Origin of the sequence: Neobacillus niacini (genome assembly GCF_023715415.1) — a bacterium.
GTDB classification, from domain to species: Bacteria; Bacillota; Bacilli; order Bacillales; family Cytobacillaceae; genus Neobacillus; species Neobacillus niacini_C.
Genome location: NZ_JAMBOB010000007.1, coordinates 288,358 through 346,028 on the forward strand (window position 1 = coordinate 288,358; position 57,671 = coordinate 346,028).

A 57,671-nucleotide genomic window follows, 5' to 3' on the forward strand; every position below is an offset into this window, starting at 1 on the left:
TAAAACAGCTCCAACCATTTCTATTGATTTAGAAAAAGAGTACGAGCTTGGTTCAACATTCAACTTGGATTACCTTGCAAATGATAACCTTTCAGGTATGGCAGTTGAGGAAGTTACCTTAAACGGTAAATCGTACAAAAAAGGTGATCAAATTTCACTTGATGAGCCTGGTGAGTATAAGCTGGTAATCAAAGGTACGGATGTTGCAGGTTGGGCAACGATAGTTGAAGAAGCATTTGTTGTTTACATTCCTGTAACGCTAGAGGTATTACCGAAAGTAATCAAAGAAAACAAAGGAATCTTTACGGTAAAAGCTATATTGCCTTCGAAATACCAAACTGCATTTGATGTTTCAACTGTAACATTAAATGGTGTATCTGCTGTTACAGATAATAAAGGGCTAGTAAAGCAAGCTGAGAAAGGCCATTTCAAATTCGATCGTGAAGACTTTGATTGGGAAACTGGTGATGTAAACCTTGAATTCCGTGGATACCTAGATAATCAGTATTTGGTAGTTGCAAAAACTACAGTGGAAGTAAAGGGTAACAAAAAGGATTTCTTTAATTGGTTTGAATTAATAAAATCAATAATAGAAGAATGTGGTAAGAAGCACAATTAGAGTTTGATTATTTTAGAACATATTAATACTTGCGTAGAATAGTTGTGTTAAAAGCTATTCTACGCTTTTTTCATTCAGTATTGAAACCATAGGAAAATCGGCAGACCTAAACTATTTTTATAATTAGCCGATACTTATACTCAGATAATATAAAATTGCGAGGTGATGGCCATGTATACATCTTCTACTACAAGAATCACTGGGATGGCAACTGGTATGGATACGGATTCTATTGTTAAAAAGCTAATGAGTGTTGAGAGTTTATCACTTAATAGACTGAAACAACAGCAGCAAAAGCAAGTCTGGGTAAGTGATGCGTATCGTCAATTGAATAAAGACTTTTTTGCATTTCAACAAAATTCACTTTTTACTATGAAACTTTCTAGTTCATATAACACGTATGATGTATCTTCGACTCAAACAAATGCAGTATCAGGAACGGGTACATCCAGTGCCCTTCCTGGTACTTATATGATTAATAAGGTTGATTCAATAGCGAAATCAGCCACATTTACAGGGGCAGTACAGATCGGGCGAACAGAAGCAATAGGTATCGATACTACTATTTCTATCACTGTTAACAATGATCCTGCTAGTTCTCAAACAGGTTCCATTACGGTAGCTGCAGGTGACACGATTGATAAGATAGTGTCTACTATAAATAAAGCTACTGATGAAACAGGCAAAAGTTTAGGACTACAAGCATATTATGATTCCGCATTAAATCAATTTATGGTGAAAACAAAGGCAACGGGTGCAGTTACAACAATCGACTTGAATGCGAATGCAGGAGATGCTAATAGTAAGGCGGTATTACAAAAGCTTGGAATTGACCTAAATCTACAGTCAGCAGTTCAGACAGGACAGAATGCTGTGTTTACTTTTGATGGAATGCAAGTAACTTCAGCTTCTAACAATGTAACGGTTATGGGCATCAGTCTTTCTTTAAGGAATACTACAACGGACCCAACTACGATAACGGTATCCAAAAATATTGATACTGAAATAAAAAATATAAAAGACTTTGTTGAGAAATATAATGACTTGCTAGACCGATTAAATAAAGTTTATGATGAACCGGTTTATCGGGATTATCAACCGCTGCTTGATGATCAACGGAATGAGATGTCTGAAAAGCAAGCTGAAATGTGGGAAGAAAAGGCAAAAAGTGGACTTCTTCGCAGGGACAGTATTATAAATGAAGTCATGGTTACCATGAGACGCGCGATGGGGGAAACAGTCAATAATGGAAGTGATTATAATACACTTGCCTCTATAGGAATTTCATCAAGAAGCTACCATGATAAAGGAAAACTATATATCGATGAAAAGAAACTGCGTGATGCGTTAGAAGCGGATCCGGATGCAGTTGCTAATTTATTTTCTCAAACAGGAGAAACTGCTCAGGGGACAAATGGCCTAGTGCATCAGTTATCTGATGTCATGACGCAAGGCATCAAAGATTTATCAAAAAAAGCAGGCTCAAGTGGGAATACTAATTATGATCAGAGCACGGTTGGTAAGCTTATATCTACTATTCAATCAAATATCACTCGTCAAACGGATATTCTTATAAATAAAGAAAATCAATATTATAAGCAGTTTGCTGCCATGGAGGCTGCTGTTGCAAGATATAATTCCCAAGGTTCATGGTTATATCAACAGATGGGCGGTTAATAAAAAACAGCCGATTCCTTATGCGAAATCGGTTGTTTTCATAAAATTATTGAAATTTCGTTGTACACCATTTACCCAATGGTTATTCAAGTTGGTTGGGTCATTTGCCGCACCAACCGGAGCATATTTAGCACCAATTAAGGAAATCGTTGTTTTTCCTTTATCGAGGTAATTTTGGCGAAGATTACGTGCCATATCAAAGATACTTTCAGGAACGGATTCATAGGTCTTTAACCCATTTTTGCCCATCATGCCAGCAATATTATGTTTGTACTTCGCTGCGTTGGAGGTTCCGTTTCCTGTCTCATGAATGGCAATCGAAGCTAATAGAGCAGGGTTAATTTGATACTTTTGCCCAGCCGCAACGAAAACCTCACCCATGTTGTTTAGAGCACCCTTTAATTGACCATTGAGTTCTATTACGGTTGTTGCGGTCGATTTAAGGGAACTGCCAGTCATAGGAGTGCTTCCATTTTCAGAAGGTGTTACCATTCCGTTAATCGTAGAGGAATTTAGACCTAGTGATGATGGCTCCATCGCAATCGAACTAGCTAACAGCGTTAGACTACTGGCTAATAACCGAGAAGAGTCCGATTGTTGGGCGTTTGAGCGATTGGCAAGTCCCGCTTGCAGCAGTGCTTCCGTTAACAGTGAGGTGAAGGAGCTGCTAGGATAACTAGTAATTGAGTTGGCCTGGGTTTGACTATTACTTAATAGAGAGCTATTCAATAATAAATCAATCGGCAGCGGACGAACTTCCATATTATTCTTTCCTCTCCAAAGATTGTATGGAGACTATTATAGCGGCTTTTGTCAAAAAAGTAAGTAGGAAATACTAAACAAAGTCGAAAATTGTAAAATTCTGTTGTTGAAATTTGAAAATGCAATTAAGATATAAATAGCTATTATAGGATGTTTTTTATTTATTAGAATAGTAGGTGGCCTAGTTTTGATTCAACTCTCAGCATTGGATAATAAAGGAATGAATAACTCAAGTAAAACAACGTCATCAAAAGAAACAGAGGAATCCACTTCATTTGTCGATTTGCTGAGACTAATGAGTGGAGATGAGGAAGTTAAGAAAGAAGTTGATGGACTAGTATTTCCGATGGACCGATATTTAGGGCCTATACCAATGGAGAAGCCACCAATAAAGGCAGCACCTATCACTGTAGATGAAGCAGAAGTAATCAATGTGCAAAGCAATACTACTTTGTCTGGTTTTGCATTACTCAACTCAAAGAGTGATCCATTTTTATTAGAGCACAGTAAGCAGAAACTGGTAAACCAGTTAGAGCCAATGGTTGTTTCAGTTCTTCAGGAAAGTGAACAAAGCATGGCTAAACAGGGTAAGGCTTTGGCTGTTTCCATATTTCAGGATGGAGAACAGATTGTCGCCAAGCGTCCAGAACCTTCGACTGCTGCTGTTCCTCAACAAATCGTGCCACAACAAGTAGCATCGTTGGATAACAGCTTGGTGAATCCGATAATAAATAATCAGATGCCGGAAGAAATGTTGAAGGTACCATCAGAAGAATCGAATCATAGTCTCCTTGATAATGAATCAGTCCCTCAGGGTGGAAAAGAACATCTGCAAATGCCAGGGCACTTTTCAACTAATATGGATGCTTCATTCAGTCCTTTCATAAATAGGAGTGATACAAAAGGAAGGTTCGTTTTTGAAATGCCAGTTCGGGCGGAACATCTAGCAACCGATGTAACGAAGTACTTAACGACTGTCATTGATGTTCATAATATGGAAAATGGTTTAGAAGCTGTTTTTTCACTAGAGCCAGAGCATTTAGGTAAAGTGGATGTGAAGGTGACGATTCACGAGGGAAATGTTAGAGCTGAGTTTTTTACAAGTACTGCGTTAGGGAAGGATTTGCTGGAAACACAAGTACAGGTTTTACGTACAGCACTGGAACAGCAAGGCCTTCAAGTTGATAAAATTGACATATCTCAACAAAATACATATTTCTCTGGTCCGTTTTCGCAAAAGGGAGATTCACATGCACGACAAGGACAGCAGGAATCCAAAAAACGAAATGGTCAGACAACCTATAACCAAGAAGAAGAGTACCGAGATTTTGCTGCGGAAAGCGGTTTAGTCTCTCAGATTAATACAACGGCTTAATCGAAAAGGAGGGGAACCATTTGGCATCCATCAATTCAATCCATTCCTATTCAGCTCAAACAGTGAGCACTCAGCCAAAAAAGGAAATGGGAAAAGAACAGTTCTTGAAAATATTGGTTACACAGCTTCAAAACCAGGACCCTACAAAACCAATGGAGGATAGGGAAATGATTGGGCAAATGGCTCAATTAAGTGTATTGGAACAATTATCTAACTTAAACCAATCGTTATCCTCCTATTTATTTTCCAATAATGAAAAAAATTTGAGTCAATATTCAAGTATGTTGGAAAAGAAAGTCACTTGGACAAATCCGGAAATGAACCAGCTTGAGAGTGGGATAGTGACTGGAATCAACTATAAAGACAATCAAGTTTATTTTCAAATAGGTGAACAAGAAATCGCATCAACTGAAATCAAATCAGTCGAAGTAAACAAATAATTGGAGGAATAAACATGCTACGTTCATTAAACTCAGGAGTATCTGGACTTCGTGCATTTCAAACAAAGCTCGATGTTATTGGTAATAATATCGCGAATGTAAATACAACCGGATTTAAAAAAAGCCGTGTTGTTTTTGAAGATTTATTTAGTCAGACCATTAAAAATGCTACAGCCGCAACGGAGATCTCTGGAGGGGTAAATCCGCTTCAAATAGGCATTGGGACAAATGTGGCGAGCGTGGATCAATTATTCTCCCCAGGGAGTCCAACTACTACAAATAATGTCAACGATTTATATCTAGATGGCGACGGGTTTTTTGTAGTTCAAAACGGCTCAGGGACGCAATATTTAACTAGAGCAGGAAATTTTTCATTAGATAGTTTAAACCATTTAGTTAATCCGGATGGAATGTTAGTAATGGATACTAGTGATCCACAAGAACCAATCATCATACCAGCTGATGCTGTAACTTATTCGATTGATTCTAATGGGATCATTACTGGCGTTAATGCTTTGGGTGAGCGAATCTTAGGTGTAGATGCAAATGGAAATTCTGTTACTGATCCTAATGCTCAATATAATCCAATTAAAATTGCAATAGCAACTGTTGACAATCCCAATGGTTTAAAGAAATTAGGAGGATCTTTATATACTACAACCACTAACTCAGGTGATGTTGAGATTCCCAATCGAAATGGGATTACGAACACACAAATTATTACTGGTGCACTTGAAATGTCTAATGTTGATTTAGCAGAAGAAATGACTGATATGATTACAGCACAGCGTGGATTCCAAGCAAACTCTAAAATTATCACTACTTCTGATATGATTTTAGATGAATTGATAAACTTAAAACGTTAAGGCTGAAGCATTAGTAGTCGGATAGATATGAAAATAGAAAAAGAGGGAAACGATGGATTCCCTCTTTTTCTATTCGTTTTTGTCGAAATAAATTGTGAAAGGAATAACTAGATGACATATCGTGATGCGATTTTAGAAAAGGAACGGACGGAACACAACGATACATCCAATGTGATAACCTATGATTTCAAAAAAGCCTTAAGGCTTTCGATGGATCAGGTTCGGGCACTAACGAAAATTCATGAGAGTTTTGCTTATCAGTTTTCTTCTAATATTTCTGTTCAGTTACGGACAATCTTTCAAGTGGAAGTCATATCAGTTGAACAGATTTTATACCAGGACTTTATTAAGCTGCTGCCCAACAACACGATATTAAGTGTATTTGAAGCAGGCAGACAAGAAATTCGCATGGCTATGGACTTGAACCCGCAGATGGCATTTACAATGATGGATCGTTTCTTAGGAGGAAAAGGAACCATCGAGGTACCGGAGCGACTTTCGATTACCCCGATTGAAACGAATATTCTCAAGCGTTTTTTTGAAGGAATGGCCCAATCGCTGCAAAAAGCCTGGTCTGAAGTTATGACCCTAAGTCTAAAGGTAATGGATCTGGAGACTAATCCTCAGTATTTGCAGCTGACAGTCCCGACCGAAACAGTCATTGTTATTGTTTTTAACGTGAGATTAGGAGATGATGTAGAACGAATGCATCTTTGCATTCCTTATACATTATTAGAACCGTTTATCCCTAAACTTTCTTCCCATAATTGGTATGGTAAGAATCATAATCAAAATGGAAAAAATAAAGAGGAAAATGGGTTATTACAAGAGCGCCTTGAACATTTAACGGTGCCCGTTAGTGCCGAATTAGGCAGAGCGAAAATTACGATTGAAGAATTTCTTGGCTTAAGCGTCAATGATGTGATTCAGTTAGATCAGCTCGTCGGTGAGCCGCTTCAAATTAAAATTAATGAACAAACAAAATTTCTTGCGCATCCGGGTACAAAAAAGTCCCGTTTGGCTGTAAAGATTGAGCATGTAATAGAAGGAGAAGACTAATATGATGGATAAGGGGAATCTCACCCAAGAGGAAATCGATATACTTCTTGGTAAAGGTCAACAACCGGAAGAAAAGGCATCTTTCCGATTTACAGAGTTTTCAACTGAGACAAACGAACAAGGTTCAGAGGATTCTTTGAACATGGGGCTGCTGCTTGATATTCCATTAGAAATCGTCGTGGAACTTGGAAGGACTAAAAAGAAAATCAGTGAAGTCCTCGAATTAACTAGTGGATCCATTCTCGACTTAGAAAAAATGGCCGGAGAACCAGTGGATGTGTATGTGAACAATAAACTCGTTGCAAAAGGCGAAGTGGTCGTGATTGACGAGCATTTTGGTGTAAGAATAACGGAAATTGCTTCAACTCCTTTCTAGGTTTGTTCACAATGGAGGCTTGTATGATAGAGAAAAAAGAGGATTTGCTTAAACAGTATTTTCAGTTATCTAAGGCGATGCACGATGCATTAGTTCATGGGGAGGATGATGATTTTATCAGTTTGTTAGAGAAACGTGAAACGATCATTACTTCTATTAATCAACTAGAAAAAAAAGCCGGAAGTCGTCTAATGAACGACCAAATTAATCAGTTACTTAAGGTGCAGCTTAAACTAGAGGAAGAAATTCAAAGTGAACTCCAAAATTCCTTAGAAAAAATGGCTAAACAGGTTCGTTTTGCCCAGAATGAAACCTTTTTAACAAAACAATATGAAGGAAACACCCCTGTGTCCAAAGGTGTTTTTTATGATCAAAAGAAATAAAAAAGAATCATTGAAGGAGAAACGATAGATGGTAAATGCAAATGAGGTCTATCAAAATAATCAAGTAACAACCGCCAAACCGGAAGAATTGACGCTCATGCTCTATAACGGCGGTTTAAGATTTTTACGGCAAGCTCAACTAGCGATTGAGAAGAGGGATTTTCCAAAAGCGCACACTCTCATCATCAAAACGCAGGATATTCTAACAGAATTCATGGTAACGTTGAATATGGAGTATGAGATCTCCCATTCTCTCTTTTCTTTATATGAATATATGAAACGGAAATTAATTGAAGCCAATGTGTCAAAGGATTTGGTGATTTTGGCTGAAGTACAAGGTATGCTGCTAGAACTCAAGAATACTTGGGCAGAAGCGATGAAAAAGGATAAAAATTCCTAATGCAAGAGCATTGGGAATTTTTTATGCACCAGCCCTCTTTGCTTAATTATTCCAGTATATCAAAAGATAGGTGTTGAGTCCTGAAATCGTCCATAGAGTCATTTCGGAATACATAAAGAGACATTTCATGACAAAACAAGGACGTTTTGTAAAAAAATGTGGTGTTTATATAGGAATAAATGCATAACAATTAAACTTTATCGGTTCTGATATGCAGAAAACATAGTACTTTAGAACCTTTTTTTCGGTTAATGTTACTAATTGATTTCGATTTTATTACAATGGTACTAAAGCATATTGTAGAATTATGTAATATATTGTTTTATTTTGTAAAGTGAAGGTAGGTAGATTTTGATGAATCCAATCATAGGGGTTATGTCACGTGCGATGGATGCTTCCTCTTTACGGCAGAATGCCATTTCTAATAATATCGCCAATGCGGATACTCCTAATTTTAAACCCACTCATGTTTCTTTCGAGAATCTTTTACAGCAAGAAATAAGTAGTACCTTTACTGGCAGTCGTACCGATAGCAAACATTTTACAATTGGAAGAACTGACCAGATCCCGATACCAAAATCTTTCCAAGATAACGTATTGATGAAAAACAGTAAAAATGGTGTCGATTTAGATTATGAGATGACAGAGATGAGTAAAAACGCACTCTGGTATCAATCATTGACGTACGGAATCAACGAAGAATTTAATTTATTGAAGATGTCTATTAGAGGGAGCCGATAATCATGTCAATCTTTCAATCACTAGCCACTAGCGGTTCTGCGCTAACGGCACACCGTCTGAAATTAGATGTGGTCTCCTCGAATATTGCGAATGCTAATACGACCAGAGGGGAATTTGTTAACGGAGAATGGATACCTTATCGTAGAAAAATGGTAGAACTCGAGACGAAACAAGCGGCCTTGTTCGATTCTTTTTTACAAAAAGAAATGAACCTTGGTGGTGTCCGCGTCAATCGAATTGTCGAGGATTCTACACCATTCCGCCCAGTTTTTGATCCTACTAATCCGGACAGTAATGAGCAGGGGTATGTAATGATGCCAAATGTTGACATTACGAAGGAAATGGTCGATTTAATGTCAACATCAAGAGCTTATGAAGCGAATATAACTGCATTTAATGCAGGAAAATCAATGATGGAAAAAGCACTCACGATTGGAAGATAAGGAGAATTTAATGGTTAATATATCAGCTATCCAACCAACTAACAATGGTTTACTAACTTTAAGTAAACCTCAAAACACAGCACGTTCATCCTCATTTGAATCTATGTTAAATCAGTATATCGATCAAGCAAATCTTTCAGTTAAAGATTTTGAGAACAAATCACTATCTTTAGCAAAAGGTGAAACAGTTAACTTACATGATGTTACGATTGCTGCTCAAAAAGCAAGCATAGCGGTTCAGTTAACGACACATGTTCGAGATAAAGCAGTAGAAGCCTATCAAGAAATGATGAGAATGCAAGTTTAATAGAATTCTAAGGAGCGGCCATGAATCAGCAGATAAGGGAACAAAAAGAAAAAATAAGTGGATATTGGAATTCAGTAAGCAAAAAAAATAAGATTCTTTATAGTGGACTTTTCCTTTTTATTATCGTGGCATTGTCTTTTACCATTTATTTTGTTTCTAAACCAACCTATGTCCCGCTATTTAATAATGAATTGAGTCAACAGGAAATTGGAGATGTCAAGGCGGAGCTCGATCGTCAAGGTGTTACTGACTACAAGTTAGAAAACAATGGGACAACCATTTCCGTTCCTGCTGAAGAAGCTTCTAATTTGTTGGTCTCATTGGCCGCAAAGGGGCTTCCGAAAACAGGAACGATTAGTTTTTCCGAGATGACCAAAGACTTGAAATTTGGTGCCACTGATCGCCAGCTGGATGCCATGGAGAGAGAAGCCCTTCAAGGACAAGTGGAGTCTTTGTTAACCCATGTAAGTGGTGTTAAGAGTGCACAGGTTGTGGTTTCGACCCCGGAGGAAAGTTTGTTTGTCCGCCCTGATGAAAAAGGGCAGGCGACTGCATCTGTTGTTGTAGAATTGGAACCAGGGGTGGACCTTACGCCAAAGCAAATCCAAACCCTCTATCATCTTGTTTCTAAGAGTATTCCCAATCTGCCAAAAGAGAATATCATAATGACCGACCAAGGAGGTCAAGGATTGGATGATACTTCCCAAGATGAGCTCCTATCGGAGAACTACAACAAGCAGAGGAAAATTCAAAACGATGTAGAAACGGATATTCAAAAAGATCTTCAGCAAATGCTTGGAACAATAATGGGCCACGATAAAGTGATGATACAAACGTTTGTAAGATTGAATTTTGATCAGGTACAAACAGAAGAAAACCTTGTTGAACCGGTAAATGAAGAAACGAACGAGGGTATTGTCATTAGTGCGGAAGAGATTTCTAAAACGTATAATGGGCAAGAAAATCCGACAGGGGTAGCGGGAACAGGTGAAACCGATGTTCCTAGTTATGCTGCCGAGGGGACGGCACAAGAATCCACTTCTGAGGAACTCGAAAATCGAGTGAATTATGAAGTAAATCGGATTAACAGAAATATTGTTCAAAGTCCTTATAAAATTGATGATGTAACAATAAATGTCGGTGTAGAACCACCTGACCCTGAGAACCCGGACTCTTTGACGGATGAAACAATTGCGAATATTGAACAAATTCTTTCTAATGTGGTTCGTACCGCTTTAAGTGGTAACCCAGAGTTAACGGATGAGAATGTCGCCTCTCGTATTACCGTATTTCCTCGTGAGTTTAGCGGTAGGCCGGCGGTGGAACCGAATGAAGAAGAACAGCAAATGGAGATGTCATCCTGGTGGATGTATGCCCTGATAGGTGCTGGAGCCCTTTTAGCTATTGTAATCCTGACCATTTTCTTTGTTTCACGCCGTCGTCGAAAGCTAGCAGAGGAAGAAGAAGATCTGGAACCATTCCCGCTCCTGCCACCTAGGGATACAAGGAGTAAGGAAGAAATTGATATTCAGGAAGAAAAGGCTGCAATTAAGAAGGAAATTGAACAGATGGCCCAGCATCAGCCTGAAGTTTTTGTTGGTTTATTAAGAAATTGGCTGACTAAGGATTAGGGAAGTGAGAGTGATATGATGGAGGAATTTACATCGACCCAGAAAGCAGCCATCTTACTGCTTACATTGGGCCCCGAAGCATCTGCTCAAGTGATGAAACATCTAAGTGAGAGTGAAATTGAAAGTATCACGCAAGAAATTACTCAATTACGGAAAGTAACCTCAGATGTCAAAGAAAGAATTGTCATGGAATTTCATGACCTAACCGTAGCTCACCATATTGTGTCTTACGGAGGATTGGATGCAGCCAAGGACTTTTTAGTGCGCTCTTTCGGGGAAGAAAAAGCAAACAGTTATCTTAATCGTTTAGGAAATGAAGACGGTCGTCCGAGTGAACAACCATTTGGATATGTGCAAAGGGCTGAACCGATGCAGATTCTAAACCTGTTGCAAAATGAAAAAGCCCAAACGATTGCGCTTGTTTTATCCTATCTTGATGCGGAAAAAGCAGCAACAATTCTTTCCTCCTTTTCACCTGATCGCCAAATTGATATTGCTAAAAGAATTGCAACGATGGATACGGCAACACCAGAATTTATCGTTCAGGTGGAACAGGTCTTAAATGAAAAACTATCAATGACAAGCGGACACCAACAAGAAGTGCAGAATGGTGTCGATTCCATTGTCAGCATACTAAACAATGCCGACCGTGGAACCGAGAAGAATATTCTTGAAAGAATGGAAGAAGCGGATCCAGAGCTTGCGAATGAAATTAAACAGCGATTGTTTGTCTTTGATGATATCGCGAACCTTGATAACCGTTCGATTCAGCGGATTCTTATGGAGGTATCGAATGCGGATCTTCCACTTGCGTTAAGAATGGCTGGCGAAACCGTTAAAGACGCCATATACCGTAATATCTCAAAACGCCGCTTAGAGGGACTGCAGGAAGAATTATTGTTTGGGGAACCGGTACAAGTAAAAGAAGTTGAAGAAGCGCAGAGCCGTATCGTAAGTATTGTAAGAAAACTAGAACAAGATGGCGTCATTATTATCGCTAGAAGTGGTGAAGTCGTTCGTGTCTAAGTTGTTGAAAGCATATAAAGTTGTATCTACTCATGAACCGAAAGTTTTAGCGCTGCCGAAGTATGACTCAATCATCGAAGAAGATGTGTTACCCAGCATAGAGCCGCCAATTGATTTTGAGGGAATGAGGGTAGAATTAGAGCTAGAGCTGTCACGACAGAGGGAACAAGCACTGAAGGACTTAGCTGTTTGGCGCCAACTGGAAGAGAAACAGTTTCAGAATCAATTAGAGGAAGAAAAAAAGCGCGGCTATCAAGAAGGCTACGAAATGGGGATGGACGAAGGAAGAAATCATGGCCTTCTACAGTATCAAGAACTCACCCAAAAGGCGAAGGGTGTTTTAGAACAAGCATACGATGAAAAAATGGCAGTCATCCAAGAAGCAGAGCCGTTTGTTATTGGCCTAAGCGTGGAAATTGCCGAAAAAATTCTGCAGCAGGAATTAAAGACAAATGAAGAAGCACTGCTTCCGATGATTAAGCAATCACTCACATCGGTTTATGAATCGACTAGTTTAACGCTTAATGTTTCTCCTCTAGATTACCCCTTTGTCCAAAAGCAAAGGGAGCAGTTATTAGCAGTGATGAATGGCAAAATAGAGGTAAAAATTATGCCTGATTATTCCATTCAGCATGGAGGTTGTATTATTCATACCTCTTCCGGCAGTGTTGATGCCCGAATTGATGTTCAATTAAGCGAAATAAAGAAAGCACTTCTTGCTTATCTGCAGGAGGAACACCATGAGTAGATGGAAGCTTCAACCGTATTTAGATGTGCTTGAGACCGTAAATCCAATCAAGATGAATGGTAAGGTTACCCAAGTCATAGGGCTGACAATTGAGTCTCAGGGACCGGATGTGAAATTGGGAGATATTTGCCATGTTTTTTCCGCAGGGCAGCAAAAACCAATTAAAGCAGAAGTAGTTGGTTTTCGGAATCATAAAGTATTGCTTATGCCATTAGGAGAGATACATTCGATTGCCCCAGGCTGTGATGTCGTCTCAACAGGGAAACCTTTAACCGTGAAGGTAGGGATGGATCTCCTCGGTAAAGTATTAGATGGTCTTGGAAACCCAATGGACGGAAGCAGTCTTCCGGTTGGCCTGTTGGATGCAAAGGCAGATAATCTTCCACCAAATCCACTGACACGGCCGAGAATATCAGAACCCTTGAGTGTCGGTGTTCGCTCTATTGACGGTTTATTGACCGTCGGGAAAGGGCAAAGGGTGGGTGTATTCGCCGGAAGTGGTGTTGGAAAGAGTACACTACTTGGGATGATTGCTCGTAACACAGAAGCGGATGTCAATGTCATTGGCCTGATTGGCGAGCGAGGCCGGGAAGTACTTGACTTCATTGAACGCGATTTAGGTGAAGAAGGACTGAAAAAGTCCGTCGTTGTCGTTGCCACCTCCGACCAGCCTGCACTGATTCGAATCAAAGGGGCGATGATGGCTACCGCGATTGCCGAATTTTTTCGAGACCAGGGCTTGAGCGTAAATCTTATGCTTGACTCTGTTACGCGTTTTGCGATGGCTCAACGTGAAATCGGCCTTGCAATTGGTGAACCGCCGGCAACAAAAGGGTATACGCCCTCTGTATTTGCGCTTTTGCCACGGTTATTGGAAAGGGCCGGAACCAATGCCAATGGCAGTATTACTGCCTTTTATACCGTGCTTGTTGATGGTGACGATATGAATGAACCGATTGCTGATACAGTCAGAGGTATTTTAGATGGCCATATTGTTTTAGACCGTAATCTAGCTAGGAAAGGTATTTACCCAGCGATTGATATTTTATCAAGTGTCAGCCGTGTGATGAAGGATATTGTCTCCAGCGATCACATCTTTGCGGCTGAAAAATTAAAACAGCATACAAGTGTGTATCAAAAAGCAGAGGACTTAATCCAGATTGGCGCTTACAAGCGTGGTACAGATCGGGAAATTGATCTGGCCATCGAGGCTAAAGGCTGGATTGATCAGTTTGTGAAACAAAGTACGACAGAGTCCCCTTCTCTAGAGATAACCGTTGAACAGCTACTTACTAAATTCGGAGTGAACACCATATGACCTTTCGATTTCCATATATAAATATTTTAACGCTTAAAGAAAAAGAGAAGGATCAGGCCTATTCAGACTATGGAATGATCTTAAAGAAAAAGTCGGTTCTGCAAGAAGAGCTTGATTTTATTATTCACGAACGAGATGAGCGCATTTCTCGCTGGGAAAGTGAAAATCTCACTTCAGTTATAGAGATTCGACAGAGAAGTCACTTTTTAGAGGGTCTTAATGTAAAAACTTCAAAAATAAAAAAAGAATTATTGAGGGTAGAAGAAGAACTGCAGGCAAAACAAGCAATCTTTTTTGAAAAGAAAAAAGATGAGCGGATGTTGCAGCATTTACGTGATAAATCGTTTGAGCTATATCTTCAGAAAGAGAAAAAAGAAGAACAAGATCTAATGGACGAAATGGCGACGATTCGCCATTATCATCAACAACTCTCCATGTAAAAATGGAGGATTCAATTATCTTACAGTAAAGGGGCAATCAGAACATGAAGGAAAACAAGACCCAATCGTATGGAGCCGTCCAATCTGTTCAGTTTTCTCCGCTTACGGAATCATCAGCGGTTGCACCAGATAAAAAGCATTTGCAATTATTAACGGATGTCTCTCTCCAGCTCTCATTTGAACTCGGGAGAACCTCCAAAACGGTACGGGAAATTCTGCAATGGAAAAAGGGGTCGGTTATTAGCCTCGACAAGCTAGCAGGGGAAAGTGTTGATGTATTAGTCAATAAGATGTCGATTGCTTCAGGTGAGCTCGTCGTTTTGGATGATCAATTTTCAATTCGCATAACTGATATTTTGTCTAAACAGGAAAGAGAGAGGAAAATCAAGTGAAACGGAGATACGCTGTGAGTCCATGGAATAAATGGCTTGTCCTATTAGCTGTGTGTCTGCTCGTTTTTGTTTCTCCTTTGTCACAAGCTCATGCGGCTGAAGATAATGTGTATAATACTTTTCAAAAAAAATCTGATGATCAGCCTGCAGATGGTGATGCTGATTCTCCTTTAACGGCGGCTCCGAAATCCTCCACGGGGCTTTATCTTTTGCAATTTTTCGGTTCCTTTATCCTTATTATAGGGCTCTTGTATTTTGTTTTACGATTTGTTTCCAAGAAAGCGAAGCAGGGCGTCGGAGTCTTTCATGCTCTCGGCGGTCATTCGTTTGGGAACAATCGCTCGATGCAAATGGTGATGGTCGGAGATACCTTATATATTTTGGGTGTCGGTGACGATGTGAACTTAATTCGTGCGATTCCTCCTGGTGACGAACAAACCAGCATTTTGGAAACGGTAGCGGTTAAGCCGCTTGATTTCGCAGGAAAGAGTAAATGGACCACAGGGATCTTCAAACGGAAAACGGCTCAGGAGAAATTTGATGAGCATCTTTTCCAACAGCTAAAGGGTGTCGAAGCCCATCAAAAACACAACGAAGACTAACATGATAGGGGGAGGCAGACCTGAAAAAGGTAATTCTTCTGACGCCATTATTCTTTTTTCTTTTTCATATTTCTGTTTTTGCCGAAACCACCGGCACGATTGTTCCAGGAGTTGAAATTAATTTTGGTGACACTGAGACAGATACTGGAGCGGCAACTTCGATTAAATTACTGCTCCTGCTAACGGTCTTATCGGTTGCTCCTAGTATTCTATTATTAATGACCTCTTTTACGAGAATAGCCATTGTTTTAGCGTTTGTTCGAAATGCGCTTGGCACGCAGCAGATGCCGCCAAACCAAGTCATTATGGGATTGAGTCTTTTGCTTACCTTTTTCATCATGGGGCCAACCTTTCAGGATGTAAATAAACAGGCGCTTCAGCCCTTTCTAGAAGGGGAGATTAGTCAAAGTGAGGCTTTTGATAAGGCGAGCAGCCCAATGAAGGAATTTATGGCGAAGCAAACACGTGAAAGTGATTTAAAGCTTTTCCTAGATTATAGTAACGCAACAAATATCCAATCCATTGATGATATCCCGCTGACAGCCCTTGTTCCAGCCTTTGCAATTAGTGAACTAAAAACGGCGTTCCAAATGGGGTTTTTGATTTTTATACCGTTTGTTGTGATTGACATGATTGTTTCAAGTATATTGATGGCGATGGGCATGATGATGCTTCCGCCTTCGCTCATTTCATTGCCTTTTAAAATATTGCTGTTTATTTTGGTAGACGGCTGGCATTTAGTGGTTCAATCATTATTCGTAAGTTTTAATTAAGGATGTGTTGACTTATGACACCAGAGAGTATTATGGGACTGGCGCAAAACTCTATTTACGTGACGATTCTCATCCTGGCACCGATTTTGGGGATTGCCTTAGTGGTTGGTCTGATTATAAGTATTTTTCAGACGGTAACCCAGATCCAAGAGCAGACATTATCGTTCGCTCCAAAGATTATTGCGGTTTTTGTCGGGATGCTTGTTTTTGGACCATGGATGCTATCGCATATGTTGGATTTTACAAAAAATATTTTTTCCAATCTAACTAGTTTTATAGGATAGTATGATGCCTATCTTCGAGTATTTGCCACAGTTTTTATTAGTATTTGTCCGGTTAACGAGCTTTTTTGTTTCCGCCCCGCTTTGGATGGACCGGCAAGTTCCTGCACCTTATAAATGGGGATTTGCTTTCTTTACTTCTATCCTTGTCTTCGGCGTGATTGAACCTCAGAAAACGCTTGAGCTTGATGGAGACTTTATCTTACTCATTTTGAAAGAAACGATGGTAGGCCTTGCCTTAGGTTTTTTCGCTTCCATTTTGCTGTACGCGGTACAGCTGGCCGGAAGTTTTATTGATTTACAAAGTGGTTTTGCGATGGCAACTATGTTTAATGCCCAAACAGGTGTGCAAGAGCCTATCACAGGCCGCCTATTTTATATTATTACGATGGTCTTTTTCCTGTCGGTCAATGGCCACCATATTCTAATTCACGGAGTACTCGCCAGTTTCGAATGGATTCCCGTCGATTCCTGGTTACCAAGCTTGGTCTCTGAAAACTTTGTAATTCATGCATTAGAAATCTTGAAGACGATGTTTTGGCTTGCGTTTTTAATTGCAGCTCCTATCGTTGGAGCCTTATTTTTAGTAGATGTTGCCTTAGGCATTTTGACCAAAACCGCACCACAAATGAATCTCTTTGTCGTCGGGATTCCCATCAAAATGATTGTTCATTACCTCATTCTATATGCCTTTTTGCCAGGATTTTTCTATGTTCTTGGAAAGCTTGTAAGAACCATGGTTCATTCGTTTGAACAATTATTGAAGATATTAGGATCGTAAAGGATGTATCCTCATGAGTGAAAAAACGGAAAAAGCCACACCGAGAAAAAAGCAGGATGCACGGAAAAAGGGACAAGTAGCGAAAAGTGTCGATTTATCGAATGCGATTGTCCTGCTAGCAGCGTTTTCAGTTCTGCTGATCCTAGGAGGGCAGATCTCGAAACGGTTATATGATCTATTTCAATATGGATTATCTGATTTATTACTTTGGAATGTAACAGAGGAATCAATTCCGCTTTTATTTATAAATTTCCTTAAGGAAGGGGTCATCATTGCGGCGCCCATCATCATTGTTACTTGGCTCGCAGCATTCGCGGCCAATCTAGCGCAGGTTGGGTTTCTTTTCTCTAATGAAACGTTAAAAATGGATTTAAAGAAAATGGATCCCATTGCAGGGACAAAACGAATTTTTTCGCTGAAGTCTGTGGTGGAGCTCATTAAGTCGATTTTAAAAATAGTGGTCATTGGTGGAATTACTGGAATGATTTTGTGGCAGCAACGGGGAGTCTTTTTGCGGCTGTCTGAAATGGAACCGATGAGCATTATCGCTTTTATTTCCTCCCTTTTATTAAAATTGGGCATTACGATTTCGGCCATTTATTTGGTCATTGGGGTTGCGGATCTGTTTTATCAAAGGTTTGAACATGCAAAGCAATTAAGAATGTCTAAACAAGATATTAAAGATGAGTATAAGAAAACGGAAGGTGACCCGTTAATTAAACACAAGATTAAGGAAAAACAACGACAGCAATCGAGGTCACGAATGATGCAGGAGGTTCCGAATGCACAAGTGCTCATCACCAATCCTACCCATTTTGCCGTTGCTATCTCCTATGAACAGGGGAAGATGAGTGTGCCGATGGTCGTGGCCAAGGGGGCCGATTATTTGGCTTTAAAAATGCGGGAAGTTGCGAAGGAACATCGTGTTGTGATTATGGAAAACAAACCACTAGCAAGGGCTTTGTATGCCAGTGTTGAGGTTGGCGAAGAGATTCCAGAAGAGCTTTTTAAAGCCGTAGCGGAAATATTGGCTTACGTATATAGGGTAAAAGGAACATTAAGCAAGTAGCGGGGGTACAACTATGAAACTTAAAAACATGGTCGTTTTAATGAGTGTCATCATGATTGTCATTATGATGGTTATTCCATTACCGACCTATATGCTAGATATATTGCTTATCTTGAATTTATCCATTTCCGTTTTGATTCTTTTAATTACCATGAATACGAAGGAATCGCTTGACTTCTCGATTTTCCCTTCGCTGCTTTTATTGACGACGCTGTTTCGTTTATCTTTAAACGTTTCTAGTACTCGTTCCATTTTATCGAATGCGGAAGCAGGGAAGGTCATTGAGGCCTTTGGGGATTTTGTTATCGGCGGGAATGCTGTTGTCGGATTCATCGTGTTCTTAATCTTAGTCATTATCCAGTTCATTGTCATCACCAAGGGATCCGAACGTGTCGCAGAAGTGGCTGCTCGTTTTACCTTAGATGCGATGCCTGGTAAACAAATGAGTATTGATGCGGATTTAAATACAGGAATGATTAGTGAAAAAGATGCTCGGATGCGGCGCCAAAAGGTCGAGCGAGAAGCTGATTTTTATGGTTCGATGGACGGTGCCAGTAAATTTGTTAAAGGAGACGCGATTGCGGGGATTATCATCCTCATTATCAACGTTTGTGGTGGTTTCATTATTGGAATGACCATGCATGGCATGAGTTTCTCGGAATCGATTAGTACCTTTACCCTTTTATCAGTAGGGGATGGTCTCGTCAGCCAAATTCCAGCGCTGTTAATTTCAACCGCAACCGGTATTATGGTGACGCGAGCGGCATCTGAAGGCGATCTTGGTGATGACCTGTCCGAGCAGATGCTCCGTTATCCGACGTTGTTGTATATTGTGGCAGGATGTATTGCTCTCTTAGGAGTGGTCACCCCTATCGGAATTTTTCTCACATGGGGAATTGCCGGATTATTAGCTTTTGGTGCGTATTCGATGCAGAAAAGCAAGACGAAAATGGAAGAGGCCAAGGAAAATCTTGAATCCGAACAAGAACTGGAAGAGGTACGGAAACCGGAAAATGTATTCAACTTACTGCGTGAGGACCCGATTGAATTTGAATTTGGTATTGGATTGATTAGCTTAGCCGATGTGAATCAAGGCGGAGATTTATTGGATCGAGTCGTTTCGATTCGCCGCCAAATCGCGATGGATTTGGGATTGGTCGTTCCTGTTATCCGGATTCGAGATAATATCCAGCTGCGGCCGAATCAATATAGTATCAAGATTAAAGGAAATGAAGTCGCGAACGGAGAGATTCTCTTGGATCATTTTCTAATGTTAAATCCCGGAAATGAAGAACACGGAATTGATGGGATTGAAACGACGGAACCGACCTTTGGGCTTCCGGCCTTATGGGTCAATGAAGAGATGAAGGACCAAGCCGAATTGTTTGGCTATACCGTCGTCGATCCGTCTTCGGTTATTAGTACGCATCTATCTGAAACCATCCGAAAGTATGCACATGAAATCTTAGGACGAGAAGAAACGAAACAATTAATTGACCATGTAAAGGAAAGCTATCCTTCCTTAATTGAAGAACTCGTACCACAGGCAATGTCGGTAGGGGATATCCAAAAAGTATTGCAAAAGCTGTTAAAAGAGAATGTATCGATTCGCAGTCTTTCTGCCATCTTTGAAGCGTTAGCGGATTATGCTGTGTATACGAAAAACCCAGAAATCCTAACAGAATATGTAAGACAGGCGCTGGCGCGTCAACTTACTTCCCAGCATGCTCAAAATGGAGTGATTCATGCGATTCTCGTGGGAGCCGGGGTTGAAAAGAAATTAGCTGAGTCCATTCAACGGACCGAACAGGGGGATATCCTTACGATTGATCCTGATTCTAGTCAAAAAATTATTCATTCTTTTACTGAAACGATTCAACAAACATCGCAAATGGGAATTCGACCGGTGATTCTATCCTCTGCAGGGATTCGCATGTACGTTCGGCAGCTAACCGATCGTAACTTCACAGATATTCCCATTCTTTCGTACAATGAGCTGGAATCGAATGTGGATGTACAAAATGTGGGAGTGGTGAATTTATGAAAATAAAAACCTATGTGGTGAATACCCTTCCGGAAGCCTATCCGATGATTTTGGAGGATTTAGGAAAAGAGGCAATTATTTTAAAAACAAAGTCCGTTCATGCACCAGGTTTCTTCGGGATGTTACGTAAAAAGAAGCTAGAGGTGGTGGCTGCCTCCGATTTAGCAGAAGGTCCGAACAGGGAGGAGGAAACTCCCACTTTAAAGGAAGAGGTAAAGCCTGTTGAGGATGTTTCAACCAATGTTTTCACCCAGGAAGCATTATTGAAGGAGTTATCTGAAGTAAAAGGCCTTATTCGTTCGATGACCAACGGCGATCAACAGTCGTCCATTATCCTTCAACCATTAGAAAAATGGGTGGAGCGCTTAAAGGATCAAGAAGTAGATGAAGAAGTGATTGATTTTATCTTGAAACAAGTGAGATTAAGAGTAGAAAAGCTCGAGGAACTGGGTGCTGAGGAAATCGAGAAAACGCTTGTCTCCATTTTAGAACAGCTGATAGCAGAAGGAATGGCCAAAGAGGCAGATGATTCTACACCCTATTTGACTACATTAGTCGGTCCGACAGGTGTGGGAAAAACCACCACTTTAGCCAAATTAGCAGCTGCCCGCGTCCTGCATGGGCGTGTGCGCGTCGGATTGTTAACAGCCGATACGTATCGAATCGGTGCAGTGGAACAATTAAAAACGTATGCCAATATCTTGAACATCCCGATTGAGGTTGTTCAAACACCTGAAGATATTCAGCCTTGTATTGACCGGTTGAAGGGATGTCAGATGATCCTGATGGACAGTGCCGGCCGCAATTATTTAGAAGATCAATATATTGAAGATATTAATGGTTATTTAGGATTTGATGCCCCACAAGAGAATTATTTGGTTTTGAGTATGACCACCCGCTGGCGGGATATGAAAAAAATTACAGAGAAGATGAAATCTGTCCCGATTGACAAGCTGATTTTAACCAAATGGGATGAAACGACTTGTTATGGGGCCGCTCTTAATATGCTGTACCATTATCCCTACCCGTTAGCATATCTTTGTATTGGCCAAGGGGTTCCGCAAGACATCATGACACCAGATCCAGCGTTTATGGCGAAAAAGATTTTAGGAGTGGATGAACATGCTGAGAGATCAAGCCTATCTGTTGAGAAAACTATCTAATTCCACCTCCAGCCTTCGGCGTCAATCGCGCGTTGTCACCATTGCCAGCGGGAAGGGAGGGGTTGGAAAGTCAAACTTTGCCTTAAACTTTGCCCTAAGCCTGGTTGCCCTTGGCAAGAAGGTCGTGTTAATTGACCTTGATATCGGAATGGCCAATATTGACATTTTAATGGGGATGGCCCCAAAATCTCATTTAATGGATATGATTCGTCAGAAAAAAAGTATTTGGGATGTGTTGGAGAAAGGTCCGAATCAATTAGAATATTTAGCCGGCGGTTCAGGGTTTAGCCATCTTCATCAATTAGATGAGGAGGAAAGAAATTACTTTTTTCGGGAATTGGAGAAACTTCATGGATACGCGGATATCATTCTGATTGATACGGGTGCGGGACTGACACTTGAATCCCAGCAATGTCACCTTTCTGCGGACGAGGTGATTCTGCTAACAACTCCGGAGCCTACTTCGATTGCCGATGCCTATTCTGTTGTGAAAATATTGCACAGTCAACGACCGTCGTTATCCTTTCAGCTTCTCATCAATCGTGTTTCAAACCCAAAGGTCGGGATGGAGGTTGCAGGTAAATTTAAATCGGCAGTGCAATCGTTTTTAAATAAAGAAATTAAGATATTCGGGGCCATTCCAGATGATGTTTCTGTCACGCAGGCCGTATTAAAACAAGAACCTTTTACCCTTGCTTTTCCTCGTTCCTCTGCAGCTGCAACGATTAAAAGGTTAGCGGAACGATTTGTATCAGGGACGACAGAAACAAATGAACAAGGGGGGATTAAAGGTTTTATTAAGAAATTAACAAGGATTCTTGATAAATGAATTTTTGCTGGATGATAGGTGAGGGGGGTTGTGGTTTGAACGTTTGTAATGAAGAGACACTTGATCAGTATATTCCTTTAGTTCAGATGGTAGTGGGGCAAATGAAAAAAAGATTATCCGATCAAGCAGATGAAAAAGACCTTTTCTCATCTGGGCTGACGGGATTATGGGATGCAAGCAGGAAGTTTGATTCAAACCTTGGTGTCAAATTCGAAACGTATGCTGTTCAAAGAATACGAGGTGCAATCCTTGATGGTTTAAGACAATCGGATCCTGCTTCAAGGACGTTACGGAAAAAGGAAAAAGTCATTAGACAAGCCTTAGATACAGTAGAGCAATCCCTCATGCGCAAGCCGACGCGACAAGAAATAAGCGATTACCTAGGAATGGATGTAAGTGAATATGAGCAGACTCTAGTGCAGATATCCTATATACAGCAAGATTCACTGGACAAACCTGTTGGAGAAATGGATAAGAGTAATTCAAATTATCACCAAATCGAAGATCATTATTTTCAGAAGCAAGATGAATGGCTTGAGGCAAAAGAACGGAAAAAAATCCTAGCTTCTCTGATCGATGAATTACCCGAAAGAGAAAAGCAAATCCTTTCCTTAATATATTTTGAGAATTTGAGCTTAACCGATGTAAGTAAAATCTTTGACGTACACAAATCACGAATCTCTCAAATTCATGCTCGTATTCTTAAAAAGTTACGGACAGCCATCGAGGAACAGGGCATCTTGTAGGGTGCCTGTCACCACTGAATGGTGTCGATTGGTAACCGTGGGGACGGTTCTGATGGCTTTTTTCTCTTTGGAAGTAAAAATAGACAAGTCAGTACCAACTTTAAATGTCTCATTTAATCATTCAGTCATAACTGATCGAAACCATAAATTAGTTCCAATAAAAGCTTTTGTTGCAGCAGATGATAATTTATCTGGTATTTCCACAATTGAGTTGGTATCCATTATAAGTAACCAACTTGATAACGGAAAAGGTGATGGCAATACGACTCAAGATATACAAGGTGCTGAATTTGGAATATCTGATACAGACTTTTTAGTACGTACAGAGAGAAACGGCAGCGGAGATCGCATTTATACGGTTACTTATAAAGCTTCTGATAAGGCAGGCAACTATGTTATTTCTTCTCAAGATATTGTGGTAAAACACGATAATTCAAAAAAATAAATACTCCTAAAAAGGCAGTGATACATATATGTATTGCTGCTTTTTTCATTGATTTAAAAGTTGTACCATGGGTAGGTTTTTAAAAGGTTCATAAATATCCTCAATATGACATTTACAAATTGATTGACTAACATATGCTGGTGTTTTACCAAACGCCGTCATATAGAGAAGAAGGATAACTAGCATTTTGAACCTAAAGAGCTGCATAAGACAGCACCAATAAGACGATTCGTTCACCTTGCCGAATCGTCTTTTGTGTTTAAAAAGCAAAGAAGGTTCCAAATTCTAGAAATACTAGGATAGAAGATGTTAGAATAGTAGATAAGCAAATATTTTTTTTAGGGGGCAGCTATGAGAAAAGTTTTTAGTATAGTAATAGTATTTTTGTTAGTGGCTACATTTTTTCCGCAATCATCCTTTGCGGTTGAAAATTTTGAAAAGGTCTCTTCGCTGTCACTGGCATCGACGTATCCGTGTGCACAACCAGGTGCTAAAGTCACATGTAGTGATATTAATGTCATGTTGACGGAAAGTGCAATTGCTCATGGTATACCTCCGGAAGTTGCGAAGGCAGTGGCTTTTAGAGAATCGAATTGGCAGCAGTGGGAAGATAACGCGCAGACGATCCCTACATTCAATAAGAATAATGATGGCGGGATCGGCATCATGCAAGTGACGGATAAGAGTTCTCGCTATGATGAGGAAAGGTTGAAGAATGATATTCAATATAATATTACTATCGGACTAGACATTCTAAATGAAAAGTGGGACCTAGGCAGACGAGGGGTCATTCCCACAATCAATGATAATTCAAGAGATGTTATCGAAAACTGGTATTTTGCCGTGTTGGCCTACAATGGCGTAGTGGAAAAGAATAGCCCTACGAAGAAACTTGATGGCAGCAGAAATTTAAGTGCCTACCAGGAAGAGGTTTTTACATTTATTGAGGACAATAATGATATAACCTTAAAAACTCTACCATTTAATAGAGAAGAATTTAAATATGATCCTGAGGATGAGGATACAACGCTTATCTTTAACAAACTGCACTATCATGTACCAGGACCGTTAACCAAGTCTAAGCAGTTATTCTCAAAAGGCGATAAAGTGTACACGGTTGCCGGTACTAATTTAAGAACCTCCAAAGATGGAGCTGGTCATAATCCTCTTAGCAGCAGACATGTAGCTGAGATTCTCGATGAAACCGTTTTTTATGACACATCTTTACAATCACCTTTCCGCCATTGGGTTCGATACCATATCCAACTAGCAGATGGAAGAACAGGCTATGTTTCATCTGGTGCATTGGAGCCAATTACATCGAGGGTATCTGGTACTACTCGCTTTGATACCGCTATTGAAATCTCAAAAGAGGGATGGCAGGATGGCGCTGATACAGTTGTTCTTGTTTTCGGCAGGGATTTTCCAGATGCACTAGCAGGTGCACCCCTAGCTTACAAATATAATGCACCGATTCTATTGACGGAAACGGCAAAACTAACACCTGCAACGAAAGCAGAAATAAAAAGACTTGGTGCAAACAGAGTGATTATATTAGGAAGTATAGTAGCGGTAAGCCAAGAAGTTGAAAATGAGTTGGTTTCTATGAATCTCAAAGAAGTGAAGAGAATTGGTGGAAAAACCCGTTTTGAAACGGCCCAATTAATTGCAAAGGAATTAGGTTCTACAAGTGGAAAGGCAATTGTCGCTACGGGCTTTGACTTTCCAGATGCACTTGCAGTCGCACCCTATGCTGCTCGAAACGGAATTCCAATCCTGTTATCAAAGGCCAATGAAATACCAGAGCCTACGAAGCAAGCATTAAAAGGGAAATCAACCATCTATGCAATAGGTGGATCTGGTGCATTGAATGCAGTAGTAATTGAACAACTACCAGGAACTGTGAAACAAATTGCAGGCGGTAGTCGCTATGAAACGGCTGCAGAAATTATTAAGTTTTTTGATTTCGGTGAACAGCAAGCACTAGTTGCAACAGGTGAAAACTATGCGGATGCATTAACGGGTGCTGTACTCGCGGCAAAGAGAAACACCTCGCTATTATTAGTGAAACCAGATAATGTTTATACACCAATTGAAAATATCATTAAACAACGCAGTATCCATAATTTTACCCTTCTCGGGGGTCCGGACGTTGTGGATGTTAACAATGAACTAGCGGAATTAGCAACATATTCACTTCAATAACTAGTATTAAAGCCAAGGAGAAATCCTTGGTTTTTCTTTCTGGTCTTTTGGCATCTTGGGGACGGTTCTGATGACATTTTATGAGATACCTAACCATAAACGAACCATGGATAGTGGGGGCAGACCCCCACTAAAGTAACGTTGTAAAGGAGGACGGTATGCTGGGCACACCGTCCTCCTTTCATTTCTTCCGGTTCCCGTTAACGAAATTTTGAATATACTCGAGTTGTTCTTCGTTCGGGCTTTCCTCTCGCACCTCGGTAAATCTAGCGACAGCCTTATCAAGAGAGACCTCTTTGTCCACGATTTCCCCGATGTTTGTTAGATCATCAAAGAAACTCCACATTTCTTCGCGAGTTTTTGGATTTTGGTGCCCGGTTACATACATATCGACTTCATATTTTTTTATTTTGTCTAATAGGATCACCAGTTCCTCTAGGTCATAGCTCCATTCGCCACTATAAAAGTCCTGATAAATGCAATCTCCTAAAAACATAATTTTTTCATCTGGAATGTAAATAATAGAAGAATCCTGTGCATGGACACCTCCAACATGCTCAACTACACAGGTCACGCCACCCAAATCAATTTCAATTTTATTGGTAAAGGCAAGATCCGGCTCCTTCAAATTCAAATGATCCCGGTTAGGCATTTCCCGTTTTATCATGTCTCGACAAAACTCAATTTCTTCCCCTGTCTCCACTCGTGCATCTAATGAGGCATCATCCCATTGAAGTGTTTTCAAATACTCTAACTTATTCTTCGTCGCCTCATGGCTAATGGTTACGTATCCCATTGTTTCCATCCCAAAAATATGATCCCAATGCCAGTGGGTAAGGACCACAAACTTCACAGGCGTTATATTCATTTTATCTACTAACTCGAGAAAATCCCGTGCATGTGAAGGTGAATTCCCAGAGTCAACGATGACACTAAAATTATCCCCACAAATTAGCCCCAATGCAGGACGATCCGTTTCTGAATAATGCGGCATATAAAACACTTTATTTGTTAGTTGTTTTAACATTTTAATACCTTCTCTCGTGGCTTTTAAAGAATGTCCTCATTATACTATTGAAAATAGGAACATCAAAGTCGCCTGGGTGACAGTTCTAGGAACCATGAGAATCGTCCCTGCGGCACTTCCCGTGGCACACACGCCAGTGGCACATTTTACTAGATTGTATTTTTTGAAAGTGCTTGCGTGAAATAAAAAGATATGCTATTTTTAACTTGTATAAAAAATAGACATGTATAAAAATAATATCTTCTACTAAAGGAGCAAATGAAATGATGGTCAATACAAAAGAAACACCTCATATTAAACCAAATGGAGTAGAAATTGCTGAGACGGTATTGTTACCGGGGGATCCTTTACGAGCAAAGTTTATTGCCGAAACCTTTTTAGAAAATGTTGTGTGCTTTAACGAAGTAAGAGGAATGTTAGGGTATACAGGCACGTACAAAGGTAAGAAAATTTCCGTAATGGGTACTGGAATGGGTGCGCCAAGTATGGGGATCTATTCTTGGGAATTAATCAATGTTTTTGGCGTTAAAAACTTAATCAGAATTGGTACTTGTGGTGCCATGCAGGAAAACATTAATTTATATGATGTAATTTTAGGAATGGGATCCGCAACAGATTCCAACTTTGGCCAACAATTTAATTTACCTGGACAATTTCCATTAACGGCTTCTTTCGAACTTTTAGAAAAAGCGAAAAAAGCAGCGGATGAAAAAGGACAAAAAGTTCACATTGGAAACATCTTATCAAGCGATGTATTCTACAGTGCTGATCCAACTGCTATTAAGAAATGGCAAGATATGGGGATCTTGAGTGTTGAAATGGAATCCGTATCCCTATATTGGAATGCGATTAAAGCTGGGGTAAATGCGTTATGTATTTTAACCGTTAGCGATCATTTAATTACAGGTGAACAGACTTCTACAGAAGAACGTCAAACTGCCTTTACAAAAATGATGGAAATCGCATTAGAATTAGCTTAATTTTATTCAGTAAACATGAAAGACAAGCCTCCTACCCGGCTCGTTGTCGTGAAGGAAGCTTGCTATTATCCATATATTGAAAACGCTCTTAATTAACTTTGTTTCAAATTATACTGGAGGTACTATCATGCATAGTTCAATTGAAAACAAACCGGTTGTTAACCTAAGTAAAACGGTTCCGGTCGTATTACTGTTAATGATTTTTTCACTCGTTATTGATAACTCTTTTAAAATTATTTCTCCAGATTTAGTAAAATATTTTGGCGTATCCGCAAGTACAGTAAGCTGGCAAGTTACGCTTGCAGGATTGGTTATTGGAATCGGCGCTGTTGTTTATTCTTCTTTATCTGACTCGATTAGTGTACGAAATTTACTAGTAGTCGGTATTATTTTGATTTGTGCGGGTTCTTTACTTGGTTATATTGTATCAGATAATTATTGGTTACTCGTTTTTTCAAGAATCATCCAATCTGCTGGTTTAGGGGCAACAGAAACACTTTACTTAATTTTTGTCGCTAAATACGCAAGTGCAGCAGACCAAAAAAAGTATTTGGGCTTCAGTACAAGCAGTTACCAGCTTGCGACCGTTATTGGTATATTAACAGGCGGATTTGTTACTACGTATCTGCAATGGCAAAACTTGTTTTTAATTCCTTTATTAAGCTTACTATTATTGCCATTCATTCTTAAATTATTACCAAAAGAAGAAACAAAGAAAAATCATGTAGACTTTATCGGACTCATTTTAATCGCAACAGTGGCTACTTCTATCATGTTGTATATGTCCTATTTCAATTGGGGACTTTTTATTCTCTTTGTTGCATCTGTTTGTGTGTTCTTATTCTATATTAGTAAAAAGAAAAATGCATTTATTACGATTGAATTCTTTAAGAACAAACAATTTTTAGCTGTATTAATGGTGGCATTTATCATTTATTCTACTTATGCTGCTTATGCGCTAAATACACTTTCGTTCCTGTTAACGACTGTATATGATATCAAATTGGATTCTGTTTCATTGATGTTCATACCTGCGTGTTTGTTAGCCGCAACAGTTGGGGCGTTTTCAGGGAAAATAGGAAAATATCTAAATAGTAAGCAATGTATTTATTTAGCAATGAGTTTAATCACGATTAGCATATTTATGGGTGCTATTTTTGTAGATTCATCTATTATTGTATTTGTTATTTCTCTTATTTTATTCTCATGTAGCTTTGCCTTGTTATATGCGCCATTAATCGATACAAGCATTAAAAATGTTCCAGTTGAAAAGGCAGGGACAGCATTAGGATTCTATAATTTATGCATTAACATTGCGATGTCAGCTGGTTTCACGTATTCAGCGTTTTTAATTGATAAGAAAGATTTACAATTTGGCTTTTTGAGTTTTACAACAGATAATGCAGCAGCATTGAACTACGGTTCCATTATCCTTATTATTGCAGCCATTGCTCTATTTTCAATTGTTTTATTCTGGGCTTTAGTTGGCCGTAAAAAAGACAATAACATTCTAAATCAAGGGAAGCGAGCAGCTTGAAAAAATTCAAACGAATACACTTAATTGTCATGGATTCCGTAGGGATTGGCGAAGGAAAAGATGCGGCTCAATTTAATGATGTCGGATCTCATACGCTCCTGCACATTGCAGAACATATGAATGGATTGAATGCGCCTAACCTAGCAAAATTAGGACTATCAAATATTGTAGAGATCTTGGGTGTACCGAAAGCGGATAAACCGCTTGCTTATTATACAAAATTACAAGAAAAATCAGTGGGAAAAGATACAATGACAGGGCATTGGGAACTCATGGGTTTGAATATAGACAAGCCTTTTAATGTTTACCCAAATGGATTCCCTGATAAATTAGTTAAACAGATTGAAGAAATAACAGGCCGTAAAGTCGTAGCGAATAAACCTGCAAGCGGGACAGCAATCATAGATGAATATGGGGAGCACCAAATGAAAACAGGTGATTTAATCGTCTATACCTCAGCTGACCCTGTTCTGCAAATTGCAGCTCATGAAGAAATTATTCCACTAGAAGAACTATATGATATTTGTGAAAAGGTTCGAGAAATCACGAAAGACCCTGAATATTTAATCGGCCGAATTATCGCGAGGCCATATGTGGGGGAACCTGGGAACTTCACAAGAACCTCCAATCGTCATGACTATGCATTAAAACCATTTGGAAAAACAGTCATGAATAGCCTGCAGGATGGCGGCTTAGACGTGATTGCCATTGGGAAAATTAATGATATTTTTGATGGCGAAGGGGTTACAGAATCCATTCGGACGAAAGACAACATGGATGGAATGGACAAATTGCTCGACGTCATAAAGAAGGATTTCACAGGGATGAGTTTCTTGAATTTAGTCGATTTTGATGCGTTATATGGCCATCGCCGTGACCCAGAGGGCTATGGAAAAGCATTAGAAGCATTTGACCAACGTTTAGCCGAAGTATTGGATTCACTCCAAGAGGATGATTTATTAATCATAACGGCTGACCATGGCAATGATCCAACGTTTGCTGGTACAGACCATACGCGTGAATTTATTCCTGTATTGGTGTATTCGAAACTATTTAAGGACTCTGGCAAATTACCTGAAAATGATACATTTGCTGATATTGGGGCAACAATCGCCGATAATTTCGATGTGAATATGCCGGAATATGGTGATTCATTCTTACCATTCCTAAAATAATATGTTACGATAATGAAAACCCCCAAAAATGTTTTTTGGGGGTTTTGTTAAATATTTCTGAAAAGGAAGCGGACTGAATGAATACAAATAAACTTGCGCAATTGAAAAGACCGCTCTATATAAATGTTTATGACGAGCTCCTTCTCCAAATCAAGATGGGAGTATTTCCCGTAGACACTAGACTTCCATCAGAACCAGATTTAGCAAGCAGACTAGGGATTAGCCGGGCAACTTTACGACAAGCGCTTGCTCTTTTGCAGGATGATGGAATTGTACGTAATATACGCGGAAAAGGAAATTTTGTGGTTAATTCAGTTAGCAAACATGAGGAAGTTCATTTAGAAAAATTAACGAATCCTATGCATAAGTGTCATATTAACACTTTTGACCGAATCGATACACATTATCGAATCGATGAGGATACGGAATATACGAAACAAATTTTAAAGAGAGACTCGTCTAAAGTGGTTGCGTTTGAACGATTGTATCGAAAGGAAAAAGAGTTGGTAGCGTATGCGTTCACGTTTATGTCTATGGAAACAGTAGAAAGTTTATCCTTGGACATAAATAATGAGGAGGAGCTGCTTAATTTTCTAGAAAATCATGTGTATGCGAATGCCAACCATGGTGAAATGGAAATAAAATATACTCATACCGTCAATTTAGCCGATAAGAATGAAGAATTAATCGGCCAAAACGAATGCTTTTTACTATTAGAAAGCCTTTATGATAATGAAGATTCTCCAATCATGCATAATAAATTTTATATCCCCCAGCAGTTTTCAAACATAAAATTGAATATTTACAAATAAGAAAGAAGGAGCCGGGGGGACGGTTCTGGTGGCTTTGGTAATGATCATTGAACTAAAACTAATTATTGGTTTGTGACACAACCCCAAAAACGAGCCATCCCCACGGCACTTTTTATATTTTCACTGCTATCGGCCTTCTTTTCTCAAATTTATAAATATAGTTAAATCCACAATCCTTTGCTAAAGTAAGTGCATCTGTGAGGTTGGCACCAACAGTCTCAACCGTATGGGAGTCTGAACCAATCGTCAAAATTTCTCCGCCTAGCTCTTTATACAATTGGATGATTTCGATGGAGGGTAATGTTTGGCTCAATCCCGATCTAAGTCCAGAAGTATTAATCTCCATTCCTATATTTCTATCAATTGCCTTTTTCAGTATTTGTTCGATTATTTCTTGGTATTGTCGAAAATCATATAGACCATTTTCATTATAGGCATATCGTTTCATTAAATCGAAATGGGCTATCACATTTATATCCGCTGTGGATACCATATGATAGAGTTCAGTAAAATACCGCTCATTTGCGGTTGAATGATCCTCTTTAAGGGCCAGACGAAGCTTCTGGTTGTTGAGGTTATGAACAGAACCTAGGATGAAATCTAGATCTAGAGGTTTTAGTGTTTCAACATATTGTTCTTTTAATAGATGTGGCTCACAAAGTTCAATTCCAGCTTTAACGGTTAGATGGCTTTGAAATTGTTCCTGACAGGAGCGAATATCGCCTAAATAGTTTTCGAACACCATGTGCCCGTAAGTCGGAGCAAGGGGATTAACGGAGAAATGCTCGGTGAAGCAAATTTCATGGATTTGATTCTCGATTGCTTTTTTACATACTTCCGCCATAATCGCTTTCGAATCAAAGGAATGATTAGTGTGATGATGATAATCCATTAGGTACATAGTTTATTCACCTGCGCTTTTTTAAACTACTATAGTGAAAACTATCACAATTGTCTATAATTAAACTACAATTCGTGAGACTGAGACCATGGGGAAGGTTCTGATGCCTTTTTGGTATTAGTAGAAGAGCTAACCAAAAATGACCGTGAGAACCGTCCCCGCGGTCATGTTCATAAATCATTTAAATAAGGTAACTTCCAATTTCATTATTGGTAGTTACCTTTTTTTTGTGACCAAGGGGACGGTTCTTGTGGTCAGAACTAACCAAAAAATGACCATGAGAACTGTCCCCAAGGTCCCGGTCCCATAGTTCTTTTCTAGTCACCAACAACATATACTGGCTTTTAGGTACCTGTATTTAGAGCAATGGGTGCGTTGTGTCAATTAATTTTTGGAGAGAGAAGAGGATTTATGAAAATATTTTATAAATTTCTTTTGGTCCTTATAACCCTTTCTAGTATATTAGGCCTGGTCTATTTTTATTACGTTTCTACTACAAATGAAAACCAAAACTTTGAACCTCCAAATGAGCCGACCGCTCAAAGCCCGATGGAGACCAACCTAACAAGGAATGATGAGGGGGATTGTGTGGAAGAAGATTTTAACAAAGAAACAACTGTTACTCAAGACGGGTGGGTTTTAGTTTGGCAGGATGAATTTGAAGGTAATTGCCTAGATTCCAGCAAGTGGAATCTAGAAGATTGGGCAGCTGAGAAAAATAATGAACTCCAATACTATTCGCCCAATAATGTAAAAGTCGAGGATGGCGTTTTAAAGTTGATCAGTAAAAAGGAACTGTTTAAAGGGAAGGACTACACATCTGGGGCTGTCCATACACAAGGTAAATTTGCCTTTTTGTATGGAAAAGCGGAAATGCGGGCTAAGCTTCCAGCAGGTCAAGGGATGTTTCCGGCCTTTTGGATGATGCCAGATAAGGAAAACACATGGCTTCCCGAAATCGATATCTTGGAAATGCTGGGTCACCAGCCGGATCAGATTTGGATGGTTTCCCATTGGTTAGGTGAGGACGGAAAGTTAAAAAGTGTTTCAGATACCTTTAAAGGTCCGGATTTCTCTAAGGATTTTCATACCTTTAGTATCGAGTGGACCCCGGATTCGATTACGTGGTTGATTGATGATATCGAGAGATTCACAATAAATCGAAACATTCCAAGTGAAAAAATGTATTTATACCTCAATACAGCGGTTGGGGGCAATTGGCCAGGATCTCCAGACCAAACGACGTTTTTTCCTGTCAGTTTTGAAATAGACTATGTAAGGGTTTATAAGGGAAATGGAGAGGGAGGGTAAATTTTTTTGAACAGCTTGTTCGTTTTTTCGAACGGTTGAATGTGAATGAGAGCACAAAAAACTCCCAGACTCTTTATTATACTTCGCAAGACCCTTTCGAAAAAGTTGGAGGAAGATTCTATGATGTTAACAATCACGATGACGCTATTCTGCCTTTTTATTGTATTCCATACCCTCTATATTTTTATTCCACTTTATACAAGCAGAGCGCAAAAGAGAGATTATCCAACAAAAGAGAAGGGAATTAGCATTTTGATTCCTGCCTATAACGAGACACTTGTAATTGAAAACTGTCTGATGGGTATTCTCCATGTGAATTACACGGATTTAGAGATTCTGTTTATCAATGATGGCTCCACCGATGACACACTTGAAACTTTGCATAAACACCTTAATCTTGCGAAAACCTCAAGGCCAAAAGAGGGAGTGCTGAAACATGGAGAGGTAAGGGAGGTTTACCAGTCGGAAATCTATCCTTATATTTGGGTGGTGGATAAAGAAAATGGCGGAAAGGCCGATGCACTAAATGCTGGAATCGATTTTGCCAAGAATGAAATCGTGATTACGCTTGATGCAGATAGCATTCTTGAGCCTAATTCATTAAACGAAATGAACCTGACGTTTACCGATGAGTCTGTCGTAGCGGCTGGTGGATTGGTGAACATTGTCCAAGGATTTAAACGCAGTGGGCAGAAATTAATTCCTTGTTTTAAACTGCCTGGCCTGATTCGCTATCAAGTCGTTCAATATTTGAGCGCGTTTTATTTACATAAAACCACCCAATCAAGGATTGGCTCGATGACGGTCATCGCTGGGGCATTTGGAGCTTTTCGAAGAAATATATTGATTCAAGCAAAAGGCTACCGAAAAACGGTGGGCGAAGATATGGACATTACCCTCAGAATCCAAGAATTAATCGGGACTGTTTTAAAAGGAAAACGGATTGTTTTTGTGCCTGAAGCCTTTTGCTATACGGAATGTCCTGCAAGCTTCAAGAATTTATACAGGCAGCGAATCCGTTGGCAAAAAGCGTTTATCGACTGCGTCATTACCTACCGAAAGTCATTTTATCGAAAAATGAATTTCAAGGTATCCACTTATTTATTAGTAGATTCTTTTTTACTCGGAACGGTGTCTGCTTATCCAACCCTAATGGTTCCCATTATCGTTCTTGCCACGATGAGCCACTTGAAACTATCCCTCATTCTCTTACTTATGTCGATTGTATTGGCCATTATGCAGGATATTGCTACGCTGTTAGTTTCCAGAAGATTTGGGCATTTTTATAGTTTAAGAGACTTTATTACATTGATTGTATTTCTTCCGGTTGAAGTGATTTTCTATCGAATCACAGGATTGTTTTTTGTAACGATTGGAACCATCCTCTATTTCTTTGATAAAGATGGATGGAGCCGTTCAGAGCGAATTGGGGAGCCAATTATGCTTGATATCGGGGTAAAAGCAAGTGTTAAAGATACACTCGGGGGGTAAGGAAATGAAGAAATATGCGGTCTCCAATCTATTATTTACCGTCTTTTTCTTAGCTATTTTCGGCCCTCTTTGTTATCTACTTTACGATTATGTTCTCAACTTCGCTCTGCCGCCTGTGGCAGCCAAACAGTCATTAAGTGATATGAACACAGCTCTTCTAACGGTTAATCGTGATTTTTCTTCTGCTCCGGAGTATGCCGACAACGTACCGGTCCTCATGTATCACCAAATTATTCCGGAGAGCCAGTTGAAAAAACATCATTTTACAGAAGATGGCGATATCAATGAAATGGTCTTGACGCTCGAAGAGTTTACCAAGCAAATGGACTATTTGAAGGATGAAAATTATACGGTTTTATCGTTAAAAGAGTTTGAAGGGTTTATGACCAACCAGAAAAAGGTTCCAGCCAAAAGTGTACTAATTACATTTGATGATGGCTTTAAGAACGTGTTTGAATTTGCGTATCCTGTTTTGAAAAAGCATGGTTTTTATGCTGTTGATTTCATCATTACGGGACTCATTACAAATCGAACCGTTGACTATGACTCTGCCTTTCTCCAATATGCCAGTATTGAGGAATTGAAAGAAGCCAGTGATGTCTTTGATTATGGAAACCATACACATTCCTTTCACGATAGGAATGATGATGGAGTGTCGTATGTAGAAGCCTATGATCGGGCGAAAGTAAAAGAAAATCTTATCAAAGCCAATGAATGGATCGGTCATTCAATGGCCTTTGCCGCACCCTATGGAGAGTACACGACAACTACCTTAGATATTCTAAAAGAATTGAATATTAAAATGGGCTTTACCGTAGAGCCGGGATACGTAAATCCATCCCAGCATATACTCGAAATCCCTCGGTACGCCATCTATCCGTTTTATACAGTGAATGATTTTGAGTATATTCTTGAACATTAGTGTGTCCATGGGGACGGTTCTTGTGGTCACAGCTAACTAAAAAGACCATGAGAACCGTCCCCGCGGTTCCAGGATTAAGGGAGAGAGAACTAGATGGAAAAAGAACAAAATTTTATGATTAAACATCCAACAGTAGAAGATGCCCAAGCTATTACGGATTTGGTGGCATTGTGTGATATCGAGGACATCGGGGAACCGGATATTAACTTGTCCGATGTACTGGATATGTGGAATTCTATTCCCATTGAAACTGATGCATGGATTGCCGTTTCGGCGACGAATGAAATCCTTGGGTATGGTTTTGTTGAGGTAACAGGGGCTAACAGAATGGATACTTGCGTATTTGTCCACCCACAGTCTAAAAATCAGGGGATTGGTTCGCTTTTATTAAAGAAGGTGGAGGAGCGGGCCAATGCCCTAGCGAAAGGGAAAGCTGGTAAGCAAACGTTAATGATCCAACTTTCTTTTTCCAATACTGCTGCTAGAAAATTGGTTGAGGATAGGGGATATCAATTTAGCAGGCTATATGAACGAATGAAAATTCAGTTAGAAGAGCAGCCAAATCAGCAGCCATTACCAGAGGGGATAACGTTACGAACTTTTCAACCCGATCAAGATGAAGAAGCAATATTCACGATTTATGATGAAACTTTCCAGGATACATGGGGATACACCAAGAAAGACTTTACCACATGGATTACTCAAAAAAAGGGAGACGGTTATGATCCAAGTCTTTGGTTTCTTGTATGGAAGGATTCTATGCCTGTTGGATTCCTCATGAGCAGGATGCAGGAGGATGGATTATTTATTGATTTAGTGGGCGTAAAGCGTGAATATAGAAAGCATGGAATCGGTAGAGCGTTGCTGCTGCATACCTTTGAGACCGCTTACCAGCTTAATCAAAAAACGATTCTTTTGTATGTCGACAGCGATAGCCTAACTAATGCTAATCGTTTATATCAACAAGTGGGAATGAGGACACATTCGCAGACAGCGGTTTATATGAAGGAGCTTTGATTTCCAGTGAGACGGTCCTGATGGCTTTTTAACGTAGTGTTTATGGTGACCGAAAGCTTTATAACAAGAAGTAAGAGATTTTTCATCGACATGATATTTCCAAGAAAACAGGTAAAAGTTCTTTTTTCAAAAGGGTTTAGGGAACTTTTAATCAAACGTCTAGATGGTATTCAAAATAATAGAAGTTTGTCAGGTTGTATCGTTTGTTAGTTTCTATTGTCAGTTTTGGAGAGCCATCAAAAATGTTATACCTTTTTTCCGACAAGTTCCTCTCTTAATATTATGCAAAAACTCATATATCAAAGTGTTCTTGCGCTATTTAATCAAACGTTTGATTAGTAGAATTCAAGTTAACTAAACGTTTGTTTAAAATTGCATTACGTTTTGTTAATGAAGCGTTTGTTTGTTTTGTGCACTAAGAAAATTGTCGAGTAATGATTTAGTGTTAACGGGTTATTTGGGCTATTAAAACACTGTAATGGAAGGGGTTTCTTGCACATGGATGAGATCCTTCCTTTAATTTGATTAGATACAAATGCTCATGTGAAGGAACAGTTCTACACATATTATTTAACTTAATAATAACAGCTTTCTCAAATTTCCAGACTGGGAAACTGTGGGTGTCCATGAAACAACCGGACAGACGGGTAACAATCTTCCGAATACAGCTTCTAACCTCTATAATGGGTTGGCTGCAGGATTCACATTAGTCGCATTTGGTCTTGCCCTGCTCCTTACTAGAAGGGCAAAAAATGCATAATTAACTAGAAACTCCCTTTTGCAATTTTGGCAAAAGGGAGTTTTTTAATTGGTCTTCTATTATTCCCGCAATGTAAATAGAGGAAGCAATTCTCATTTTTTAAATCTGATTTTTTGTATTACTTTAGATGATTTCCCAATAACCAATCTGGATTATTAATTTGGCTTCTTGTAGTATAGAAGGGAAGCGAGGAACCGGAGGGACGGTTCTTGTGGTCATGTTTTTGTTTAAATGACCGGGAGAACCGTCCCCATGGACACCCTGGATACAGAACAGGAGGAGCAGAGTTGTATAAATTAATCGCTATCGATATAGATGGAACGCTGATGAATGATCGAAAGGAAATTACTAAGGAAGTAAATGATGCCATTCAAGCTGCTAAGGCTAAAGGTGTGAAGGTGGTAATATGTACGGGGAGGCCAATTGTTGGTGTTCAATCGATTATTGAGGAATTGAAGTTAAACGACGAAGAGGACTTTGTGATTACCTTTAATGGTGCTCTTGTGCAAAATACATACACCAAGGATGTAGAATCCCAAATTACCTTAAACTATGAAAACTTAAAGGAACTATATGAATTAAGTCTTAAGCTTCATTCTCCGTTCCAGTTCTTTGATACAGAAAATCTTTATACACCAAATAAAGAGATAAGTCGGTACACCATTCATGAAGCTCATATCAATCAAATTCCTATCCATTATCGGCCAATTGATGAAGTGCAAAAGGACATGCTGATTCCGAAGGTCATGTTTATTGATGAACCGGAACGTTTAGATACGACCATTGCAAACATACCTGAATCATTCTGGGATAAATATACGTTTGTTAAAAGTACTCCGTTCTTCCTGGAAATCCTTGACCCAAGTGTCAGCAAAGGAAATGCAGTAAGACTACTTGCCGAAAAACTTTCGATTAAGCAGGAAGAGGTCATCTGTATCGGCGATGGCGAAAATGATTTAAGTATGGTTGAGTATGCTGGATGTGGAGTGGCAATGGCCAATGCAGTATCAGTTGTGAAAGAAGTGGCTCAATTCCATACATTGTCCAATAATGAGAATGGTGTGGCCTATGCTATTGAGAAATTAGTGCTGGGGTGAACCGTGTGGACGGTTCTGCTGGTCTTTTTTTCTTCGGGTTTCTTAGTAGATAAGAATTTTTAGCTGGGGCAGCGATCACGAAAAAATGTAGTCGGCGGTTAGTATTTGGTAGTAAATTGGGTGATTCGTAGGAACCGTCCCTATGGCACTTTTACATTAGGAGGAATGCATTATGAAAATGGAACATGTGGGGATTATGGTTAAGGATATGGACGAGTCTTTGGCGTTCTATCAAAACATCCTCGGTTTAGAGTTAAGAAATAGAGAGTGGTTAAATGACAGTATTGAGCTTGCTTTTTTATTTTTTCCAGAGCAGCCGAGTGTTGAGGTTGAACTTATCTACGGAGGTCCGGTTGAAAACGAAGGAATCGTGAATCACTTGGCTTTTACGGTTGAAAACATTGAAGCGGAGCTCGTACGCTTTAAAGAAGCGGGTGTCAAATTAGTAGATGAAGAACCTCGAAGCATTTTAAACGGTACAGTCCAAATTGCCTTTTTCGAAGGTCCGAATGGTGAAAAGCTAGAATTAGTAGAAAGATAAGTGAAAAAGACTGTGAAGACCGTGGGGACGGTTCTTGTGTTTATCGCTAATGATAAGTACCACAAGAACCCTCCACGTTGAACGTGTTGAGCGAAAAAGCCACTGTTTCAGAATTTGAAACCAGTGGCTTTTCCTGTTATTAAAATTTTTTATTTAATTTCATTCCAAAAGTTAAGATTTCATAATTATTTTTAAGAATGAATCCATAATTCTTCTTATGGTCGATTACGATATCTCCATCTAGATGGCTAATCACCAATGGGTCGATTAGGATGGTAATGGCTTCGACTTTAAATATTTCTTCATCATTTATCTGCTCAACCTGAGCAAGTTCGTACATATACGTGGCCCCTCAGCCAGTAGTTCGGATTTGATTGAGTTTAACAGTTGAATTTTCTCCCAGCACATTTATAAGCTGTTGCTTTGCGTCTATAGTAAGAGTAACTTTCATTTTTTCACCTCAATTTAATAATACCCTTTCCTTATCAAATTAATCGAGGAATTAGTACTCAGGACGTGACCGTGGGAAATGTTTTTGTGGTCTTTGTGAAAAAAAAAGACCGGGAGAATGATGTGACCCCCGAAAGTTAGAGTTTTATTTTAAGCAGCCAATTGGCTGGTATGGGTACGGTATTGAACCGGGCTCATGCCTGCCAATTTTTGCTTTATGCGCTCGTTATTATAATAATAGATATACTCTTCAATTCGCTTTTTTAACTCCTCAAAAGAGCACCTTGGTTCCCCATGATACATTTCTTGTTTTAGTAACCCGAAAAAGTTCTCCATGGGAGAATTATCTAGACAGTTTCCTTTACGTGACATACTCTGGAATACCTTATTTTTCTTGAGCGTTTTCACCCATTTATTATGTTGATAGTGCCACCCTTGATCAGAATGTATAGTTGTTCTATACTTTGAATCTCTTACTATTTCTAATGCTTCCTCAAGGGGAGTGAGAGCTAGTTCTAAGGTTGGACGCTTCCCTATCCCGAACGATAGAATTTCTCCATTAAACATATCCATAATTGGATTTAGATACAGTTTTACTCCATCTGAACACTTGAACTCAGTAATATCTGTGGTTAATTTTTGGTGACACACATTTGTTTTAAAACGGCGATTGATAAGGTTCTTGGCAACAGTTCCAATTGAACCCTTATATGAACTGAACTTGCGTGATTTTAATCTGAATTTATCACCTTTGAGTCCGAGTTTTTTCATGATGCGCTGCACCTTCTTATGATTCACTTCAACCCCACGGTTTTGCAATTCTAGTTGAATACGACGATAACCATAATTTCCGTTATGTTTTTGGAAAATGGATTGAATAAGTTTCTCTAGATCAAGGTCCGGATTCTCCTTATTCATTATTTTTATATGATAATGATAGGAGGATTCGGGAATGCCGACTATTTGTAAAACATCTTTTAGTTTGAAGGTTTCTTTGAGTTCGAATGATAACGCTGCTTGTGCTTTTCGAGATAGCCCTTCGGATCCATCTGAAAAGCTCGCAACTTTTTTAAGTATTCTACCTCTAAACGCAGAAGCTCGTTCTCTCGTTCCAATTTTTGTTCGTATGCCATTTCGCTCTGTTTTACTTGTTTTCCTTTTATACTCTTAGCTTTATCAGTCATGGGCGGTCGTCCTTTCGGTCTTTCCAGGCCTTCGCTCCCATCCTCTGAAAATGCTTTTTTCCATAAGGATATAATTGTAGGGTTTGTTAGCCCAAAGTGAAGGGCTGCATCAGTTTCTGAAGAACCTGTTCTTTTTATAAAGCTTAATACATCGAGCTTTAATTGAACAGGATAAGTTTCAGGATGCTTCTTACTCGTTATCCCTTTCTGACCGAACTTCTCATAAACTTTCACCCATCGGTCAATGGATGATTTCGCCTTAATCCCATGTTTCTTGGCGAGTGCTCTATATCCTAGTTTTCCTTCCAAATATTCTCTTACCACCAAAAGTTTAAATTCATCACTATATTTGCCCATAAAAAACACCCCAAAAGTCAGAATTTCACTCTAACTTTTGGGGGTCAGTACAGAACCGTCCCTTTGGTCACAAGGATTTACTAATTTTTCCACATCTGATGCATTTACTAGTGTAATAGCTGTACTTATGTCGTCTGCGAAAGAAACAAAGGATGGATTTGAATTTCAAATAAAACACTCCCTTTGAATGATTAAGCTGGTAATTCAGCCAATGTATAGTATCTTGTTAGAACTGTGACCTTGCGTCTCTATCTATTCTATTAATGATTTAATAGTAACATTTACGTGACTATTCTGAAAGTAAAAAATTTTCAGGATTCGCCTATTGAATCAACGTTATGTTCCCCTCTCTAAGCTGGTTTATAAGTCCACGAAAATTGGTGGTTTAGTTCAATGGAGATGCGGGTATTAAAAAAGAGATTAGAAATTTCTGCACTGTAACTATTGGACTATTTTTAAGAAAATAGGGAACATTTCCAATTTTAAAACGTTTATATAGTAGAGATGATTTTGGGAGGTAATGAAAGATGAAGCAGGGTTTAATTTTGATTACTTTTTTGATGTTAATGGCTGCATGTTCTTCTGAGGATGTTTCTCAGAGAAAGGTAGATACTACCGATGAATTATCTCCACAAACGATTACCTTGGAACCAACTCAGTTGATTACTGAAAATGAATGGATAGAGAGTAATCAAGATATTCAACTGATAAGCAGTGAAAATAATAGCAATGTCGAAACGCAAAGTTTACTTACTTCTGAGACGGTAAAAGTAGAGGAAAATGAAATTCAAACCCTATCACCTGAACCCCTAGTGGATGAAAAGCAAGAAATTTATGATGAGGATTTTATAATAATCGGAGAAGAGAAATATATTAATTTGATGGAAGATGAAAAATTTCAAGATTGGACAAATGTCGCGGAGAAACATGGGGCAGCACTTTATGCGATTCCGTATTCTGATGTTTTTGCGATTGTGAAAGAGGAAGAGGTGCTCGTCGGTATGAGTACGGGGGTTGCGAGTGCTACGCAAAACCATATCGATATTCTATGTGATTTGATGGCAGACAAAGGGGAATCTGCAGAGAAACTTATCAAAAGTATCAATCTCGTGGCTCAAACGGGAGAAAGCATTCAATTGATAGGACCGCAAGAATTTGGCGATGACTATTCAATCGAAAAACAAGATGAATGGATTGTTGTTTCCTGGTAATGTGACCGTGGGGACGGTTCTAGTGGTCTCACTAAACATAGAAAAGACCATGAGAACCGCCCTCATGGTCACCCCTTGAAGAACCAGACACAGAATAGACGTCCTAGATATAACGCAAGACCTATTGTAATCCAACTGATATACCATTCCCAGTGTAGGTAGGTGATGAGGTCGGTGTATTTTTCGATTATCACTTCAGCGATAGTTAAAACGGTGCTAAATCCAACGTAATACCCCCATTGAATAAGCGTACTTCGATGGTTGGGATACCAGACATTAAAGGCGGCGCATATAACTGGAAAAGCATAATACTCAAACGTGAAGCTCGTACGGTTGACCGTAGGAAAAAATCTAACAGGATATTCAAGCAGTCCCCACTCTACGACCACTAAACCTGTAAGAAACGTAATGACCTGTTGGGCCAAAAAAGCCACTACCGCAAGTCGAAGTTTATTTTTAGGTATGAAAAAAAGAATTCCTGTTGCCAATACATACACAGATAGTAGAATCCACCATTCAATTCTCATTGGTTTCCCACCGCTCCGCATGAAAAAGGGATTTGTCCTTATAGAACCAATTACAGCAGACTTTGCTTACGTAAAAGAGAAACCCCATGTAAATCCACATTCCATACCACTTCAAGAATTCATATTCTATTAAATCTGTATATCTTTCGATAACAATATCAAACAAAGCGCTGCCAGAAATCCAAACAAGAAAATAGGTAAATCTCGACCATAGACTGCCCTTTACTGGTCTATGTACGTAAAATATCGCAAACAATACCGGGTAAAAAAAATAATCGATGGTAAGAGGGAGATCCGTCGCTTTTGGTAACTCTCGTATAGGTGCCCTTAATAAATCAAATTTAAAAGCAGGCATATCGCAAAGCCAAATGATGCCTTGAAATAGTAAGAATGCCAAGAATCCCTTGCGACGATCTTTGCGTGGAATAAACAGAATCAAGCCAACAAAGCCAAAAAGCCACATGGCAACCAGAATTAAATGCTCCATCAGCATGTTCAGAACCCCTATCCGGTTTATTATTCATTATGCATAAAGTATTTTCCATTTTCTCAAATCATATTCAATCCTGAGTAAGACCCTCTTTTTTCAGGAGGGTCTTTTCTATAATCATCCGCCATCTACTTCGTTCCTAACATCATGCACCCATATTTTTTTATCTAGACGGGCTCAAATTTCCTTTGGCGTGTATATGATATCGTGTATTGGCTTATCAGCTCTACGCAAATGAAAGGAAGTGTTACGATGGATAATATGATTCCGTCCTATACTATGGGGGCTAATGTACTACCCCAGGCTCAAATGCATTACGGCTATGGTTCTCCATGTGTTCAAACACGTGGTTGCGATCCTTTTATCATTATAATCGTGTTGTTTATTTTATTAATCATTATTGGTGCATTTGCTTTCTGTGATTAATCTGGCGGACCTATTACGGTCTCCTTAAAAGAAGGATACGAAAAATGGGGGAGACGAATAAAGCCGTCTCCCTTCGATTTTTTTGTCTGAAATCAATTAGTTAAACCATTAGGATTAAGAGGCTGGCACTAGCGTCAGTCTCTTTTCTATGGAGCGAAATTGTGTCCAGGCTTTCTTTAAAGCTAAGAAAATCTTAAGATTTACATATAGCGTTTGTTAAGATTTGATGGGTATGATGATTTTAGAAGCAAAAAAGGGGAGATAGGATTCATGAACGTATTGGTTTGTGATGATGATAAGGCGATTGTGGATGCAATTGGGATTTATTTGGAAAATGAAGGGTATCGAGTATTTAAGGCTTTTGACGGCATGGAGGCCATCGACATCATTGATCAACAGGAGATTCATCTTATTATCATGGATATCATGATGCCAAGGATGGATGGAATTCGGGCCACCATGAAGATTCGAGAGGATAATAAAATTCCAGTGATCATGCTTTCGGCCAAATCTGAGGATTACGACAAAATTTTAGGATTAAATATTGGAGCGGATGACTATATCACCAAGCCGTTTAATCCATTAGAGCTCATCGCCAGAGTGAAGTCACAGCTGCGGAGATATACCACTTTTGGAGGGCTTGAAACCAAGAGTCATGTTTATCAAACGGGGGGACTTATGGTTGATGATGAAAGTAAAACAATCACCGTCGATGGTGAAGCGGTACACCTTACACCGGTACAGTATAAGATTGTAAAGCTTTTGACAGCTAACGCTGGAAGGGTTTTTTCCATCGAGGAAATTTATGAGAAGGTATGGAATGAAGCGGCGTTTAGCCCGGAAAATACAGTGACCGTACATATCAGAAAAATTAGAGAGAAAATCGAGATCAATCCGAAAGAGCCAAAATATTTGAAGGTGGTGTGGGGAGTTGGATATAAAGTGGAAAAAATATAGTCACTCGATTACAACAAAAATCATTGTTTTTATGATCATGATTACCTGTTTTACAGGTGTCGTCAAAGCATTTGTAGATGTTGAGGTAGTTAATGATGGCAATCTTGGTATCGTTTTTGAAGAAGACTATTTTTTAAGTAAGGCATATGTGCAGGAAACGGAGAGGATTGTTAGCAATCTAACGAGACTGCTTGGGGAGTATAAGAGTGAGGAACATATACTAAATGGCGGGAGTATAACGGAGGAAGAAGTTAGAGCCGAAGTGGAGCCCTTATATTTCGATTTTTCGTCTCAATCCAAAAGTTACAATCCAAATGCTAGTGAAGCGGAAAACTATGAAAAGTTTAAATCCGAATATGCCGATAAAATCGAGCAGGTGAAGGATAGGCTAATAAAGAGTGATTTAAGAGAATACCATTTACTATTGCAGAGCCTAGAAGAGGTTAAGGCACCACTTTATTATGCAAGTGATGGTGTGAATGAGTATACCAATACAACGACAGGAAGAGAAATGTTTGAAACGTATCCTTCCTATATGATGTTTGAGGAATATAAAAGAGAGATCTATCCAAAAGAAATAAGAGAGAATGAACATTTCTATTGGATTACAGACAGAATAGATGAGTTGGATCAGGAAAACCATGTTGTTTCGGTTGCTTTTACAAAGGAATTTTTAAATGAAAAAATAGAAGAATGGAAAGAAAATAAAGTCATTATTAAGGCTGTTTTTTATAGATTATTAGCGTTCTTAGCAGGATTTATCCTTTCGTTTGTGTATCTTGTGCTCGTGATCGGCAGAAAATCATTAAAGGATAAAGAGTTGCATATGCATGCAGTTGATAGATTGTATGTTGATTTGACTATCCTGCTAGGTATAGGCTTAGTGTGTTTTTGGGTGATTTTGTTAGAGGAGTTCGCTTCCCCTAACATCGAAAACATGGTGATTCCGATTACGGTCCCGTTTGCGGCAGCAGTATTTCTGCTGATTCTATCGCTCGTGAAGCATTTCAAGAATAAAACCTTCTTCACGCATACGTTGATTTATCGAATATTCTATAGGCTCTTTCAATTTATTAAAAATGTTTATGATAGCGGAAATGTTGGGGTCAAGACGGTATTGATTGTCATCGGGTATCCGTTATTGGTTGCGGCAACGTTTTTTATGTTCCCGGTAACCTTGGGTCTGGCCGCATGGGTTGCTTTTAAGAGAGTCAAGTCATTCCAGGCGATTAAAGAAGGGGTAGAGAGGATAAAAGATGGAGATATTCATCATAGCATCGATGTTGGCGGAAAGGGAGAGTTCGCAAAACTTGCGGCTAATATCAATAGCATCACCGATGGGTTGAATAAGGCCGTTGATAGCGAACTGAAAAGTGAGCGGTTAAAAACCGAGCTCATCACCAACGTATCTCATGATATCAGGACACCACTCACTTCGATTATTACCTATGTTGATTTATTGAAAAAAGAAGAGCTTTCATCAAAAGCAGAGGAATATGTCGAAGTACTGGATCAAAAATCGAAAAGGTTAAAGATTCTGACCGATGATTTATTTGAAGCGGCTAAGGCCTCCAGCGGAAGTATTCCAGTTCAATTGGAGCGTATCGATATTGTCTCCTTAATCACACAAGGGCTTGGCGAGGTCGGTGATAAAATTGAAGACTCTGGTTTAGCTTTTAAGTTCAATTATCCTAAGGAAAAGGTATATGTAGCAGCTGATGGGAAATTGCTCTGGAGGTCCATCGAGAACGTCTTATCCAATATTTTTAAATATGCGCTACAAGGGTCACGGGTGTACATTGATGTCGAAGATTTGGGAGCCGAAGTACTACTCACCTTCAAGAACATTTCTGCTTACGAGTTAAATATTTCAGCAAACGAACTAATGGAGCGTTTTAAAAGAGGCGACGAATCCAGAACCAGTCAAGGCAGCGGACTAGGACTATCCATCGCTGAAAGCCTCATCGACATCCAAAAAGGTAAATTCACCATCCAAGTCGACGGAGACTTGTTTAAGTCAATTATCTCTCTACCAAAAGACCATGGGTGACCGTGGGGACGGTTCGAGACTACTGAAAAAGTCGTTAATTTAAACAATGAACATGAATTTTCATCAGTATATAATAAATACAAGAAGGCAGTTATCTACATATAGTAGGTAATTGCCTTCTTGTTTTTCAAAAATGGACTTTTTCAGTGATCTCGGACGGTTCTTGTGGTCCTATTTGGTACTTGAGAACCATCCCTATGGTCACCTATGGTTATTTGGTCACATGGTTATGGATTCGTTGACCAAAGTCCGGCTGTTTTTAGGACGACTCTTGGGTGAAGTTTTAATCCTGAGACGATTAGGTCGGCTAGATCTTCTGGGTGCATTACTTTTTCTGGATTTCCCGTAATTAGATTTGTGTTATAAGCTAGGTCCGTGGCTACTGTGCTTGGTGTTAATGCTGTGACACGGATATTATGTTTTCTTACTTCTAGCATGAGCGATTCTGTCAGCCCGAGGACAGCGAATTTGGATGCACTATATGCGCTTGTAACCGGAGCACCTTTTTGCCCTGCCGAGGATGAGATATTGACAATATCACCGGATTTCCGTTCGATCATTCCCGGTAAGACCGCTCTTGTAACATTGTAAACACCCATTACGTTCACGCGGATAATGTTTTCCCATTCTTCAGGGGATAATTCTAAAAAGCCGCCAAATTTAGCAATCCCTGCGTTGTTAATTAAAATATCTATCGACTCTAGGTCCGATTGTATATGCTCTATCGCATGTTGAACGGACGTTAAATCCGCTACATCGGCGGTGGCTGCAGATACGTTGATATCAAATGGTGCTAGTTCAGCTGCCACTTTTTCCAGATTGGTCATATTTAAGCCAATTAAACCAAGATTAACGCCTTCTTTGGCTAAAGCAATTGCCGTAGCACGGCCAATTCCTCTGCCTGCTCCAGTGATAATCGCGTTTTTTCCTTTTAAAGAAATCATCTTTACACTCCCTATGATTCATTAATAATCCAATATATGTATTCTCTCCCTATTTTTCAAAATCATATCCCCATTAAGTGAAAGTTGTACGATGAATAAAAAGGCAAAAAATGGTGCATATAATAACAGGTATGATACGATTACAGGGATAAATACATATAGGTTGTAAAGGAGAATGTAGCATGAATTTTGTCACTTTAAATAATGGCGTGAAAATGCCGCAGCTGGGATTTGGTGTTTGGCAGGTTCCCGATGATCAAGCGACAGAGGCAGTAGCGATTGCACTAAAAGTGGGTTACACCTCTATTGATACAGCGATGATTTATAAAAATGAAAAGGGCGTGGGAAGGGCAATCGCTGAGTCCTCCGTTCCTCGTGAAGAGTTATTTATTACAACGAAAGTTTGGAATAGTGACCAAGGCTACGATAAAACCTTACGTGCCTTTGATGAAAGCTTGGATAGACTTGGCCTTGATTATGTGGATTTATATTTGATTCACTGGCCAACACCTAACTATGATGAATATGTTGATACCTATAAGGCTCTAGAAAAGCTTTATCATGATGGCCGAGTGAAGGCAATTGGGGTTTGTAATTTTGAAATTGAACATTTAGAGCGAATTTTAAAAGAATGTGAAGTCGTGCCGGTCTTGAATCAAGTGGAGTGTCATCCATACCTTGCTCAAAATGAGTTAAAAGAGTTTTGTGCCAAGCATAATATCTTTTTAGAGGCCTGGAGCCCGCTTGAACAGGGAGGCGAGGTGCTGCAAGACGAAGTCATTCAAGGAATTGCTGCAGCCCATAGCAAAACTCCAGCACAAGTGGTGCTGCGCTGGCATCTACAAAACAACACCATCGTCATTCCGAAATCTGTAACACCATCAAGAATCGAAGAAAACTTTAACGTATTTGATTTCGAACTGTCTGCGAATGAAATCGTCCAAATCAATAAACTTAATCGCAATCGACGAAAAGGATCACATCCAAACGACATGAATGTTCGATGACTCGTGTCCGTGGGGACGGTTCTGCTGGTCCGCTGAGGTTAAGAGGAAGGGAGAGGAGCAATTATGCCCCTCTCCCTTTGTTGTTTTCAAGTCTGCTGTAATGGGTTCTTACTTTTAAGAGAAAAGATTAATTCATCTTCAACAGCGGTTATTACTTTGCCGGTATCTTTAAAACCTACGGATACATACAGTTGTTTTGCTATTTTATTTTCAGGAACAAAGGTTATAAATATCTCGTCACACTTAAATTGTATACCCATTTCTTTTATGACTAATAGTAAGGCTTGCTTCCCATAACCATTTCCTTGAAACTTGTAATCAATCATAATTCTGCAAATTTCATAGCCAGAAAGTTCGTCCGAATACCCATACATAGTAAAGCCTATGGGCGTATCATTTTGGTAAATGGCTTTCGCTGTCCAATTCTCTTCCATACTGGCCTGTGCCAAGGATAAACAGTTTGAGGCAATGGTCTTTTCGAAGACTCTGTTTCGTTGGTCTTCTGCACTGCTAAGTCTGATAATGTCAATCCAGTTTTCTTTAGTCACATCTTTTAATATAATCATTTCATTTCCCTCTAATCCACAGATTATTACTCTCTTAATACATTCTCCTTTTGCTGCAAATATCCTTTTTTGGACCGTGGGGACGGTTCTCGTGGTCCATCTCAATGTGACCAAGAGAACCGTCCCCATGGACACAATTGTCGAAGTCTGCGAGGAAGTGTAGTAAAATGGAAATAAGTAGTTTAATAGGATGAAATGGATGGTGAGTGCAAGTTTGGTCACCGAATTGCTAACGAAGCTTGAAGTAGAAAAGGATCAATGGATTTACGATGCAATTAAGCGCTTTGATGGTGAAACGTATGCGGAGAATCTTGAGCTAAGTACAACTGAAGAGCGAATTCTAGAGATTAAAAACAGCGAGCATAGCATGTACCAACAGAAGAAGCTCGACCTCGAACGGATGGAGCTGGAGCTGAACACGCTGGAAGAAGACGTGGAGGAAAATCAGCGAAGTCTCGAGGATTTGGAGCCGACGCTTGATGTTTTGCAAAAGGAGCTTGCGGCTTACGAGAGTGGAGCTAAGTCCTTAGATGAAATTCAGTTTGAGAAGTTCCGGTGTGGATTGGATGACCAGTTTACTTTTGATAAAAAGGATCAGGTGGTTTTTAAGGAGCGGAGGATTTCCAAGTTGATGGGAAGCTATCAGTTGGTTGAGAGTGACATGCTTGATTTTTATCAAAGGCAGCTCGCCGAGGCTTGGCTGTTGTTGACAAGGAGCATTGAAACAATCGCTTCTGCCGTCAAGTTCGATTTTGTTACCAACCCGCCGGTAGTGGAAGTAGATTTGAAGCATGGCAGGGGCCTTGATCAATATTTAAAGCCAGGGAATTTTGAAGAGGATTATTGGATTGCGCTTGGAACGTTAGAATGGAATAACAGTATTGTCTATGAGTATTATCTTAGCCAGATTAACCAGTTTCAGAGAAATGCGAAAGAAGAATTGATGCAGCTATGGGATCGTAAGCATGAGCAAAAACGTTTAGCAGATGAAAAGGTACTAGAGCTGCAGGTAAAGAATCGGCAAATGAAAGAGCGTATGGTAGAGCTTAAAAATCAGGTAGGTAGAGCGAAGCCGGAATGGGAACAGGGTTTGCTGCGACCTAAGCTGCTGGAGGATATTTTAAAAGAAGAGTTTGTGAGAGCTGTTTCAGGCTGGCAGGAGAAGTTGTTAGCACGGGATGCTTCTGATGAGGAACGTTGGGCGTATCACCAGTACAGCCAAATAATTTTAAAGCAAGCGGAGAGGATTATTGGAAATGAAACCTTCTAATACCATGGATGAGAAATATACTGAGGCCATTCAATCATTGAAAAAAATCAACAACGAACTTTTCTATGATGACCTGAAGAAGCTGATGAAGGACCGGGAAGAAACGATTTCGGAACTGAATGGAGAAGTCTATGAAACGATTGAAACGATGAAGAAATCGATGGACAATTTCCCTGTAAAGGTGAGCGAGCAGTTAAAGGAAACACTCATCACCCCACAGACGGAGATGTTTGGCCGCGGGATGGAACTGTTCAATGAGAATATCCTCGTGCTGGAAAAGAAGATTGCCTTTTGGCACCAGCAATATCAGGAGTATTTGGAAAGAACGGAAAAGCTGTTAGCGGATGCGAAAGGGTTTCAGCCGGAGGATCGCAATTTTATCGTTGGGGAAACGGATAAAATCGTGAAAAGTATACTGGATCTTCAGGTTCAGTTGAGTGAGCAGACTTCCGCTCTGAATGTGAAATATGAAGTGGTGAGTGATCGGCTAGGTGTGATTTTACACGAGATTGCTTCCGCTGAATCCAGGTACAAGGTGGAAATCGAGCAGTTGCGTGATGAGGTTATGCAAATTCGACAAGGTGTTCAGAAAGAGTTGAAGCTAAGTGTCGAGCGTGGTGTAAGAAGAGAAGGTCAGTTGAAAAAATGGCTGATTGGGCTTGGCATTGGACAAGGTGTATCGGTTTTGTTGATGATGTTGTTTTTTCTATTGAAGTAATTTATTTTCCCAAGCCAGGCTGCCTGCCTGGCATATTGTGTTTGTAGGGATAATAAATTTGGGTTAAAAATGGATTTTTATTAGTAGGATAAATAAGAGTTTTTTTGAATATATTCAGTGGATATTACTATTTTTTACATTGATTTTAAAAAGAAAGGAACGAATAAGCAATCCATAGGGGGCTATTATTATGAATGAATATGGTTATGAGAAAAGTGAGCGGACTCGCAAGGTAGAATCCTCTATTAAAAAAGGAATCTCGTTCGGAACATGCTTGGCTATCGTTATATCCTATACTGCATGGAAGTCAATCCCTTGGGCGATCTTCCACGGACTTTTGAGTTGGGTGTATGTTATCTATTATTGGGCCAAGTATGTCTAGACGCTTTAAAATCCACCTTCTAGCTTATCAAAAGTCTAACGCTTCCGTTTCCGGTCGTTAGACTTTTTGATTTTCATTAGTTTGGTGGAAGGCTGTTTGCGTATCCATTTAATGAAGCTTGAAAGTTGGGCATCAAGTTTTAGCTCTGGAATGGTTGTTAAACGTGCAGCGATTTCGGCGTTTGTATATAGGGCATGAATCTGCTTGTGGCAGGGGATACACAAATTTGCCTTTGCCCCAAATGTCCCACCCATCTCTTTCGGCAGCAGATGGTGAACCGTTGTCTCCACATCCTCACGCTCACAAAGCTCACATGTACCCATTCTGATGCCTCCTGACCTATTTAATCATTATTTGCAGTTTTCCTCCTATTAATTCAGGAATCGCATAGACTAGTGTTTTCCTAAATGGATGACGTTTCCAATGAACTTCAGTATAATCTTAGTAATAAAAGACAAATAGGACGTGAGTAAAGGTTGAAAAAAGTAACAGTAGAGAGCTTGGTTCAAAGGTTTTCATTGAAGATATTGGCTGGGGAAGAACAGTTGCAAGAAGCCATTACACAATCACAGGTGCATCGACCGGGACTGGAATTTGTAGGACACTTTGACTTTTTTCCTACAGAGAGAATTCAGATTCTAGGAAAAAAGGAAATCACCTATTTACATAAGTTAAGTAAAGATGAACGGAAAATTCGAATTGGAAATATTGTTCACTATCATCCGCCCTGTTTTATTGTAACCGCTGGTGAGGAAGGGCTAACTTATTTAATTCACCATTGCACCGAGCAGGGGATTCCCTTGTTAGTGACAAGTCAGCCTGAGACCACTTCCGAGTTTATCACGAGAATCGATGCATTTTTGGTGAAAGAACTGGCGCCAGAAATGACCGTTCATGGGGTTTGTATGAATGTGTCTGGTATTGGAATCTTACTGCGTGGTCATTCGGGGGTAGGAAAAAGCGAGACGGCCCACACACTCATTCGCCGTGGACACCGGCTTGTTTCGGATGATGTCGTGGTCCTAAAGAAGCTGAGTACGCAAACCATTCTGGGGACACATGATGGAAAGACGAGGGAGTTTTTGGCTCTCCGTAGTATTGGATTGTTAAATGTGGTCCGGTTATATGGTCGGAAGGCTTTCCAGGATGAAACACGAATTTCCCTTGATATCCATTTGACAAAGTGGGAGAAGGACGCCTTATACAATGACCTAGAACAGGAATATCATTACACCGACTATATGGGAGTGAAAATCCCGACAATGGAAATCCAACTTCAGCCTGGCCGTGACGTGGCAGGGCTAATCGAAGCAGCCGCAAACAACTGGTACCTAAAGCAGCAAGGATATAGCGCCGTCGAAGAGTTCATGAGCAGAGTTGAGGCTGAAATCAAAGGATGACCGTGTGTCCGTGGGGACGGTTCTTCGTAGTTACTTGAATAGGTGTCTCACTATATTTTGACCAGTACTCAAGTGAAAAAAAGACCATCAGAACCCTCCCCCAGGTCCCCCCTTCCGGTTTTTTAGAAAGGCTATTCCTAAGAGTAGTAAGGGAATAACCATAAGGAAGAACGGGTGCAAATAGGTTGTAATAAATTTTAACCCTTCCTTTAAATGTTCAGCATAGCTGCTTGCGATTGTAACAGACATGAACAAAATAACCATCCCCATTGGATATGTTAACTTTGAAGGTTCTTTTATCTTAAATATGACCGCAGTGCTTGCAACGGCTGCATAAAAATAGATGCTTACTTTAAAATAAATACAGATGACGGTAGATATCATAAAAAAAACATCAAGACGTTCCAAAAATTCTGCCACTTGTATACTTTGAATGGTACTTAAAAGCGGAAATTGCGAGCGGGCAGTAAGGTCAACACCTAACACACCAATGTTAATCGCCATGGTAATGGCAAGATTAATTCCGCTTAGTCCTATTGCAAAAAGCCCTATTTTTTTCCCTTTTTTTTTGTTTGTTAAATAGGGGAAAATCATTGAAAAAACGATTGCTTCACCGAATGGAAAATATAGGGATTGAGTTAAAACTACTCTCGCTATAGGTGAAATGCCTTGCTCTAGTATCGGTTTTAAATTATTCATATCAATGAGCCCAGAGAATAGAATTAGAATAAAACCAGTAATAGCAAGGAAATAGATAAAAAAGAAAAATAATTCTCCTGTCCTTGCCACAACCTCAATACCTTTTCTAATAGCATAAATAATAACCAGCATCAATAAAGCATTTACAATAAATAAGGGAGTTTCAAGGTAGGCAAAGGTCAGGAGCATTTCTCCAAAATCGCGAAGTACCCTGGCTGCCGAATACATAAACAAAATAATATAACAAAAGGCAAGGAATGTACCTAGTATTTTTCCAAGCAGCTTTTGCATATATTCCGGGGGGGTTAACTCTGGATAATAAAGAAATAAGCGGTAATTTATCCAGAATAAGAATAGACCTCCAAACATTCCAACCAGTATGGCCATCCAGGCGTCTTGTTTGGCATCACTTGCCAAAGGTACCAAAATCGCACTGCCGAGCTCAAATAACATGATTAGGACAAAAAGCTGGTATAAGCTTATTTTTGCCTTTTCCACGCTTTTGTCACATCCTTTTCATCCTTTTTAACTTATTACTTATTAACTTGGTGGGGGATGTTACGTAATCCTGTTCGACGAATAAAGGCATCAACTACGATATCTGCTTTAGCTTCTGGAAAATAAACATCATTCCATTCAGACTTCATTTTTTTCCAAGCTTCAGGATTTGAGCGATGAAGAGCGTCTCCAAAACCAAAAATATCTGACTTATTTTTTTTGGCCTGCTTTAAAGCCATCGTAATCTCTTTTTTTATTTTCTTTTCTATTTCTTTTTCTATTTTTAAAAGAACATCAGGATTATTAAGGTCTGTGGACACACTTGCCTCACCAATATTTCCCTCCGCCTGCACCTCGATTGAAACGCGAGGCTTTCCTTTTTCCATTTTTACCATTACATTTGTTTTTTGTCTGATTAATTCATATATTATAGCTTCGTCTTTTCCTTCCCACTTTACACCAAATGCAGATGCATTTAATTTGTCGAGGAGGATTACAGATCCTCTTGCTGTCTCACCATCAATCCACCCGGTTAACTTCCCATTTTTAAATATCGCAAGACTCCCTGCGTAAAGCGATGAAGAGGGTTCTGTTTCCTGAGTATTCTCCATCTTTTTCCCTTTATCTACATCTCCGCTTAAACGAAAACCCGAAACAGCCAGTTCCTTACCAGGCGAGACAAGCATCTTTACCGCATCTTGCATATTAACAGTGATATTTTCTCCCCATGTCTTTTCAGTGAATTTTAACGTTTTGATTATTTTATTTGATGGGATTTTATCGATTGCTGTTAACACTTTAACAATGTCGGAAGCTTTCGATCCCTGGGCGATCACAATGATTGCAGTACTCCGGAATTGCGCATCACGTTCAAGGGGATCGAGAATAGTACTGATTGATTCTTCTTTTGCAAGATCCTCACCGATGACAACTAAATTTGTATGAGCATAATAAAGTCTTCTTGATAATTTACGGGATGCCCTTCTGCTTAACTCAACAATACTATCTCCCGTTCCGGTTATAACGGAAACGGGAGGTCCCTGACTCCCGCCGCCGCCTTGCAAACCGCCTGCGACGTTACCTGGATTGATAATTTGCATCGTGCCAACATATCTGCCTTCTTCGTTCTTGTCTATTCCTAAGGCAGCAACAATAGCCAAGTCGGTTAATTCCTTTTTGCTCCAACAACCTGATAAAAGGAGGATATTACCTAAAATTACTAAGAAAAACAAAAATTTTTTAATTTTCATCCTGGTCACCTTTTTCTAGAACAGAGTTGACCATCCCCCTGCCTTCAGGAGGTGAGGGTTTCTGATGATCGCCTACCCGATTCGAGTTATCACTGCTAATAAGTGCTGGTCGCTTTTTTTGTGCCCAAAGTGGCAAACGGATAATTGTATCGCCCATGTTAGCCAGGATAAGGGGGGCCATTGGCGTTAAATAAGGTACGCCAAAAGACCGAAGGCTGCATAAATGTATGGCTAGAATGATGATACCCAAGATGATTCCGTAAAAACCAAAAGTTGCAGCTGCGAACATAAATCCAAAGCGAATGAGACGTGCAGAGATGGCCACTGCAAAAGCAGGAGTTGCAAAGTTGGCAATGGCCGTAATCGCTACAACTATGACCATAGCAGGGGAAACAATTCCTGCTTGTACGGCTGCTTGACCGATAACCAGTGCACCAACAATTGAAATCGCTGAGCCTACCGCTCTAGGCATCCTTATTCCTGCTTCACGGAGGATTTCAAAAGCAACTTCCATAATCAGTGCTTCGACCAATGCCGGAAAAGGAACTGCTTCCCTCTGGGCAGCGATTGCAACTAGCAGCTGTGTTGGAATCATCTCCTGGTGAAAGGTTGTCACGGCAATATAAGCAGCTGGTGCAATAATCGAGATAAAGAATATTAAAATCCTTAAAAATCTTAGTGCAGTTGCAATATCAGCGCGGCCATAATAATCTTCTACCGACTGAAAAAATTGGATAAAAACAGCCGGTGCGATTAGGACAAATGGCGTTCCATTCACAATGATGGCGACCCTGCCTTCTAGGAGATTACCGGCAACCATATCTGGCCTTTCCGTATGATAGAGAGTTGGAAAAGTAGTAAATGCCTGGTCTTCGATAAGCTGCTCAATATAACCTGATTCAAGAATACTGTCAATTTCAATTCTTTTTAATCGATTCCGGACTTCCTCGACAATTTCATCCTTTGCTATGCCTTTTATATACATAATGGAAACATCAGTTTTCGTGACGCTGCCAATCTTCATATTTTCCAGCCATAAATTAGGATTTTGAATTCGTTTGCGAATTAAAGAGGTATTGGTACGAATGTTTTCAGTGAACCCATCTCGCGGACCTCGGACGGTTACTTGGCTCCCCGGTTCTTCAATGGAACGCTGCTCTCCGCCTCTTGTACTGGCACTAAGTGCTTTTTGTGCACCATCAACCAGGATAATACTTTCACCAGACATTAAGGACAGGTACAAGTTGTCCCAATCCGTAATTTCTTTTACATCCCCAAGCGCTACTACCTTTTCAAAAAGGATTTCAAAAATGGGCCTGCTGCTCGGAACAGTACTTTTATTAATAATCGATTCAATCAAAAAGTCGTTAATGGCCTTACTATCTGAAATCCCTTCGACAAAGACAACTGCTACATCGGGACCTTTGCCATCCTTAAGCTGCAATTTTCGGATGACTATATCAATGCTATTCCCTGTTTTTTCTTTAATGTAATTTATCTGATCTTGTAATGAGCTATGGATGGCTTTCGATAACTGGTCGTTTTGTTGCTGGGCATTTTTCTTTTGCAGTTTTAACTTTTTCATTTTTCTGGATAGGGAAAATAGAGACATTGTCACTAAACCTTTCCTGGTTTTTTATTATTTTCCACTAATAAAGAAAAGGTATTCATATTTTTCTAAAAAGTACCAGCACACTTCCATAAGAAAAGAGGAAACATACTTACAAAGGATGATAAAAATGAAAATAATCAGTATTACATTAGTGATGCTCG

The 57,671-nt window shown here is 39.6% G+C and carries 63 protein-coding genes (2 of these 63 only partly in view); 49 read left to right on the forward strand and 14 right to left on the reverse strand.

From position 1 onward, the window contains the following. On the forward strand, positions 1 to 619 hold the final stretch of the coding sequence (locus M3189_RS18410; RefSeq protein ID WP_251636296.1) for an OmpL47-type beta-barrel domain-containing protein. 4,037 nt of this gene lie to the left of the window's left edge; the window shows 619 of its 4,656 coding nt (coding positions 4,038-4,656); its start codon lies off the left edge, out of view; the stop codon is at positions 617 to 619. A gap of 171 nt (positions 620 to 790) precedes the next feature. Further along, positions 791 to 2,296: a flagellar filament capping protein FliD gene (fliD, locus tag M3189_RS18415; protein WP_251636298.1), complete on the forward strand. Its 1,506-nt coding sequence runs from the start codon at positions 791 to 793 to the stop codon at positions 2,294 to 2,296. A gap of 18 nt (positions 2,297 to 2,314) precedes the next feature. Here fliD and M3189_RS18420 read toward each other — a convergent pair whose 3' ends face one another. Next, the gene (locus tag M3189_RS18420; protein WP_251636300.1) at positions 2,315 to 3,058 is read right to left on the reverse strand and encodes a glucosaminidase domain-containing protein; all 744 of its coding nucleotides are present in this window, start codon (positions 3,056 to 3,058) and stop codon (positions 2,315 to 2,317) included. A gap of 187 nt (positions 3,059 to 3,245) precedes the next feature. Between M3189_RS18420 and M3189_RS18425 the strand changes: the two genes are divergently transcribed. From M3189_RS18425 to M3189_RS18555, 27 genes are all read left to right on the forward strand, one after another. Then, positions 3,246 to 4,433: a flagellar hook-length control protein FliK gene (locus tag M3189_RS18425; protein WP_251636302.1), complete on the forward strand. Its 1,188-nt coding sequence runs from the start codon at positions 3,246 to 3,248 to the stop codon at positions 4,431 to 4,433. A 20-nt stretch (positions 4,434 to 4,453) separates the two neighbouring features. After that, positions 4,454 to 4,873, forward strand: a complete 420-nt coding sequence (locus tag M3189_RS18430) for a flagellar hook capping FlgD N-terminal domain-containing protein (protein ID WP_251636304.1) — start codon at positions 4,454 to 4,456, stop codon at positions 4,871 to 4,873. A gap of 14 nt (positions 4,874 to 4,887) precedes the next feature. Then, the gene (locus tag M3189_RS18435) at positions 4,888 to 5,739 is read left to right on the forward strand and encodes a flagellar hook-basal body complex protein (protein ID WP_251636306.1); all 852 of its coding nucleotides are present in this window, start codon (positions 4,888 to 4,890) and stop codon (positions 5,737 to 5,739) included. Between the two features lie 111 nt (positions 5,740 to 5,850). Next, positions 5,851 to 6,798 carry a flagellar motor switch protein FliM gene (gene fliM, locus M3189_RS18440; RefSeq protein ID WP_251636308.1) on the forward strand — a complete coding sequence of 316 codons (948 nt, stop codon included), beginning with the start codon at positions 5,851 to 5,853 and terminating at the stop codon, positions 6,796 to 6,798. A 1-nt stretch (position 6,799) separates the two neighbouring features. After that, a complete protein-coding gene (fliN, locus tag M3189_RS27330; protein ID WP_435368100.1) occupies positions 6,800 to 7,174 on the forward strand; it encodes a flagellar motor switch protein FliN in 375 nt (124 codons plus the stop codon). A 23-nt stretch (positions 7,175 to 7,197) separates the two neighbouring features. Next, entirely contained in the window at positions 7,198 to 7,557 is a 360-nt protein-coding gene (locus M3189_RS18450) for a hypothetical protein (RefSeq protein WP_251636310.1), read from the forward strand. Between the two features lie 28 nt (positions 7,558 to 7,585). Continuing rightward, a complete protein-coding gene (gene fliS, locus M3189_RS18455; RefSeq protein ID WP_251636312.1) occupies positions 7,586 to 7,957 on the forward strand; it encodes a flagellar export chaperone FliS in 372 nt (123 codons plus the stop codon). Between the two features lie 354 nt (positions 7,958 to 8,311). After that, positions 8,312 to 8,698 (forward strand): flagellar basal body rod protein FlgB, encoded by a 387-nt coding sequence (gene flgB, locus M3189_RS18460; RefSeq protein ID WP_251636314.1) that lies wholly within the window; start codon positions 8,312 to 8,314, stop codon positions 8,696 to 8,698. A gap of 2 nt (positions 8,699 to 8,700) precedes the next feature. Beyond that, positions 8,701 to 9,141: a flagellar basal body rod protein FlgC gene (flgC, locus tag M3189_RS18465; RefSeq protein WP_251636316.1), complete on the forward strand. Its 441-nt coding sequence runs from the start codon at positions 8,701 to 8,703 to the stop codon at positions 9,139 to 9,141. Positions 9,142 to 9,151: 10 nt separating this feature from the next. After that, positions 9,152 to 9,448, forward strand: coding sequence for a flagellar hook-basal body complex protein FliE (gene fliE, locus M3189_RS18470; RefSeq protein ID WP_251636319.1), 297 nt, complete (start codon positions 9,152 to 9,154; stop codon positions 9,446 to 9,448). 20 nt (positions 9,449 to 9,468) lie between these two features. Next, the gene (gene fliF, locus M3189_RS18475; protein ID WP_251636321.1) at positions 9,469 to 11,079 is read left to right on the forward strand and encodes a flagellar basal-body MS-ring/collar protein FliF; all 1,611 of its coding nucleotides are present in this window, start codon (positions 9,469 to 9,471) and stop codon (positions 11,077 to 11,079) included. Between the two features lie 18 nt (positions 11,080 to 11,097). Beyond that, positions 11,098 to 12,105, forward strand: a complete 1,008-nt coding sequence (gene fliG / locus M3189_RS18480) for a flagellar motor switch protein FliG (protein WP_435368105.1) — start codon at positions 11,098 to 11,100, stop codon at positions 12,103 to 12,105. Continuing rightward, positions 12,098 to 12,853, forward strand: coding sequence for a FliH/SctL family protein (locus tag M3189_RS18485; RefSeq protein ID WP_251636324.1), 756 nt, complete (start codon positions 12,098 to 12,100; stop codon positions 12,851 to 12,853). Before fliG ends, M3189_RS18485 begins: the two co-directional genes overlap by 8 nt. Next, a complete protein-coding gene (gene fliI / locus M3189_RS18490) occupies positions 12,846 to 14,171 on the forward strand; it encodes a flagellar protein export ATPase FliI (protein WP_251636326.1) in 1,326 nt (441 codons plus the stop codon). Before M3189_RS18485 ends, fliI begins: the two co-directional genes overlap by 8 nt. Then, the gene (fliJ, locus tag M3189_RS18495; protein ID WP_251636328.1) at positions 14,168 to 14,611 is read left to right on the forward strand and encodes a flagellar export protein FliJ; all 444 of its coding nucleotides are present in this window, start codon (positions 14,168 to 14,170) and stop codon (positions 14,609 to 14,611) included. The genes fliI and fliJ overlap by 4 nt, the downstream gene beginning before the upstream one ends. Positions 14,612 to 14,655: 44 nt before the next feature. After that, the gene (gene fliN, locus M3189_RS18500) at positions 14,656 to 15,003 is read left to right on the forward strand and encodes a flagellar motor switch protein FliN (RefSeq protein WP_251636330.1); all 348 of its coding nucleotides are present in this window, start codon (positions 14,656 to 14,658) and stop codon (positions 15,001 to 15,003) included. After that, positions 15,000 to 15,605 (forward strand): flagellar biosynthetic protein FliO, encoded by a 606-nt coding sequence (locus tag M3189_RS27200; RefSeq protein ID WP_251636332.1) that lies wholly within the window; start codon positions 15,000 to 15,002, stop codon positions 15,603 to 15,605. The genes fliN (M3189_RS18500) and M3189_RS27200 overlap by 4 nt, the downstream gene beginning before the upstream one ends. A gap of 20 nt (positions 15,606 to 15,625) precedes the next feature. After that, a complete protein-coding gene (fliP, locus tag M3189_RS18510; protein WP_285889742.1) occupies positions 15,626 to 16,378 on the forward strand; it encodes a flagellar type III secretion system pore protein FliP in 753 nt (250 codons plus the stop codon). Between the two features lie 14 nt (positions 16,379 to 16,392). After that, positions 16,393 to 16,662 carry a flagellar biosynthesis protein FliQ gene (gene fliQ, locus M3189_RS18515; RefSeq protein ID WP_251636334.1) on the forward strand — a complete coding sequence of 90 codons (270 nt, stop codon included), beginning with the start codon at positions 16,393 to 16,395 and terminating at the stop codon, positions 16,660 to 16,662. Positions 16,663 to 16,684: 22 nt separating this feature from the next. Beyond that, positions 16,685 to 17,440: a flagellar biosynthetic protein FliR gene (gene fliR, locus M3189_RS18520; protein ID WP_251636336.1), complete on the forward strand. Its 756-nt coding sequence runs from the start codon at positions 16,685 to 16,687 to the stop codon at positions 17,438 to 17,440. Between the two features lie 13 nt (positions 17,441 to 17,453). Then, a complete protein-coding gene (gene flhB / locus M3189_RS18525; protein ID WP_251636338.1) occupies positions 17,454 to 18,509 on the forward strand; it encodes a flagellar biosynthesis protein FlhB in 1,056 nt (351 codons plus the stop codon). A 13-nt stretch (positions 18,510 to 18,522) separates the two neighbouring features. Beyond that, on the forward strand, positions 18,523 to 20,553 hold the full coding sequence (flhA, locus tag M3189_RS18530) for a flagellar biosynthesis protein FlhA (RefSeq protein WP_251636340.1): 2,031 nt from the start codon (positions 18,523 to 18,525) through the stop codon (positions 20,551 to 20,553). Beyond that, positions 20,550 to 21,716, forward strand: coding sequence for a flagellar biosynthesis protein FlhF (gene flhF / locus M3189_RS18535; protein WP_251636342.1), 1,167 nt, complete (start codon positions 20,550 to 20,552; stop codon positions 21,714 to 21,716). Before flhA ends, flhF begins: the two co-directional genes overlap by 4 nt. Beyond that, a complete protein-coding gene (locus tag M3189_RS18540) occupies positions 21,676 to 22,545 on the forward strand; it encodes a MinD/ParA family protein (RefSeq protein ID WP_251636344.1) in 870 nt (289 codons plus the stop codon). Before flhF ends, M3189_RS18540 begins: the two co-directional genes overlap by 41 nt. Positions 22,546 to 22,580: 35 nt before the next feature. Then, the gene (locus M3189_RS18545) at positions 22,581 to 23,291 is read left to right on the forward strand and encodes a sigma-70 family RNA polymerase sigma factor (protein ID WP_251636346.1); all 711 of its coding nucleotides are present in this window, start codon (positions 22,581 to 22,583) and stop codon (positions 23,289 to 23,291) included. 52 nt (positions 23,292 to 23,343) lie between these two features. Beyond that, positions 23,344 to 23,736, forward strand: coding sequence for a hypothetical protein (locus tag M3189_RS18550; RefSeq protein WP_251636348.1), 393 nt, complete (start codon positions 23,344 to 23,346; stop codon positions 23,734 to 23,736). A gap of 351 nt (positions 23,737 to 24,087) precedes the next feature. After that, positions 24,088 to 25,941 carry a cell wall-binding repeat-containing protein gene (locus tag M3189_RS18555; protein ID WP_251636350.1) on the forward strand — a complete coding sequence of 618 codons (1,854 nt, stop codon included), beginning with the start codon at positions 24,088 to 24,090 and terminating at the stop codon, positions 25,939 to 25,941. Positions 25,942 to 26,122: 181 nt separating this feature from the next. Here the strand turns inward: M3189_RS18555 and M3189_RS18560 are convergent, their stop codons facing one another. Beyond that, positions 26,123 to 26,968, reverse strand: coding sequence for an MBL fold metallo-hydrolase (locus M3189_RS18560; protein ID WP_251636352.1), 846 nt, complete (start codon positions 26,966 to 26,968; stop codon positions 26,123 to 26,125). Between the two features lie 263 nt (positions 26,969 to 27,231). On the opposite strand from M3189_RS18560, the gene deoD reads away from it, so the two are divergent. The 4 genes from deoD to M3189_RS18580 all read left to right on the forward strand — a co-directional run bounded on the left by deoD (position 27,232) and on the right by M3189_RS18580 (position 31,472). Further along, positions 27,232 to 27,948, forward strand: a complete 717-nt coding sequence (gene deoD, locus M3189_RS18565) for a purine-nucleoside phosphorylase (protein WP_251636354.1) — start codon at positions 27,232 to 27,234, stop codon at positions 27,946 to 27,948. Between the two features lie 127 nt (positions 27,949 to 28,075). Further along, complete coding sequence (locus M3189_RS18570; protein ID WP_251636362.1) at positions 28,076 to 29,485, forward strand: MFS transporter; 1,410 nt, start codon at positions 28,076 to 28,078, stop codon at positions 29,483 to 29,485. Further along, positions 29,482 to 30,660, forward strand: a complete 1,179-nt coding sequence (deoB, locus tag M3189_RS18575) for a phosphopentomutase (RefSeq protein WP_285889728.1) — start codon at positions 29,482 to 29,484, stop codon at positions 30,658 to 30,660. The genes M3189_RS18570 and deoB overlap by 4 nt, the downstream gene beginning before the upstream one ends. Positions 30,661 to 30,737: 77 nt before the next feature. Further along, positions 30,738 to 31,472 carry a GntR family transcriptional regulator gene (locus tag M3189_RS18580; protein ID WP_251636364.1) on the forward strand — a complete coding sequence of 245 codons (735 nt, stop codon included), beginning with the start codon at positions 30,738 to 30,740 and terminating at the stop codon, positions 31,470 to 31,472. Between the two features lie 112 nt (positions 31,473 to 31,584). Here the strand turns inward: M3189_RS18580 and M3189_RS18585 are convergent, their stop codons facing one another. Continuing rightward, positions 31,585 to 32,373, reverse strand: coding sequence for a histidinol-phosphatase HisJ family protein (locus tag M3189_RS18585; protein WP_251636366.1), 789 nt, complete (start codon positions 32,371 to 32,373; stop codon positions 31,585 to 31,587). A gap of 366 nt (positions 32,374 to 32,739) precedes the next feature. Here M3189_RS18585 and M3189_RS18590 point away from each other — a divergent pair, with 366 nt between their 5' ends. From M3189_RS18590 to M3189_RS18615, 7 genes are all read left to right on the forward strand, one after another. Next, positions 32,740 to 33,684: a glycoside hydrolase family 16 protein gene (locus M3189_RS18590; protein WP_285889729.1), complete on the forward strand. Its 945-nt coding sequence runs from the start codon at positions 32,740 to 32,742 to the stop codon at positions 33,682 to 33,684. A 120-nt stretch (positions 33,685 to 33,804) separates the two neighbouring features. Beyond that, entirely contained in the window at positions 33,805 to 35,175 is a 1,371-nt protein-coding gene (locus M3189_RS18595) for a glycosyltransferase family 2 protein (protein ID WP_251636370.1), read from the forward strand. Positions 35,176 to 35,179: 4 nt separating this feature from the next. Continuing rightward, positions 35,180 to 36,097, forward strand: coding sequence for a polysaccharide deacetylase family protein (locus M3189_RS18600; protein WP_251636372.1), 918 nt, complete (start codon positions 35,180 to 35,182; stop codon positions 36,095 to 36,097). 93 nt (positions 36,098 to 36,190) lie between these two features. Beyond that, positions 36,191 to 37,114 (forward strand): GNAT family N-acetyltransferase, encoded by a 924-nt coding sequence (locus M3189_RS18605; protein WP_251636374.1) that lies wholly within the window; start codon positions 36,191 to 36,193, stop codon positions 37,112 to 37,114. A gap of 616 nt (positions 37,115 to 37,730) precedes the next feature. Further along, positions 37,731 to 37,874 (forward strand): LPXTG cell wall anchor domain-containing protein, encoded by a 144-nt coding sequence (locus M3189_RS27205; RefSeq protein WP_353057440.1) that lies wholly within the window; start codon positions 37,731 to 37,733, stop codon positions 37,872 to 37,874. Between the two features lie 287 nt (positions 37,875 to 38,161). Continuing rightward, a complete protein-coding gene (gene yidA, locus M3189_RS18610) occupies positions 38,162 to 38,971 on the forward strand; it encodes a sugar-phosphatase (protein WP_251636376.1) in 810 nt (269 codons plus the stop codon). A gap of 172 nt (positions 38,972 to 39,143) precedes the next feature. Then, positions 39,144 to 39,512 carry a VOC family protein gene (locus M3189_RS18615; protein ID WP_251636385.1) on the forward strand — a complete coding sequence of 123 codons (369 nt, stop codon included), beginning with the start codon at positions 39,144 to 39,146 and terminating at the stop codon, positions 39,510 to 39,512. Between the two features lie 139 nt (positions 39,513 to 39,651). Here the strand turns inward: M3189_RS18615 and M3189_RS18620 are convergent, their stop codons facing one another. The 3 genes from M3189_RS18620 to M3189_RS18630 form a co-directional block, all read right to left on the reverse strand. Further along, positions 39,652 to 39,852 (reverse strand): hypothetical protein, encoded by a 201-nt coding sequence (locus M3189_RS18620; protein ID WP_251636387.1) that lies wholly within the window; start codon positions 39,850 to 39,852, stop codon positions 39,652 to 39,654. 260 nt (positions 39,853 to 40,112) lie between these two features. Next, positions 40,113 to 41,039, reverse strand: coding sequence for an IS3 family transposase (locus M3189_RS18625; protein ID WP_251636474.1), 927 nt, complete (start codon positions 41,037 to 41,039; stop codon positions 40,113 to 40,115). Continuing rightward, complete coding sequence (locus M3189_RS18630; RefSeq protein WP_251632902.1) at positions 40,940 to 41,503, reverse strand: helix-turn-helix domain-containing protein; 564 nt, start codon at positions 41,501 to 41,503, stop codon at positions 40,940 to 40,942. Before M3189_RS18630 ends, M3189_RS18625 begins: the two co-directional genes overlap by 100 nt. Before the next feature lie 527 nt (positions 41,504 to 42,030). Here M3189_RS18630 and M3189_RS18635 point away from each other — a divergent pair. Further along, a complete protein-coding gene (locus tag M3189_RS18635; protein ID WP_251636389.1) occupies positions 42,031 to 42,714 on the forward strand; it encodes a hypothetical protein in 684 nt (227 codons plus the stop codon). Positions 42,715 to 42,782: 68 nt separating this feature from the next. On the opposite strand, the gene M3189_RS18640 is transcribed toward M3189_RS18635, so the two are convergent. Both M3189_RS18640 and M3189_RS18645 read right to left on the reverse strand, forming a co-directional pair. After that, positions 42,783 to 43,241: a CBO0543 family protein gene (locus M3189_RS18640; protein WP_251636392.1), complete on the reverse strand. Its 459-nt coding sequence runs from the start codon at positions 43,239 to 43,241 to the stop codon at positions 42,783 to 42,785. Next, positions 43,231 to 43,734 (reverse strand): CBO0543 family protein, encoded by a 504-nt coding sequence (locus tag M3189_RS18645; protein ID WP_251636393.1) that lies wholly within the window; start codon positions 43,732 to 43,734, stop codon positions 43,231 to 43,233. The genes M3189_RS18640 and M3189_RS18645 overlap by 11 nt, the downstream gene beginning before the upstream one ends. Positions 43,735 to 43,938: 204 nt before the next feature. On the opposite strand from M3189_RS18645, the gene M3189_RS27210 reads away from it, so the two are divergent. The 3 genes from M3189_RS27210 (at position 43,939) to M3189_RS18660 (ending at position 47,164) form a co-directional block, all read left to right on the forward strand. Then, complete coding sequence (locus M3189_RS27210; RefSeq protein ID WP_353057441.1) at positions 43,939 to 44,157, forward strand: YjcZ family sporulation protein; 219 nt, start codon at positions 43,939 to 43,941, stop codon at positions 44,155 to 44,157. A gap of 270 nt (positions 44,158 to 44,427) precedes the next feature. Further along, on the forward strand, positions 44,428 to 45,114 hold the full coding sequence (locus M3189_RS18655; protein ID WP_251636396.1) for a response regulator transcription factor: 687 nt from the start codon (positions 44,428 to 44,430) through the stop codon (positions 45,112 to 45,114). Then, positions 45,089 to 47,164, forward strand: coding sequence for a sensor histidine kinase (locus M3189_RS18660; protein ID WP_251636397.1), 2,076 nt, complete (start codon positions 45,089 to 45,091; stop codon positions 47,162 to 47,164). Before M3189_RS18655 ends, M3189_RS18660 begins: the two co-directional genes overlap by 26 nt. Positions 47,165 to 47,391: 227 nt before the next feature. Here M3189_RS18660 and M3189_RS18665 read toward each other — a convergent pair whose 3' ends face one another. Next, positions 47,392 to 48,108 carry a 3-ketoacyl-ACP reductase gene (locus tag M3189_RS18665; protein WP_251636399.1) on the reverse strand — a complete coding sequence of 239 codons (717 nt, stop codon included), beginning with the start codon at positions 48,106 to 48,108 and terminating at the stop codon, positions 47,392 to 47,394. Between the two features lie 182 nt (positions 48,109 to 48,290). Here M3189_RS18665 and M3189_RS18670 point away from each other — a divergent pair, with 182 nt between their 5' ends. Continuing rightward, on the forward strand, positions 48,291 to 49,115 hold the full coding sequence (locus M3189_RS18670) for an aldo/keto reductase (protein WP_251636402.1): 825 nt from the start codon (positions 48,291 to 48,293) through the stop codon (positions 49,113 to 49,115). 86 nt (positions 49,116 to 49,201) lie between these two features. Here the strand turns inward: M3189_RS18670 and M3189_RS18675 are convergent, their stop codons facing one another. Then, on the reverse strand, positions 49,202 to 49,681 hold the full coding sequence (locus tag M3189_RS18675) for a GNAT family N-acetyltransferase (protein WP_251636403.1): 480 nt from the start codon (positions 49,679 to 49,681) through the stop codon (positions 49,202 to 49,204). A 190-nt stretch (positions 49,682 to 49,871) separates the two neighbouring features. Here M3189_RS18675 and M3189_RS18680 point away from each other — a divergent pair, with 190 nt between their 5' ends. Both M3189_RS18680 and M3189_RS18685 read left to right on the forward strand, forming a co-directional pair. After that, a complete protein-coding gene (locus tag M3189_RS18680; RefSeq protein ID WP_251636405.1) occupies positions 49,872 to 50,951 on the forward strand; it encodes a hypothetical protein in 1,080 nt (359 codons plus the stop codon). A gap of 4 nt (positions 50,952 to 50,955) precedes the next feature. After that, the gene (locus M3189_RS18685) at positions 50,956 to 51,669 is read left to right on the forward strand and encodes a hypothetical protein (protein ID WP_251636407.1); all 714 of its coding nucleotides are present in this window, start codon (positions 50,956 to 50,958) and stop codon (positions 51,667 to 51,669) included. A 417-nt stretch (positions 51,670 to 52,086) separates the two neighbouring features. Here the strand turns inward: M3189_RS18685 and M3189_RS18690 are convergent, their stop codons facing one another. Further along, complete coding sequence (locus M3189_RS18690) at positions 52,087 to 52,374, reverse strand: HNH endonuclease (RefSeq protein ID WP_251636416.1); 288 nt, start codon at positions 52,372 to 52,374, stop codon at positions 52,087 to 52,089. Positions 52,375 to 52,527: 153 nt separating this feature from the next. Here M3189_RS18690 and hprK point away from each other — a divergent pair, with 153 nt between their 5' ends. Next, positions 52,528 to 53,451, forward strand: coding sequence for an HPr(Ser) kinase/phosphatase (hprK, locus tag M3189_RS18695; protein ID WP_251636418.1), 924 nt, complete (start codon positions 52,528 to 52,530; stop codon positions 53,449 to 53,451). An 87-nt stretch (positions 53,452 to 53,538) separates the two neighbouring features. Here hprK and M3189_RS18700 read toward each other — a convergent pair whose 3' ends face one another. Genes M3189_RS18700 through M3189_RS18710 form a run of 3 tightly spaced genes read right to left on the reverse strand, consistent with a single transcriptional unit; the run spans position 53,539 to position 57,510 of the window. Then, positions 53,539 to 54,648, reverse strand: coding sequence for a GerAB/ArcD/ProY family transporter (locus tag M3189_RS18700; protein WP_251636421.1), 1,110 nt, complete (start codon positions 54,646 to 54,648; stop codon positions 53,539 to 53,541). A 35-nt stretch (positions 54,649 to 54,683) separates the two neighbouring features. Next, complete coding sequence (locus M3189_RS18705; RefSeq protein WP_251636423.1) at positions 54,684 to 55,898, reverse strand: Ger(x)C family spore germination protein; 1,215 nt, start codon at positions 55,896 to 55,898, stop codon at positions 54,684 to 54,686. Next, entirely contained in the window at positions 55,888 to 57,510 is a 1,623-nt protein-coding gene (locus tag M3189_RS18710; RefSeq protein WP_435368101.1) for a spore germination protein, read from the reverse strand. Before M3189_RS18710 ends, M3189_RS18705 begins: the two co-directional genes overlap by 11 nt. 127 nt (positions 57,511 to 57,637) lie before the next feature. Here M3189_RS18710 and M3189_RS18715 point away from each other — a divergent pair, with 127 nt between their 5' ends. After that, on the forward strand, positions 57,638 to 57,671 hold the beginning of the coding sequence (locus tag M3189_RS18715; RefSeq protein WP_251636426.1) for a hypothetical protein. Its footprint extends 188 nt past the window's final position; only the first 34 of its 222 coding nucleotides appear in the window; the start codon lies at positions 57,638 to 57,640; the stop codon falls past the right edge of the window.

Coding starts and splice junctions, on each gene's coding strand:
- fliD (WP_251636298.1), top strand. CDS start 791: ATGTATACATCTTCTACTACAAGAATCACTGGGATGGCAACTGGTATG.
- M3189_RS18420 (WP_251636300.1), bottom strand. CDS start 3,058: ATGGAAGTTCGTCCGCTGCCGATTGATTTATTATTGAATAGCTCTCTA.
- M3189_RS18435 (WP_251636306.1), top strand. CDS start 4,888: ATGCTACGTTCATTAAACTCAGGAGTATCTGGACTTCGTGCATTTCAA.
- fliM (WP_251636308.1), top strand. CDS start 5,851: ATGACATATCGTGATGCGATTTTAGAAAAGGAACGGACGGAACACAAC.
- fliN (WP_435368100.1), top strand. CDS start 6,800: ATGATGGATAAGGGGAATCTCACCCAAGAGGAAATCGATATACTTCTT.
- M3189_RS18450 (WP_251636310.1), top strand. CDS start 7,198: ATGATAGAGAAAAAAGAGGATTTGCTTAAACAGTATTTTCAGTTATCT.
- fliS (WP_251636312.1), top strand. CDS start 7,586: ATGGTAAATGCAAATGAGGTCTATCAAAATAATCAAGTAACAACCGCC.
- flgB (WP_251636314.1), top strand. CDS start 8,312: ATGAATCCAATCATAGGGGTTATGTCACGTGCGATGGATGCTTCCTCT.
- flgC (WP_251636316.1), top strand. CDS start 8,701: ATGTCAATCTTTCAATCACTAGCCACTAGCGGTTCTGCGCTAACGGCA.
- fliE (WP_251636319.1), top strand. CDS start 9,152: ATGGTTAATATATCAGCTATCCAACCAACTAACAATGGTTTACTAACT.
- fliF (WP_251636321.1), top strand. CDS start 9,469: ATGAATCAGCAGATAAGGGAACAAAAAGAAAAAATAAGTGGATATTGG.
- fliG (WP_435368105.1), top strand. CDS start 11,098: ATGGAGGAATTTACATCGACCCAGAAAGCAGCCATCTTACTGCTTACA.
- fliI (WP_251636326.1), top strand. CDS start 12,846: ATGAGTAGATGGAAGCTTCAACCGTATTTAGATGTGCTTGAGACCGTA.
- fliJ (WP_251636328.1), top strand. CDS start 14,168: ATGACCTTTCGATTTCCATATATAAATATTTTAACGCTTAAAGAAAAA.
- fliN (WP_251636330.1), top strand. CDS start 14,656: ATGAAGGAAAACAAGACCCAATCGTATGGAGCCGTCCAATCTGTTCAG.
- fliQ (WP_251636334.1), top strand. CDS start 16,393: ATGACACCAGAGAGTATTATGGGACTGGCGCAAAACTCTATTTACGTG.
- flhB (WP_251636338.1), top strand. CDS start 17,454: ATGAGTGAAAAAACGGAAAAAGCCACACCGAGAAAAAAGCAGGATGCA.
- flhA (WP_251636340.1), top strand. CDS start 18,523: ATGAAACTTAAAAACATGGTCGTTTTAATGAGTGTCATCATGATTGTC.
- flhF (WP_251636342.1), top strand. CDS start 20,550: ATGAAAATAAAAACCTATGTGGTGAATACCCTTCCGGAAGCCTATCCG.
- M3189_RS18540 (WP_251636344.1), top strand. CDS start 21,676: ATGCTGAGAGATCAAGCCTATCTGTTGAGAAAACTATCTAATTCCACC.
- M3189_RS18550 (WP_251636348.1), top strand. CDS start 23,344: ATGGCTTTTTTCTCTTTGGAAGTAAAAATAGACAAGTCAGTACCAACT.
- M3189_RS18555 (WP_251636350.1), top strand. CDS start 24,088: ATGAGAAAAGTTTTTAGTATAGTAATAGTATTTTTGTTAGTGGCTACA.
- M3189_RS18560 (WP_251636352.1), bottom strand. CDS start 26,968: ATGTTAAAACAACTAACAAATAAAGTGTTTTATATGCCGCATTATTCA.
- deoD (WP_251636354.1), top strand. CDS start 27,232: ATGATGGTCAATACAAAAGAAACACCTCATATTAAACCAAATGGAGTA.
- M3189_RS18570 (WP_251636362.1), top strand. CDS start 28,076: ATGCATAGTTCAATTGAAAACAAACCGGTTGTTAACCTAAGTAAAACG.
- M3189_RS18580 (WP_251636364.1), top strand. CDS start 30,738: ATGAATACAAATAAACTTGCGCAATTGAAAAGACCGCTCTATATAAAT.
- M3189_RS18585 (WP_251636366.1), bottom strand. CDS start 32,373: ATGTACCTAATGGATTATCATCATCACACTAATCATTCCTTTGATTCG.
- M3189_RS18590 (WP_285889729.1), top strand. CDS start 32,740: ATGGGTGCGTTGTGTCAATTAATTTTTGGAGAGAGAAGAGGATTTATG.
- M3189_RS18595 (WP_251636370.1), top strand. CDS start 33,805: ATGATGTTAACAATCACGATGACGCTATTCTGCCTTTTTATTGTATTC.
- M3189_RS18600 (WP_251636372.1), top strand. CDS start 35,180: ATGAAGAAATATGCGGTCTCCAATCTATTATTTACCGTCTTTTTCTTA.
- M3189_RS18605 (WP_251636374.1), top strand. CDS start 36,191: ATGGAAAAAGAACAAAATTTTATGATTAAACATCCAACAGTAGAAGAT.
- M3189_RS18615 (WP_251636385.1), top strand. CDS start 39,144: ATGAAAATGGAACATGTGGGGATTATGGTTAAGGATATGGACGAGTCT.
- M3189_RS18620 (WP_251636387.1), bottom strand. CDS start 39,852: ATGTACGAACTTGCTCAGGTTGAGCAGATAAATGATGAAGAAATATTT.
- M3189_RS18630 (WP_251632902.1), bottom strand. CDS start 41,503: ATGGGCAAATATAGTGATGAATTTAAACTTTTGGTGGTAAGAGAATAT.
- M3189_RS18635 (WP_251636389.1), top strand. CDS start 42,031: ATGAAGCAGGGTTTAATTTTGATTACTTTTTTGATGTTAATGGCTGCA.
- M3189_RS18640 (WP_251636392.1), bottom strand. CDS start 43,241: ATGAGAATTGAATGGTGGATTCTACTATCTGTGTATGTATTGGCAACA.
- M3189_RS18645 (WP_251636393.1), bottom strand. CDS start 43,734: ATGCTGATGGAGCATTTAATTCTGGTTGCCATGTGGCTTTTTGGCTTT.
- M3189_RS18655 (WP_251636396.1), top strand. CDS start 44,428: ATGAACGTATTGGTTTGTGATGATGATAAGGCGATTGTGGATGCAATT.
- M3189_RS18665 (WP_251636399.1), bottom strand. CDS start 48,108: ATGATTTCTTTAAAAGGAAAAAACGCGATTATCACTGGAGCAGGCAGA.
- M3189_RS18670 (WP_251636402.1), top strand. CDS start 48,291: ATGAATTTTGTCACTTTAAATAATGGCGTGAAAATGCCGCAGCTGGGA.
- M3189_RS18675 (WP_251636403.1), bottom strand. CDS start 49,681: ATGATTATATTAAAAGATGTGACTAAAGAAAACTGGATTGACATTATC.
- M3189_RS18680 (WP_251636405.1), top strand. CDS start 49,872: ATGAAATGGATGGTGAGTGCAAGTTTGGTCACCGAATTGCTAACGAAG.
- M3189_RS18685 (WP_251636407.1), top strand. CDS start 50,956: ATGGATGAGAAATATACTGAGGCCATTCAATCATTGAAAAAAATCAAC.
- M3189_RS18690 (WP_251636416.1), bottom strand. CDS start 52,374: ATGGGTACATGTGAGCTTTGTGAGCGTGAGGATGTGGAGACAACGGTT.
- M3189_RS18705 (WP_251636423.1), bottom strand. CDS start 55,898: ATGAAAATTAAAAAATTTTTGTTTTTCTTAGTAATTTTAGGTAATATC.
- M3189_RS18710 (WP_435368101.1), bottom strand. CDS start 57,510: ATGTCTCTATTTTCCCTATCCAGAAAAATGAAAAAGTTAAAACTGCAA.